The 45,628-nt window shown below is 60.1% G+C and carries 50 protein-coding genes and 3 pseudogenes (1 of these 53 running past the window's edge); 12 read left to right on the forward strand and 41 right to left on the reverse strand.

Annotation, left to right across the window (positions count from 1 at the left end; all coding sequences use genetic code 11):
* Nucleotides 1–86, reverse strand: partial view of an NUDIX hydrolase gene (locus F3J08_RS12870; RefSeq protein WP_240149342.1) — the beginning only. It extends 430 nt beyond the left edge of the window; the window shows 86 of its 516 coding nt (coding positions 1–86); it begins with the start codon at nt 84–86; the stop codon falls past the left edge of the window.
* Nucleotides 83–553: a MarR family winged helix-turn-helix transcriptional regulator gene (locus F3J08_RS12875; protein ID WP_166930439.1), complete on the reverse strand. Its 471-nt coding sequence runs from the start codon at nt 551–553 to the stop codon at nt 83–85. Before F3J08_RS12875 ends, F3J08_RS12870 begins: the two co-directional genes overlap by 4 nt.
* A gap of 86 nt (nt 554–639) precedes the next feature.
* Here F3J08_RS12875 and F3J08_RS12880 point away from each other — a divergent pair, with 86 nt between their 5' ends.
* On the forward strand, nt 640–1,359 hold the full coding sequence (locus F3J08_RS12880) for an NAD(P)-dependent oxidoreductase (RefSeq protein ID WP_166930441.1): 720 nt from the start codon (nt 640–642) through the stop codon (nt 1,357–1,359).
* Between the two features lie 701 nt (nt 1,360–2,060).
* Nucleotides 2,061–4,454: a TonB-dependent siderophore receptor gene (locus F3J08_RS12885; RefSeq protein ID WP_166930443.1), complete on the forward strand. Its 2,394-nt coding sequence runs from the start codon at nt 2,061–2,063 to the stop codon at nt 4,452–4,454.
* A 95-nt stretch (nt 4,455–4,549) separates the two neighbouring features.
* On the opposite strand, the gene F3J08_RS12890 is transcribed toward F3J08_RS12885, so the two are convergent.
* The 6 genes from F3J08_RS12890 to F3J08_RS12915 form a co-directional block, all read right to left on the reverse strand.
* Nucleotides 4,550–5,155: a flavin reductase family protein gene (locus tag F3J08_RS12890; RefSeq protein WP_166930445.1), complete on the reverse strand. Its 606-nt coding sequence runs from the start codon at nt 5,153–5,155 to the stop codon at nt 4,550–4,552.
* A 205-nt stretch (nt 5,156–5,360) separates the two neighbouring features.
* The gene (locus F3J08_RS12895; protein WP_166930447.1) at nt 5,361–6,089 is read right to left on the reverse strand and encodes a hypothetical protein; all 729 of its coding nucleotides are present in this window, start codon (nt 6,087–6,089) and stop codon (nt 5,361–5,363) included.
* Entirely contained in the window at nt 6,086–7,678 is a 1,593-nt protein-coding gene (locus tag F3J08_RS12900) for an efflux transporter outer membrane subunit (RefSeq protein WP_370458739.1), read from the reverse strand. Before F3J08_RS12900 ends, F3J08_RS12895 begins: the two co-directional genes overlap by 4 nt.
* A complete protein-coding gene (locus F3J08_RS12905; protein ID WP_240149345.1) occupies nt 7,665–8,720 on the reverse strand; it encodes an HlyD family secretion protein in 1,056 nt (351 codons plus the stop codon). The genes F3J08_RS12900 and F3J08_RS12905 overlap by 14 nt, the downstream gene beginning before the upstream one ends.
* Before the next feature lie 96 nt (nt 8,721–8,816).
* The gene (locus F3J08_RS12910) at nt 8,817–9,845 is read right to left on the reverse strand and encodes a ferritin-like domain-containing protein (RefSeq protein WP_240149343.1); all 1,029 of its coding nucleotides are present in this window, start codon (nt 9,843–9,845) and stop codon (nt 8,817–8,819) included.
* 131 nt (nt 9,846–9,976) lie between these two features.
* The gene (locus tag F3J08_RS12915; RefSeq protein WP_166930453.1) at nt 9,977–11,623 is read right to left on the reverse strand and encodes an MFS transporter; all 1,647 of its coding nucleotides are present in this window, start codon (nt 11,621–11,623) and stop codon (nt 9,977–9,979) included.
* 247 nt (nt 11,624–11,870) lie between these two features.
* Between F3J08_RS12915 and F3J08_RS12920 the strand changes: the two genes are divergently transcribed.
* Nucleotides 11,871–12,827, forward strand: a complete 957-nt coding sequence (locus F3J08_RS12920; protein ID WP_166930455.1) for a LysR family transcriptional regulator — start codon at nt 11,871–11,873, stop codon at nt 12,825–12,827.
* Nucleotides 12,828–12,870: 43 nt separating this feature from the next.
* On the forward strand, nt 12,871–13,266 hold the full coding sequence (locus tag F3J08_RS12925) for a hypothetical protein (RefSeq protein ID WP_166930457.1): 396 nt from the start codon (nt 12,871–12,873) through the stop codon (nt 13,264–13,266).
* An 18-nt stretch (nt 13,267–13,284) separates the two neighbouring features.
* On the opposite strand, the gene F3J08_RS12930 is transcribed toward F3J08_RS12925, so the two are convergent.
* On the reverse strand, nt 13,285–14,010 hold the full coding sequence (locus tag F3J08_RS12930) for a FadR/GntR family transcriptional regulator (RefSeq protein ID WP_166930459.1): 726 nt from the start codon (nt 14,008–14,010) through the stop codon (nt 13,285–13,287).
* An 80-nt stretch (nt 14,011–14,090) separates the two neighbouring features.
* Between F3J08_RS12930 and F3J08_RS12935 the strand changes: the two genes are divergently transcribed.
* Nucleotides 14,091–15,041, forward strand: a complete 951-nt coding sequence (locus F3J08_RS12935; protein WP_166930461.1) for a LysR family transcriptional regulator — start codon at nt 14,091–14,093, stop codon at nt 15,039–15,041.
* Here the strand turns inward: F3J08_RS12935 and F3J08_RS12940 are convergent.
* From F3J08_RS12940 to trbB, 11 genes are read right to left on the reverse strand one after another with little or no spacing between them, the layout of a single operon-like run.
* Complete coding sequence (locus F3J08_RS12940) at nt 14,959–15,213, reverse strand: DUF2274 domain-containing protein (protein WP_166930463.1); 255 nt, start codon at nt 15,211–15,213, stop codon at nt 14,959–14,961. The genes F3J08_RS12935 and F3J08_RS12940 overlap by 83 nt on opposite strands.
* The gene (locus tag F3J08_RS12945) at nt 15,210–16,370 is read right to left on the reverse strand and encodes a TrbI/VirB10 family protein (protein ID WP_166930465.1); all 1,161 of its coding nucleotides are present in this window, start codon (nt 16,368–16,370) and stop codon (nt 15,210–15,212) included. The genes F3J08_RS12940 and F3J08_RS12945 overlap by 4 nt, the downstream gene beginning before the upstream one ends.
* Nucleotides 16,367–17,353 carry a P-type conjugative transfer protein TrbG gene (gene trbG, locus F3J08_RS12950; protein ID WP_166930467.1) on the reverse strand — a complete coding sequence of 329 codons (987 nt, stop codon included), beginning with the start codon at nt 17,351–17,353 and terminating at the stop codon, nt 16,367–16,369. Before trbG ends, F3J08_RS12945 begins: the two co-directional genes overlap by 4 nt.
* Complete coding sequence (trbF, locus tag F3J08_RS12955; RefSeq protein ID WP_166930469.1) at nt 17,353–18,033, reverse strand: conjugal transfer protein TrbF; 681 nt, start codon at nt 18,031–18,033, stop codon at nt 17,353–17,355. The genes trbG and trbF overlap by 1 nt, the downstream gene beginning before the upstream one ends.
* Nucleotides 18,034–18,035: 2 nt before the next feature.
* Nucleotides 18,036–19,286: a P-type conjugative transfer protein TrbL gene (gene trbL / locus F3J08_RS12960; RefSeq protein WP_166930471.1), complete on the reverse strand. Its 1,251-nt coding sequence runs from the start codon at nt 19,284–19,286 to the stop codon at nt 18,036–18,038.
* Between the two features lie 4 nt (nt 19,287–19,290).
* A complete protein-coding gene (gene trbK-alt / locus F3J08_RS12965; protein ID WP_166930473.1) occupies nt 19,291–19,563 on the reverse strand; it encodes a putative entry exclusion protein TrbK-alt in 273 nt (90 codons plus the stop codon).
* Nucleotides 19,563–20,309 carry a P-type conjugative transfer protein TrbJ gene (gene trbJ / locus F3J08_RS12970; protein WP_166930475.1) on the reverse strand — a complete coding sequence of 249 codons (747 nt, stop codon included), beginning with the start codon at nt 20,307–20,309 and terminating at the stop codon, nt 19,563–19,565. Before trbJ ends, trbK-alt begins: the two co-directional genes overlap by 1 nt.
* Nucleotides 20,306–22,732, reverse strand: a complete 2,427-nt coding sequence (gene trbE, locus F3J08_RS12975) for a conjugal transfer protein TrbE (RefSeq protein ID WP_166930477.1) — start codon at nt 22,730–22,732, stop codon at nt 20,306–20,308. The genes trbJ and trbE overlap by 4 nt, the downstream gene beginning before the upstream one ends.
* Before the next feature lie 7 nt (nt 22,733–22,739).
* Complete coding sequence (locus F3J08_RS12980; protein WP_166930479.1) at nt 22,740–23,006, reverse strand: VirB3 family type IV secretion system protein; 267 nt, start codon at nt 23,004–23,006, stop codon at nt 22,740–22,742.
* Entirely contained in the window at nt 23,006–23,332 is a 327-nt protein-coding gene (locus F3J08_RS12985) for a TrbC/VirB2 family protein (protein ID WP_166930481.1), read from the reverse strand. The genes F3J08_RS12980 and F3J08_RS12985 overlap by 1 nt, the downstream gene beginning before the upstream one ends.
* The gene (trbB, locus tag F3J08_RS12990) at nt 23,329–24,297 is read right to left on the reverse strand and encodes a P-type conjugative transfer ATPase TrbB (protein WP_370458740.1); all 969 of its coding nucleotides are present in this window, start codon (nt 24,295–24,297) and stop codon (nt 23,329–23,331) included. Before trbB ends, F3J08_RS12985 begins: the two co-directional genes overlap by 4 nt.
* Nucleotides 24,298–24,510: 213 nt before the next feature.
* On the opposite strand from trbB, the pseudogene F3J08_RS12995 reads away from it, so the two are divergent.
* The 3 genes and pseudogenes from F3J08_RS12995 (at nt 24,511) to F3J08_RS13005 (ending at nt 28,069) form a co-directional block, all read left to right on the forward strand.
* A pseudogene (locus F3J08_RS12995) lies at nt 24,511–24,779 on the forward strand (HU family DNA-binding protein).
* A gap of 153 nt (nt 24,780–24,932) precedes the next feature.
* Nucleotides 24,933–25,790 (forward strand): hypothetical protein, encoded by an 858-nt coding sequence (locus F3J08_RS13000; protein ID WP_166930483.1) that lies wholly within the window; start codon nt 24,933–24,935, stop codon nt 25,788–25,790.
* A complete protein-coding gene (locus F3J08_RS13005; protein ID WP_166930485.1) occupies nt 25,787–28,069 on the forward strand; it encodes a UvrD-helicase domain-containing protein in 2,283 nt (760 codons plus the stop codon). The genes F3J08_RS13000 and F3J08_RS13005 overlap by 4 nt, the downstream gene beginning before the upstream one ends.
* A 147-nt stretch (nt 28,070–28,216) precedes the next feature.
* Here the strand turns inward: F3J08_RS13005 and F3J08_RS13010 are convergent, their stop codons facing one another.
* From F3J08_RS13010 to F3J08_RS13025, 4 genes are all read right to left on the reverse strand, one after another.
* The gene (locus tag F3J08_RS13010; protein WP_205207010.1) at nt 28,217–28,642 is read right to left on the reverse strand and encodes a CopG family transcriptional regulator; all 426 of its coding nucleotides are present in this window, start codon (nt 28,640–28,642) and stop codon (nt 28,217–28,219) included.
* Nucleotides 28,643–28,647: 5 nt separating this feature from the next.
* A complete protein-coding gene (locus F3J08_RS13015; protein ID WP_166930489.1) occupies nt 28,648–30,630 on the reverse strand; it encodes a conjugal transfer protein TraG in 1,983 nt (660 codons plus the stop codon).
* A gap of 229 nt (nt 30,631–30,859) precedes the next feature.
* Complete coding sequence (locus tag F3J08_RS13020; protein ID WP_205207002.1) at nt 30,860–31,690, reverse strand: reverse transcriptase family protein; 831 nt, start codon at nt 31,688–31,690, stop codon at nt 30,860–30,862.
* 71 nt (nt 31,691–31,761) lie between these two features.
* Nucleotides 31,762–32,064, reverse strand: a complete 303-nt coding sequence (locus F3J08_RS13025; protein WP_166930493.1) for a helix-turn-helix transcriptional regulator — start codon at nt 32,062–32,064, stop codon at nt 31,762–31,764.
* A gap of 614 nt (nt 32,065–32,678) precedes the next feature.
* Here F3J08_RS13025 and F3J08_RS13030 point away from each other — a divergent pair.
* Both F3J08_RS13030 and F3J08_RS13035 read left to right on the forward strand, forming a co-directional pair.
* Complete coding sequence (locus F3J08_RS13030; protein ID WP_205207004.1) at nt 32,679–33,386, forward strand: hypothetical protein; 708 nt, start codon at nt 32,679–32,681, stop codon at nt 33,384–33,386.
* Nucleotides 33,383–33,793, forward strand: a complete 411-nt coding sequence (locus F3J08_RS13035; protein WP_166930495.1) for a hypothetical protein — start codon at nt 33,383–33,385, stop codon at nt 33,791–33,793. Before F3J08_RS13030 ends, F3J08_RS13035 begins: the two co-directional genes overlap by 4 nt.
* Before the next feature lie 36 nt (nt 33,794–33,829).
* Here F3J08_RS13035 and F3J08_RS13040 read toward each other — a convergent pair whose 3' ends face one another.
* From F3J08_RS13040 to F3J08_RS13085, 10 genes are all read right to left on the reverse strand, one after another.
* On the reverse strand, nt 33,830–35,584 hold the full coding sequence (locus F3J08_RS13040; protein WP_166930497.1) for a DUF3363 domain-containing protein: 1,755 nt from the start codon (nt 35,582–35,584) through the stop codon (nt 33,830–33,832).
* Nucleotides 35,585–35,830: 246 nt separating this feature from the next.
* Nucleotides 35,831–36,532 (reverse strand): lytic transglycosylase domain-containing protein, encoded by a 702-nt coding sequence (locus F3J08_RS13045; RefSeq protein ID WP_166930499.1) that lies wholly within the window; start codon nt 36,530–36,532, stop codon nt 35,831–35,833.
* Nucleotides 36,519–36,857: a DUF736 domain-containing protein gene (locus tag F3J08_RS13050; RefSeq protein ID WP_010668167.1), complete on the reverse strand. Its 339-nt coding sequence runs from the start codon at nt 36,855–36,857 to the stop codon at nt 36,519–36,521. The genes F3J08_RS13045 and F3J08_RS13050 overlap by 14 nt, the downstream gene beginning before the upstream one ends.
* A gap of 1 nt (nt 36,858) precedes the next feature.
* On the reverse strand, nt 36,859–37,401 hold the full coding sequence (locus F3J08_RS13055) for a S26 family signal peptidase (protein WP_166930501.1): 543 nt from the start codon (nt 37,399–37,401) through the stop codon (nt 36,859–36,861).
* Nucleotides 37,398–37,862, reverse strand: a complete 465-nt coding sequence (locus F3J08_RS13060; RefSeq protein ID WP_166930503.1) for a DUF2840 domain-containing protein — start codon at nt 37,860–37,862, stop codon at nt 37,398–37,400. Before F3J08_RS13060 ends, F3J08_RS13055 begins: the two co-directional genes overlap by 4 nt.
* The gene (locus F3J08_RS13065) at nt 37,859–38,101 is read right to left on the reverse strand and encodes a hypothetical protein (RefSeq protein ID WP_166930505.1); all 243 of its coding nucleotides are present in this window, start codon (nt 38,099–38,101) and stop codon (nt 37,859–37,861) included. The genes F3J08_RS13060 and F3J08_RS13065 overlap by 4 nt, the downstream gene beginning before the upstream one ends.
* A complete protein-coding gene (locus tag F3J08_RS13070) occupies nt 38,098–38,841 on the reverse strand; it encodes a site-specific DNA-methyltransferase (RefSeq protein ID WP_166930507.1) in 744 nt (247 codons plus the stop codon). The genes F3J08_RS13065 and F3J08_RS13070 overlap by 4 nt, the downstream gene beginning before the upstream one ends.
* On the reverse strand, nt 38,838–39,476 hold the full coding sequence (parA, locus tag F3J08_RS13075; RefSeq protein WP_166930509.1) for a ParA family partition ATPase: 639 nt from the start codon (nt 39,474–39,476) through the stop codon (nt 38,838–38,840). The genes F3J08_RS13070 and parA overlap by 4 nt, the downstream gene beginning before the upstream one ends.
* A complete protein-coding gene (locus F3J08_RS13080) occupies nt 39,473–40,528 on the reverse strand; it encodes a replication initiator protein A (RefSeq protein WP_166930511.1) in 1,056 nt (351 codons plus the stop codon). The genes parA and F3J08_RS13080 overlap by 4 nt, the downstream gene beginning before the upstream one ends.
* On the reverse strand, nt 40,528–40,821 hold the full coding sequence (locus tag F3J08_RS13085) for an AlpA family transcriptional regulator (protein ID WP_018307952.1): 294 nt from the start codon (nt 40,819–40,821) through the stop codon (nt 40,528–40,530). Before F3J08_RS13085 ends, F3J08_RS13080 begins: the two co-directional genes overlap by 1 nt.
* A 270-nt stretch (nt 40,822–41,091) precedes the next feature.
* Here F3J08_RS13085 and F3J08_RS13090 point away from each other — a divergent pair, with 270 nt between their 5' ends.
* Nucleotides 41,092–41,895 (forward strand): restriction endonuclease, encoded by an 804-nt coding sequence (locus tag F3J08_RS13090; RefSeq protein ID WP_166930513.1) that lies wholly within the window; start codon nt 41,092–41,094, stop codon nt 41,893–41,895.
* A gap of 137 nt (nt 41,896–42,032) precedes the next feature.
* On the opposite strand, the gene F3J08_RS13095 is transcribed toward F3J08_RS13090, so the two are convergent.
* From F3J08_RS13095 to F3J08_RS13120, 7 genes and pseudogenes are all read right to left on the reverse strand, one after another.
* Nucleotides 42,033–42,686, reverse strand: coding sequence for a DUF2285 domain-containing protein (locus F3J08_RS13095; RefSeq protein WP_370458741.1), 654 nt, complete (start codon nt 42,684–42,686; stop codon nt 42,033–42,035).
* Nucleotides 42,658–42,843, reverse strand: a pseudogene (locus F3J08_RS17220) (transcriptional regulator domain-containing protein); the annotation flags it as partial. The gene F3J08_RS13095 and the pseudogene F3J08_RS17220, both read right to left, overlap by 29 nt.
* Nucleotides 42,767–42,973, reverse strand: a pseudogene (locus F3J08_RS17225) (helix-turn-helix domain-containing protein); the annotation flags it as partial. The pseudogenes F3J08_RS17220 and F3J08_RS17225, both read right to left, overlap by 77 nt.
* Nucleotides 42,974–43,130: 157 nt before the next feature.
* Nucleotides 43,131–43,283 (reverse strand): hypothetical protein, encoded by a 153-nt coding sequence (locus F3J08_RS13105; RefSeq protein WP_166930515.1) that lies wholly within the window; start codon nt 43,281–43,283, stop codon nt 43,131–43,133.
* Nucleotides 43,284–43,626: 343 nt separating this feature from the next.
* Nucleotides 43,627–43,950: a DUF736 domain-containing protein gene (locus F3J08_RS13110; protein ID WP_166928337.1), complete on the reverse strand. Its 324-nt coding sequence runs from the start codon at nt 43,948–43,950 to the stop codon at nt 43,627–43,629.
* An 18-nt stretch (nt 43,951–43,968) separates the two neighbouring features.
* A complete protein-coding gene (locus tag F3J08_RS13115; RefSeq protein ID WP_166930517.1) occupies nt 43,969–44,184 on the reverse strand; it encodes a hypothetical protein in 216 nt (71 codons plus the stop codon).
* A gap of 451 nt (nt 44,185–44,635) precedes the next feature.
* Complete coding sequence (locus F3J08_RS13120) at nt 44,636–45,058, reverse strand: helix-turn-helix domain-containing protein (protein WP_166930519.1); 423 nt, start codon at nt 45,056–45,058, stop codon at nt 44,636–44,638.
* 71 nt (nt 45,059–45,129) lie between these two features.
* Between F3J08_RS13120 and F3J08_RS13125 the strand changes: the two genes are divergently transcribed.
* Nucleotides 45,130–45,628 (forward strand): cation transporter (locus F3J08_RS13125; protein ID WP_166930521.1); only part of this gene is annotated, 499 nt, incomplete at its 3' end.

Genomic DNA, 45,628 nt, shown 5'->3' on the forward strand with positions numbered 1-45,628 from the left:
ATCGTCGCCGCAATCGGGCGAAATGCCGGGGCGACAGGAAGAGACAAGGGGATTTCGGTGGGCATGGCGGCTCCGTTCGATTTCATGACTCGCTTCTGGCGACGCTAATTAGCCATTGCCTCACGATGATCTGGTCCGTTTCTGAAAGCGGCTCCGAAATTTCGCGCTCCAACGCCTGCACACGCTCCCGGCATCGCCGCAACAGCGACTGGCCGTTCGGCGTCAGCTCAATTTGCAGGATGCGCCCATGGATTCCATGCGGCAACCGCTGGATCGTTCCGGCGCGCTCCAGATTGGAGACGATCACGCTCACCGTTTGAGGTGTCAGCATGGCAAGCCGAGCTACATCGGCGCTCGAAATGCCAGGATAAGCCTTCAGCATCGTCATCACCGCGAATTGAGGCGCCGTGACGTCGAGATCCGCCAGCGCCCTGTCCATCCTATGCCGATAGGCGCCGGCCGCCTGACGGAGCAGATAGCCGAGATAGGCGGCCTCGCCGCGTTTGCCTTCACCGGGGCGAGGAATGGATGGATCATCGGGAGGCTTGCGCATAATGTAAGAACTCTGATAATATGTTCGTACTCTGATATACGCCACCCGACGGTCGAACGCCATCGCCGTCGCGCGGGAGACATCGCATGGATAAAACGCTCTTTCTCGCCGGCGCCACGGGCACGATCGGCAGTCGGCTCGTTCCGCTGCTCCTCGCGGAGAAATGGCGGGTCGTGGGCACGACGCGCTCCACGGAAAAAGCCACGAGACTGCGCGAACGCGGTGTCGAACCAGTGGTCGTGGACGTTTTTGAATCGGCTGCATTGATCGACGCCGTCGCGGCAACGAAACCCGAAATCGTCGTTCACCAGTTGACCGATCTGCCGCCGAGGCTCGATCCGGCGAGAATGGTCGAGGCGACAGCCCGCAACGCCAGGATACGCGACGAGGGAACCCGGAATCTGGTAGAGGCGGCGATACGCGCGGGAGTGCGGCATTTCATCGCGCAGAGTGTCGCCTTCGCCTACGCGGAAGGCCCGACACCTCATACTGAGGAAGACGCCCTCGCGATCGAAGCGGAGGGTCGCGCAGGGATCTCGGCACGCGGCGTGGCGAGCCTCGAAACGCAGGTTCTGTCCGCACCCTTCGTTGGAGCAGTGCTGCGATACGGGCGGCTTTACGGTCCCGGAACGGGGTTTGAGACGCCCGCGGGTCTGGCGCCTCTCCATGTTGACTCGGCCGCCAACGCGGCACTTCTGGCTCTCTTGCATGGCGCGCGCGGAATCTACAATTTCGCCGAGGATGACGGCGCAGTGAGCAGCGAAAAAGCCAAGCGGGAACTGAATTGGTCGGCGGACTGGAGATGATCCTCATGATGCCCCTCGGGCAATCTGCCGGTAGGTCCCCCGATCCGGCAGATTGTTGCATGTCAGCGCAAACGAGCGTGGGACCGAGTCCCATACCAGGCAGTTCGGCTGCCAGTTGATCACCTGACTCTAACGGCGACGCCCCTTTTCAGGCCGTCGAACGCAATCTTGGCGCCGAGCCTTTCTCCCCTATTCGAACGCGGCATTCGTCACAGCCAGCCCGATGACCGATGACCGATGACCGATGACCGATGACCGATGACCGATGACCGATGACCGATGACCGATGACCGATGACCGATCATGAACGGGTTGCGACGGAAACAGCAAGTGTGGCGTTCTCGGAAAAATTGATATTCGAACTCTAAAGCGCAGATGTCATCGTCATCGATACGCCGATGCATAATTATACGGTTCCGACTACGCAGCCCCGCATCGGACATTCATCCCCTCTCCCCGCGTAAAGGACGGCTACTTCAGGAGCGGCTGGTCAGTATCGTCATCACAGGTGGCGGTGAATTCAACGCCTGCACCGGCAGTAAGAAGGATCATCTGACGCCTAATCTGCTCTACCTACTTTCGCACGGTGGCCCTGAGAAACGTTCATAAATCACGGCTCGATCGTCTGCCCCTGGGCGACGATGCTTTAGCCGCCTCCCGACCACCAATTGAAGAGTGGTTACCTATCTAGCGCCAAACCGATGATGGATGTTTTCCATATCGAACAATTTCGGCAGCGCTCCGGATGGAAACAATATGAAATAAGAATCCCGACACACAAAGATGGGAACATCCCATGTATTGACTCTGCAAACGCTTCGCACTTACGTTTGAGCCAATCTAATGCGCTGGACAGACCCTCTATGACCCAATTGATATGCGGATGCGATCATACGAGCCATAAGCGCCACGCTAGCAATGCTTTTCATGACCGGCGTAATCCATTTTTCTGCATCGCGCTTGGATGCGGTCTGGCTCTGCCCTGCATTGGGCAGGCTGCTGAAGACAAAGCTCACGACAGGAAACCGAAAACAGAAACGATCGTGGTACGCGCGCAGTATCAGCACAAAGCGAAAGGATATGTTGCGTTCGACAGCAGTACTGCCACCAAGACGGACACTCCGCTCCGTGAAATTCCACAGTCCATTTCCGTCGTTACGCGACAACAGATGGATGATCAGGTCACTCAGAACGTCGCGCAGGCGTTACGATACACTGCAGGCGTCTATTCCGAACCACGCAGCGACACGATATTCGATACAACATTTATGCGTGGGTTCGGTGGCTTCGCGACATCCGCCAATTACGTGGGCTTCCTGGACGGCATACAATTACAACAGGGACAAGGATGGGCCATTCCAACGGTAGATCCTTCCACCCTTGACCGGGTGGAAGTGCTGCGCGGCCCAGCTTCCGTGCTCTATGGAGATGCTAGTCCTGGTGGCATCATCAACCTCGACAGCAAACTTCCGTCTCTGTCCGTCCCCCGGCAGGTTGCGATCGAAAGTGGGAGTCGTAACAGGATACAGGGCATGTTCGATGTCGGAGGTGCCCTGACGAGCGATCAGACGCTCCTTTATCGGGTCAGCGGCCTAGGTCGCCGGGTCGATACCCAGATGCGGGACGCAAAAGAGCAGCGACTGGCTCTTACGCCCACACTGACCTGGAAAGCTACGCCACGAGTAAGCGTTGATTTTGTACTCAATGTCCAACGTGATCCGGACAATAACTTTGCAGGCTGGATCCCCGCACAGGGGAGTGTTCTGCCTGGCCCGCACGGGCGCATTTCCACAAAGTTCAACCCGAGCCAGTCAAACTACGATGGCTACAACCGAACACAGATCATGCCGAAATACCGGGTAAAATATCACTTTCTTCAGGGATGGAGCCTGCAGCAAACCGTTCGCTACGAATATCTGAATACGAGCTTCAAGGGGCTTGCAGTCAATTTCTCCAATCCCTACGACACTGATGGAAATCTCAATCGTTACTCGTCCTGGTCACGTGCTGATCTCAACGGTGTGGTGGCTGACACACGCGTGGAAGGGCATGTGACATCTGGACCACTCCAGCACCGCATTCTTGCCGGCGTAACCTATGACCGGTCGGAATCGTCAATGCGTCAGTCGGCTTACGGGCTGGTCTCGGCACTTGATTATAGCGCGCCCGTCTATGATGCCAGCATTGTGCCTCCTGCACTGGCCCAGAGCACAAGGCAGGACTCACAACGTATCGGGGCTTACATACAGGACCAGATCAGGTTCGGTCGCTGGTCCCTGCTTTTGGGCGGCCGCCATGACTGGCTTACCATAAGGACGCGAGATCGGCTTTCCGATACGACAAGCGCCCAACATGATTCAGCGTTTACCGGACGTGCGGGGCTTGTCTATCTTTTTGAAAACGGATTATCGCCATACGTGAGTTATTCGACATCCTTCCAGCCGGTTGTGGGCGTCGATTATGAGGGGAGAGCTTTTCAGCCGACCCGGGCCAGTCAGGTTGAAGGTGGCATCAAATACCAGCCTGTCGGTTATAACAGCTTCCTGACGGTCTCTGCCTACGACATCAATGAACGACACGTCAGCACTACAGATCCGGCTCATCCCTACTACTCCGTCCAGCGCGGTGGCGTACGGTCCTGGGGTATCGAGTTCGAAGCCCATGCAGCCCTCACAGATAATCTGGGACTGATCGCGTCCTACAGCTACACGGATCCGACTGTTACACATGATCCAGATGCCAGTCTGATCGGAAAACGCCTCTATGCCGTGCCCAGACATATGGCTTCGCTTTGGGCGAACTATGCCGTCGCCTGGGGACATCTGCAGGGCATCAACGTCAGCGGGGGCGTCCGATATGTTGGTTCAAGCGCAGGCAATGAGACCAATAGCTTTACGGTTCCCGGCGTAGTACTGTTTGACACGACATTGCGCTACGATCTCTCCCGCCTGTCATCCAGCCTTCATGGATGGTCCCTGATGTTAAATGGCACCAACCTTTTCGACCGGAAATATGTGTCATCATGCTTTTCGGCGGGAGGATGTTTCTACGGAAACCGGCGGACGTTCAAAACCGGCGTTTCGTTTCGATGGTAACATGAAGCTACCAGCTTCACCATAATGGGATTGATTGATGCGACTTTTTATATCGCATTATATTCTTCGCAAGTTTCCAGAATTATACAATTCCTTCAGGAGCGCACGCTACGGGCCATACGGCCCAATTCAGGGCCGAGACCGTGATAGGTCCCGTAACTGAATACAAGAGGATCCCATTTTGCCGGATTGATCTGACTGGACGTTTCATTAATGATCCCGACTGCAGCATGCAGCACGATGGCTTTTGCGATGATAACGGAAAACCCCTCTGGGTCGTCCGAAACGTCAGTCATGGTATTTACGACAGCCTCAATCTGGATTGGACACTCGGCAACGCGTGACGGACCGCCTTCAGTCGATGTGAGCCGCGTCAGCCCTGCAACCTCAAACTTGTCCCGACAATAAGAGAACTGTGCCGCCTTATAGTCAGGAACAGGATTTCTCCCGGTAAACGCGGCAATACGCTCAATTGATTCCCACATCTCTGCAGAAGGAAGGTTTACCGTCAGGCGAGGACGATGACGTAAATTTTCCATAGCCTGAGACGCAGATCCCAAGCCAAGCACCAAGAAATCCCTGATGGACCAGGATGACGACATGGGCGTCAGATTGTCCGAGCCGTCGCTGTTCTGCATACAGACCAAGGCGACCGGTGTGCCGTAATACATGCTTCGGGCAGGGATACGAATTGTCTTCATTATTTTGAACTCCTGAAAACGCAGTCCCGATGCCGGAACTCATGCGTTTGGGCGAGCCTGCGGATGTTACGGAGTCGCTTGATAAAGCGATACTCTATGACGTGACCCAAGCCACTACCCCTTTCCCCAAAGACTCTCCCCTTCTTCTCAACCACCTATTTTCCGAATGAACTCTCGCTCCGCGATCTGAGCAAAACCCGTATCTTCAGGCGGTATCAATCAGCAAGACGGTGGTATCGGTCTCTCCCTGAAGCCTCACCTCTGTTTCGTTATAAATTTCCGCCCCCGACCCGCTACTCATCGGCTGGTCATTGACCCATATCGTGCCCGAAAGCGCAACGAGGTAAAGCCGACGTCCCGCTCCTGTGGTGTAATGCGTCATAATTCCCGATTGCAGCGCCATCCCCATGACCCGCGTAGAAGCACGAAGTGGGAGTGGTTCGTCTGCTCCTCCACTATCGATGTCTTCCGGCGAATCCTCGGCGAAGCCGCTTGCAAGAATAGCGAGCGCATTTTGCCCATGCCGGACCGGACGGTGATGAATCACACTTTCCGGCACCCCACCCTCCTCATCCGGTAGCAGCCATACCTGCATGAATGAAGAGTCCGAACCGGCGGCCCACCACGTCGCATCCTGAATTCCCCGCCCTGCACTGAGCAGATGGATATCGCCCTCTTGAAGCTGATGCGGTCCCTGACCGTCAACTTCGGCAAAAAAAGTGCCTTTGAGAACAATCGTGACAATATCCCGGGCATCCTCTTCTCCCAGCCGGAACTCGGCAAAGGGCTCGAAAACGGCGATGTTGATCGCACGAATCTGTCCCCAATGAACGTGAGCGAGGTCACGATATTCCGCGAAAGAGAAATGACAGCGAATGGTCACGCCAGGCTGCGTCGCAGTCCCGAGATCCCGGGCGGGGCGAACGGTGATCATGATTTTCCCTTTGGCGCTGATGTCGAGCCTGCAGCATAACGTTGCGCCTGAACCGGGAACTGCCGCTCCCATCCACCGCCGAGCGCACGGTAGAGACGCGTGACCGAAGTGGAGGCGCTGGTTGTGGCCTGCACGAGCTGGTTCTGGGTCGCCAGAAGTGCGTTCTGCAAGGTCAGGACATTCAAGAAGTCAGATGATCCCTGCACATACTGGGCCTGAGCTGTTTGCACGGCGACCTCGTTTTCCTTCACGGCTTCCGCGAGACGATCCCTCTGGTTCTGCGCCGCCGAGAGATCAGCCATGGCGTCGTCGATTTCCTGCCAGGCCTTCAGTACCGTGCGCTGGAGTATGACAGCGGCTTCCCTTTGCTGCGCTTTGCGCAGGCGTAGCTGACCTGTCAGGCGTCCGCCTTCAAAAATCGGTAATGTCGCTGTCGGTCCGAAACCATACTGTCGCGACGCCCATGAGCCCAGCCCGCTGAACTGGAGCGCCTGCACATCCAGACTTCCCGAGAGCGTGACGCGCGGGAAGAAATCAGCGATGGCCACACCGATGTTGGCCGTCGCAGCGTGCAGACGCTCTTCCGCCATACGAATATCCGGCCGCCGTTCGGCCAGCTCGGACGGGAGACCCACCGGCACCGACGCTGGCACGGGAGGAACCGGTGCGGGTTTGCCGAGTTGCGCCGCGAGGGCACCGGGTTCACGCGCCACCAGAAAACTCAGCGCGTTGATCAGATGCACTTCCTGACTTTTCAGAACGGGAAGACGGGATTCAAAACTGTGCAGCTGTCCGGTAGAATCCGCAACATCCAGGCGGGTGGCCGCTCCTTGGGTGAAACGCAACGTTGTCAGTTGCACGCTATGGCGCGCGATCCCGATATTGTTTTCGACAATTCCGATCTGGGCCTGCACCCCGCGCAGTTCGAGGTAGTCCTGCGCGGTTTCTGCCATGAGCGACACCAATACATCGCGTCGCATATCTTCGGTTGCACGCATTGCGGCCGTCGCAGCCTCGACCTGCCGGCGGACGTGCCCCCAGAAATCGACCTCCCACGAGGCGTTGACACCGTATTGTGGCAGGTTGAAGGATGAAGCTCCTGCAGATCCCGGAAGGCGTGTGGGTCCAAACCCCTGCGTTCCACTCGCGATTGACCCTGCCCCCTGTTCTTCCATGGTGCCGAGCAGACCCAGGACACCGTTGGGACTGGCCCGCTCACGCGCATAGGAGGCATTGGCTTCGGCATGCGGGAACTGGGCGGCGCTCGCAATCCTGCGCTCCGCCATGCTCTGGGCGAAGCGATAGGCAGCCGCCTGCAGGTCAAGGTTGGCCCCGGCCACCTGATGTTCAAGCGCGGTCAGGACGGGATCATTGTAGATGGTCCACCATTCCGGATCGAGCTGTGCCTGAACCGGATGACTTTCAGCGGGCGCGACACTCTGGTGCCAGGATGCTGGTGAGGCCGGTGGGGATCTATGGTAATCAGGTCCGACCGTACATCCTGCCATGGGCAGACCGAGAGCCAGCCACGCGGCGAGGCGAGAACGCATTGAACGCGCGGCGGCGATCATCGCTTTATTGCCAGACATAGCGCTCATCCCTGGCCTTGCTGCCTTCCGGCGTTGAGGACGTGTCGATCCGGACCTCAACGGACATGCCCACCCGCACACGGGCCGCCAGTGGCTGACCGGGATCAAAGGTTACGCGGACCGGCAGGCGCTGGACGACCTTGGTAAAGTTCCCGGTAGCATTGTCTGGCTGGATGGGAGCGAACGCGACACCGGTCGCAGGCGGTATACTGTCCACATGGGCGCGGAGCGGATGTCCGGGGAATGTATCCACCCAAACCGTGGCTTTCTGCCCTGGCAATACACGAGTGAGCTGCGTCTCCTGGAAATGCGCCACGACAAAGGCATCCTGCACGGGCACCACGGCCATGAGCGCGGTCCCGGCATGAACGTAATTGCCGACGCGTACGCCTCGCACGCCCACGACACCATTGATGGGCGCAGGGATCGTGCAGTAGGACAGATCCAGTTCCGCCTGACGCAGTTCTCCCTCTGCCCGGTCGAGGCTTCCTTTTGCCCGGTCAAGTTGTGCGGTCAGAACTGCCACTTGATCTTTTGCGGCCTGAACTCCAGCCTGATCCCTGATCAAGGTCGCGACAGCCTGGCGCGTCCCGGACGCCGTTCGCTGGCGCTGCTCGACCGTGCCAGCACCTCCCGCGGACAGGTTTCGATAACGCGCTTCGTCCTGACGGGCGAATTCGAGGGCTGCCTCGTCGGCCTGTACTGTTGCGGCGGCCGCCGCGATGACTGCGTTCTGCCTGTCCAGTTCAGCCTGCAGATTGGCGATGTCCGCCTGCGCGACCGCGACGTTTCCCTGTGCCACTTTCAGCGCGGCGCGATAATCATCGTCCTCGATATGGGCGAGTTCTTCACCGGTATCGACCCGCTCATTATCCTGCGCCTGCACATGATCGATACGGCCCGAGACTTTTGGGGCAACCAGCGTGGAATAAGCCGTGACATAAGCATCATTGGTTTCGACATGGACGCCATTACCGAGAATGAGGTGGTCTGCGAACCAGGCGGCGGCGCCAAGACCGACGACGCCTGCGCCGATCAGCATGAGGTTTCGTGTTCGTGACATTTCAGCTCCAGAAATCCCCGACAGCGCACCTGAGCCAGTGCGTCAGCGAGACAGACAGGATGTTGGCAAAGGTGGTCACATCGTCCGCGCGTAAAGAACAAGAAGGCCCGCAAAGCAAAGGCCACCGACCTTCTCGACGAGGTTGGGTCGTGACGCGGCAACTGTTGGGGTCTTTGAACGGGGGAGAACGTATCGGAGGCATCGGGAGAGGGCCGGCGTCATCCGGGGTCTACGCAGCCTCGCATCGTACCCCGCAAACCGCCGCTCGTTCTCGTCCAGGCAAATGCCCAGAAGCCCCCGCAGGCTGACGTCGATGCTGGACACGTCTTTTGCGCCAGATACGGTGAAATTCGCGTCCTGCTCGCGCATATTACCGTCGGCATCCATGCTTCTGACCATGCCGATCCGCTCCCATGCGAGAAACAGCCAGACACCGAGCACCCGGGTTTCAAACCATGGACGCTTCCACAGCGGCAGGGTGGCGCGATGCCACGCAAGCCAGTTGGCGAACAGAAGGATATGGCGGCACTCTTCCTGCATGACCGGCTCGAACGTCTCGACCAGTTCGGCCGGAAAGAAGCCGGAACGCTTTGCCAGTTCGAACAGCCCGAACGCAAAGAAGCTGTCCACGCATTCGGAAAAACCTGTGACCATATAGGCCCATTCGGTATCACGCGGGGTGATGTATGGCGGCTCCTTGGCCAGCGGAATCCCATAGGCCTCGACCAATCGGGAGAGCACTTCCTTATGACGATTTTCCTCCCACGCGTTCCGGGCGATGGCGTCCTTCATGTCAGGGTCAGCAATAGTCGCGGCATAGGCCGCCATCCTGAGGCGCGCCTTGCCTTCGGTTTCAACGGCGATGTCCCAGATCGGCAGGGATGTGATGCGTCGCAATGTATCAGGATCAAGCCGGGGCCAGTCGATGACGGAAGGCCGGTATGGATTGAACGTATCGCGGAACATGCGCGACACCGCGCGCTTATGGGCGAGACTGCCAGGGCTCAGGGAGCCCGGTTCACTACTCTGCCAGTGCCGCGCGTGATAATCGGCATTGGCGAGCGCCTTGGTCCCGGCGTGAGCAATATCCGCGGCCTGAGGCATGTCTCCATAAATCCGTTCTAGATCAGCCCTGAATGCTTCGATGCTTTCATCGGGTGATGGGATGTTTTTAAGCTCAGAATTAGAGCGTGGCACGGGATGCATCCTGTCTGACATGATTTTGATCCTGTGGCTTATTTGGCCGGGGCGCTGGCTGACGGCGCGCGTGGAGGATAAACCCGCTGGGGCAGGAACATATTGAGGATAATGAAAGCGGCACAGAGCCCGACCATCACGTAATAGATGTCCGCGCACGCCAGTACGAGAGACTGCTCGGCGACCTTGCCGTGGAGAAGAACCTGCGTATTCCGCGCCAGACGATCAGGGTCGGCGATGTGGGGAGCAAGCAACGTACTGGCAGGATCGCCCATCCCTTCCAGGGCATTCTGGTTATAACCGTAAGTATCCAGCAACATAGTGGAGTGATATTGCTCCCGCCGGCGCAGAAGCGCTGCGATGACACCAGCAGCAATGGCGTTGGCAAATCCCTTGGTCATGTTGAACATGCCCGAGATGAAGGGGCCATCCGCCGGTCCGAGGCCCATGGTCGCCAGCATCAGGATCGAAATGACCATCATCGGCTGGCTGGCGACCTGCATCAGCTGGACAATGTAGAAATTCTCACGCACCCAGTCTGAATCGATCCATGTCCCCAGCCAGTAGGATGCCCCCTGTATCGCCAGCCCAGCCATGAGTACGATCCGGCAATCAACCTTGCGAATATTACAGAGCGCAGACACCAGTGGCAGCGCGATCAGTTGGGGAACAGCCAGAATCAGCGCGATGGGCGCAGTTTGGATAGGCCGGTATCCCCTCACCTCTTCAAGGTAAACCGAGGGGATCTCGATAGTGACAACACAAAGAACGAGCACGGCCGCCAGGGTCAGCAGGGAGTCCGAGACATTTCTCTGTTTGAGCAACTGAATCCGGAAGAACGGCAGTGGATGGAACCATTCATTGATAATGAAAAGAATAAATAGAAAACCACCGCCACAGAACAGATGTGTAATAAGCGGTGAGCGGAACCAGTCGAGCCGGTCGCCCTGTTCGAGCGCAATGACCAGCGAGCAGATCGCGGGCAGACCGGTCAGCAGTCCCCTCCAGTCGAACTGCCTGAAGCGCTCCAGCCGCAGCGGATCCCGCGGCAGCCCCCACGCCACACAGATCATCGAGATCATACAGAGTGGAACGATCTGCCAGAACAGGAACTGCCAACCGACATATTCAAACCAGAAGCCCGCCAGCGGCACGCCGAGATTGGGACCAAACGTCGCAGTCAGGGCATAGGCGCCAAGACCGTAAATCTTGATGTTGGTCGGGAGGAAGCGCAGCGCCACCGTCATCAGCATGGGTGGCAGGCAGCCACAGGCGAAACCCTGCAGGCTACGCAGAATGAGAAGAGCGCCAAGGTTCGGCATGAAAGGGGCCGCGAGCCCAAGCACCCCAACCATTCCTGTCATGACAATGGTCAGACGTCGGATCGAAAACGTCACCGAACACCATGGCGCAAAAGCCATCGCCGAAATATTGAAGGCTTCGAACAGGGCTATGATCCACGTTCCCTCGTCATGCCCTATATGGAGTTGCCCCTTGATATCGGCCAGCGCCATTTCGGTTGTATGCTCGTTGAAACCGGCCAGCAACACGGCCAGCAGTACGCCGATCAGGCCAGTGGCGAGACGCAGACCGAAAGCTGGACCTTTCGGAGGCGGTGGAGGTGGAGGCGGTGCAGCAGGTGTGGGTTCAGCCACCACCGCAGGGGGAAGGTCGATCCGGGTCAAACGACGCCTCTTTAATTTGCAATAGGTATGTCTGCGGCGACTGTGATCGCAATTACCGGGATCGGGAACACTCAAATATGAAAACATGGCTCTCATGAACCGTAACGGTAAGAGCGCATAAAATTATTGCAGCGTCCTCATGCTTCTGGCAGAGTCGATTGCCTTAAACATCCTATGTTCCCATCTATTATGGCATTGCCAGACAGACGGGTATGAACCGCCTTCAGTGCGCGGGAGGACTTTATTGATGACGCGTGGCTACGACCTGAACCTGTTACACGCCATGAATGTGCTGATTGAGGAATCGAGCGTGACGGGTGCCGCCCAGCGTCTTCAGGTCAGCGCTGCGACAATCAGCCGCACCCTATCCAAGATCAGGGCAACCTTCGGTGACCCAATCCTTGTACAGATGGGCCGCAACATGGTGCCGACACCGCGCGCGCTCCAGATGCAGCCGCGCATCAGCCGTATCCTCGCAGGCATGCATGACCTGATGCGCAGGGACGAGAAACTGGATTTTACGGGTATAAAACCTGTCTTCACGATCCGGGCCGCAGATGTTGTCGTGGGACCATTCGCGACGAAGCTGCTTCAGACCTTGCGGGGAGACTGTCCAGATGCTGCCGTTGTTTTTGCCAGTGAAACCGACGGAGACGATAGCGATGCTCTGCGGCGTGCGGCGATCGACCTGTATATCGGTGCAACCGAAAACCTGCGGCCGGAAATCATGCGGCAGACACTCTTCGAAAGCCGTTTTCATGGGATCGTGCGCGCAGGCCATCCGATCCTGCTTGGTGAGATCACGCCCCAGTCACTGGTTCAATATGACCACATCAGTGTGTCACGTCGCAGTCGGCGACATGGTCCCATTGATGACGCGCTGCAGGAAGAATTCGGCCTCAACCGGAACGTGGCCCTTCTCGTCCCCTCGTATTACACCGCGATGCAGGGCCTGCACCGGACCGATCTGATCCTCCCGGTGCCCGATGTAGCGATGAACCGCGACACACTCGACCGTCTGGGGTTGTACGCTTTTCCCCTCCCACTCCAGCTCGCACCCGTCAATGTCTTTCAGGCATGGCATCCCCGCCACGATTCAGATGGGGTGCATCGATGGCTGCGTCGCACCGTTCTCACGGTAACGAACGAATGGCGCAATCGCTCACATGAAGCTGCCCCGACGGCAGACACCCTCATTCATTAGAAAGGTCGGATAATCCGTCCTTTGTATATTATGGAGAACAGAGATGACTTTTTCTGACGCTTCGGGAGTGCTCAATACAAGCGATTTTCCACTGGTCTGCCTGAACCCGGACCAGGTGGTCCCGGGTTACGCGGCAGACTGGAAGGACGAGATGACCGCCCTTCTGGAACGCGGCATCCCGTTTGCCCTGATTTACCCCCCTGCTCCGGAAGAAGATCACGAGGACAGAAAGGAACGAGGCCTCTGGCTTAAGACAAACCGCGAGCGCCTTTCCAGATTATGCCGGGTCATGATCCTGATTGAACCCGATGCGACACGACGCTCGGCCCTTGAAGAGATGTTTCCGGGTGCAGAACGCGCGTTCGGTGTTCCTCAGATGGCCACGACGACAAAAGCAGAAGCCGAAATCCTGGCCCACCATGTTCTGGCCGGTAGATAGATGGCCGTTACGCGCGGCTCAGTCCTTATTCCCGGTATGATCGGAAAGAGCCTGCACGAGCGGCCGGACGACCGCGCTTGCCGCACGGGCCGCGCGCGTGCCATCTCCCTGCTCTATTGCCCGGAAGATCCGTTCATGGGCGGCATAGCCGGGTTCAGGCAGGCCATGCTCTTCCATGACAGCACGCCCCGCCTGACGCGCCGCGACAAGAAAGTATCGGTAAAGTTCAACCAGGGCTTCATTGTGGGTCGCTTCGGCGACCGCAAGATGAAATGCCGTATCTGCTATCAGAAACTGATCAAGATCACCGCCCGCAGCCCACTCGCCGCGTGCCTTGAGTGTTTTCTCCAGCTTCCGAATATCCTTGGCGGTCCGATGTTGCGCAGCCAGCCTGGCTGCTTCCGTTTCCAGAATGACACGCAGTTCAAAATGATCCCGGAGGCTGGAACGCGTGACGCGCCGCATGACGGCAGCAGGGTCAAGTTCAAAGCGGACATACGTTCCGTCCCCCTGCCGGACTTCCAGCACGTCAGCATGGGACAGGACACGAATAGCCTCCCTCACCGTATTCCGCCCAACCTGCAACATCTCGGAAAGTTCCGTCTCTTTTGGGATACGTTCTCCGACGGGCCAGGCGCCGCTTTCGATTTTTTCCCGCATGGCGTCAATCGCACAATCGACGAGGGAACGTCGGGGAAGTTGGGAAAGTTGGGAAAGTTGGGAAAGTGAGGATGATCCAGACATAGGAGGAATTATAGCCCAAAAATTGACCTTGTCCCACGAAGATACGGAGCAAATCATAAGATCGACGGGATGAAGTGGTGATGCAACGCTTCCATTCATTGAGTCTACGCGACCTTCATAGCCTGCTCGTTCTCGACGCTACCCATAGTCTGGGCCGTGCTGCCACTGCTCTCGACGTATCCGTCGCCGCACTGAGCCGCCGCCTGACGCGGATCGAGGACTCGCTGGGAATCACGCTTTTCGAACGGGGCACAGGGGGAACCGTGGTCACCAAGCCCGGGCAGCGGGTTCTCCGGCATGCTCGTCGAATCATGACAGAAGCCAATCATCTCGTGACCATTATAGCCAATGAAGCTGATTTGCCGGACGGTGAAATCCGTATTGGGGTCGCGCGGCCGCCACTTCATCCTTCAATTGAGGCGTGGTTTCGGGCTTGGAACGAGCGCCATCCAAGAACGCGCATTGGCCTCTACGTACCCGACGGCGAAAGCATAGCTGCTTCGCTGGTCAAGCGACACGTTGACGCAGCAATTTTACCGGATTGTGTACTCAACGACAGTATGGCGTCGTTCATTTTATATAATGACAAGCTTCTCGCGGTTCTGCCAGAGGAGCATCACTTGGCGAAGCTGCCCACTCTACCAATAGCCAAGATCATGAAGGAGCGACTTCTGGTCCCAGTCGATCCACATGAAGAACGACGCAACCATTTTAAACTCGACGCATTTGATCAACATGGGCATCTCGTGGTCCATACAGGCGGGATAATTACTCTTTTGTCGCAAGTGCGCTCTGGCGCGGGTATTGGGCTAACCAACACCGCGTGTCGTGATCTTGTGCCGCTTGGCCTCGCATTCCGCCCGATATCGGGCCTCGACGATAGCTTCAATGTACATTTGGCCTGGCGTGCCGAATCCGAGGATGCTTTCCTTGGTCGATTTGTAAGCTTCATGCGCACGCTGACCAGGACCCGCTCGCCTCCTTCTTTTGCGCGCGGCGTCGACGTTGGAAAGCCCGATCCCCCTCCATGAAACGAGCCAGCATCGGCGCGATCAATTTCGCTGGCATGATCGCGGCCTGACCGCTCTCACGCGCCAGCAAATGCCCATATTCAACCAGATCGCGATGCACGGTAGCAGGAAGCTCAACAGTAAGCCGAACCGGCTTGTCGTCGGTAAACGGCCCCAGCCTGAGTTTCGTCATCGGGAAACCTCCTGTCTGAATGGGGTAAGAACCAGGTCACGATGCACCATGACCCGTAATGGAAAGCCACGCCGGATTGTGTTGGTCGGCTGGATATTCAGCGACCGCCCCACGATCTGCTCGCCGATCTGGTTGAAGCCCTGCGAGCCGCCGGTGCGCAACGCCTGGGCAATGCCATTGCTGCCGCCAATATCAGCTTCCGAACCGACGCTCAGCATCGTCGAAACGAAAGCGGCCTTGAATACCTCGCCCCAGTGATTGTCAGTCTGATCCTGCAATCCGGCGAAGCCCGCCGCATCGGCGGCCGGCTCATTCTCCAGCACGATCGAATCCCCGGCACCGCGTATCAGCCGGGTCCACACCAGCAGCACCCGCTTCTGGCCATAGGCGATCTGAGAGTCATAGCGGCCGATCAGCTTTGCCCCCTGCGGGATGAGCAGGATATGTCCGGTCGGGCTGTCATAAACATTCTCCGTCACCTGGGCGGTGACCTCGCCGGGCAGGTCCGAGCGGATGCCGGTGATCAACGCACCGGGAATGATCGATCCCGCCTGAAGCACATACGGGCTGGGAGCGGGCGTCAGACGCGCGTTACTGACGGTGCGCAGGTCGACCGGGCCGTCGAGGAACGCCTGCTTGCGATCGGTAGCAACGCTGCCGGGTAGGGTTGCCGTCGCACCCGCCGTCATCGGCGTTGCGACATCCCGGCCCATCTGCGTCTGGGTGAACAGGTGACTGACCCGCGCTGCTTCCTGTTCCTGGGCGATACGCTGCTTCTCCGGATCGGCGGTCGCCGCCGGTGTCGCCATGCCGGGAGCGCCGATGCCTGCCTTGAGCAACGGCCGACCAAGATCACCGGGCAGCGGAGCCCCGAGCCGCGGCGGATGGGTATAGTCGCCCGGCAGATTGGCCAGCCCATCGGGCGTGGTGCGGCTGCCAGTATTATAGAGTTCGGCATTGCTCTTCGGTGGCACCGGCTTCAGCGCCAGATAGAGCGCACCGCCGACACCGGTCACAGCAACGACCGACAGACCGAGGATCACCTTGCGCGACAGACGCGTGACCGGCGGGCGCGTTATCCGCAGCCGCATCTCGCCCGGCGGTCTGACGGCCCCCCCTGGCGTCTCGACATCACCGCGCCCCACGCTTTCGCTCATGATCGCCGCGTCCCGTCGGTACGGACGATGCGCACGACCTGCTGGTGCTTCGCCCCCAGCCGCAACTCGGCGGCGGCGAACAGGCGATCGACGACCATCCGGTTGCCACGCACCCGGTAGTTCACCAACTGGCCGTCGCCCTGCGGGCCGATCACCCAGAGCGGCGGCATCTCGCCCTGGGCAATCCCGGCCGGAAACTCGATAAACACCTGCCGCCCGTCATCGAAGGCGCGCAACGGCCGCCACGGCGCCTCGTCGCCCTCGATCCGGTAACGGAAATTCAGTGCATCGAGATCGACGGCGGTCGCAACTGGAGTGCCAAGGTCGGCATCGCGATCCTGGTCGCGCAGGGCAACGATCTGGTCCTGCGGATACTCCCAGGACACCGAAGCCATATAGGTCCGCTCGTCGGAGCGCAGTTCCAGATGGTAGGTGCGCCGGTCGGTATTGATGACCAGGTTGCTGGTGAGGTCCGGCCGGGTCGGCTTGAGCAGGATATGAATCCGTTTCGACGCCCCTGCCCCACTTTCCGTGTCGCCGATGATCCAGCGCACGGTATCGCCGGCGGCGACCGGGCCGGCACCCACCAGCTTCTCACCGGGCTGCAGCGCGATATCGGTAATCTCGCCGGGTGCGGCGTAGAGCTGATAGAGCGCGCCATCGGAGAAGGGATAGACCTGGATCGCGTTGAGATAGCCGGCCCGCGTCGGCTGGATCCGCGCCGCACTGTTGGCACGCTCGACCCGCTGATGGGGATCCGTCGGTTCCGGCGCCGCATGCCGGAACGGGATCGGCTTGAGCTGCCCCGGCAACGGCAAGGGCTCGGGGAGTGCCACCACCTGCACCGGCTTAGGCGGGTCAGGCGTAAGCACTGCCTGCCGGGGCGTATCGTCGTATCTGATGGCAGGCGGCTTCCATGAGGAGCAGGCCGCCAGCGGCGCCAGCAGGATCATGAACTGCGCGATGGTGTTGAGGGTGCGCATTAGCCGAGTTCCCTGGACCAGTTGAGGGCGTGGATGTAGATGCCGAGCGGATTCTTGCGCAGGCGCTCGGCGTCGGTAGGCGTCTGGACGACGAGGGTGAGGATCGCGCTCCAGCGTTCGGTCGAAGCCAGCGCGCCATCGACATAGCGGCGCTCGACCCAGGCGACGCGGAAGCTGTCGTCGGAGGCGCGGATCACGCTGGCGATCTCAACCGCGACCTGCATCTTGCCGATCCGACTGAAGGGATCGTTGGTGCGGGCATAATCGTTCAGCGCCAGCGCGCCGCGATCGGTCACGTAATTATAGGCGTCGAGCCAGTTCTGCCGCAGCACCACCGGATCGGCGGGGATGGAGCGCACCTCGGAGACGAAGCGCGCAAGATACCAGGCGATCTGCGGATCGGTCGGACGATAGGCGGCGGTCGCGGGACCGACGGCCTGCGCCTGGCCCAGCCGGTCGATCTGCACCACCCAGGGCGTGATCGTGCCGCGCGCCGACAGCCAGACCAGCCCGGCCGCCAACCCGCCGCTCAGCGTCAGGCAGCCGAAGAAGGCCAGCCGCCAGTTGCGCGCCTGCACGCGGGCGGACCCGATTCGATCGTCCCAGACCTGCCCGGCCTTCTGATAGGGGGTCTCCGGTTCCGGCGTCCGGCCGAAACGCACGGTGGGGCGGCGAAACATCGCTATTCTCCTTCCGAAAGATCGACGTCGTGGCCCCCGCCGGGCCGATCGCCGCCCCTGATCGCCTGCGCGGCCGCTTCGGCGCCGCCTTTGATCCGGTTGTTGCGCTGCATCCGGCTGGCCCAGGCCGGCGGTTTTCCGGCAGCGCTCGCGCCACCCGAGGCCGTAGCCCCACCCGCCCCGCCGGTCGCGGCGGCGCCTCCGGCGGCATAGCTGTTGCGCACGCCCGACGCCGCCCGTCGCAACGGGCTCATGGCGGCCGACAGCCCGGCCTTGGCCACGCCCGATGCCCCGCCGGCCCGGTAAGCGGACGTGGCGCCTCCGGCAACGAAGGCCCCTCCCCGCACGGCGGCCGCCGCACCACCTGCCGCCATGCCGACGCCGGTAGCAGCCGCCACGCCGGCGCCGACGACCCCGGCCGCGGTGCCGACGGCGGATCCTGCGCCGAGTTGCGGACCACCGGCGATCAGGCCGTTGGCCAGTGCCGGGCCGAATACGGTCAGGCCGAGCAATGTCAGGGAAGCCAGGATCAGGGTCAGCGCGTCATTGATGGTCGGCGGGTTATTGAAGCCGGAGGTGAACTGGCCGAATACCGTCGAGCCGATACCGACGATGACGGCCAGCATCAGCACCTTGATCCCGGACGAGACGACATTGCCCAGCACTTTCTCGGCGAGGAAGGCGGTGCGGCCGAACAGGCCGAAGGGCACCAGCACGAAACCCGCCAGGGTGGTCAGCTTGAACTCGATCAGCGCCACGAAGAGCTGGATCGCCATCACGAAGAAGCTGATGACCACGATCAGCCAGGCGATCAGCAGCACCGCGATCTGGATCGCGTTGTTGAAGATGGCGACGAAGCCGACCAGCGAGGAGATCGAGGTCAGGATCGGCTTGCCGGCATCGATGCCGACCTGCGCCAGCCGACCGGGCTGGAGCAATTGCGCCTGGGTGAGATGGCCACCACCCGCCTCAATCCCGAGCGCGGCGAAGGATTCATAGATGATCCGCGCCAGGCTGTTGAAATTGCCGATGATGAAAGCAAACATCCCAATGAACAGGGTCTTGCGGATCAGCCGCGCCAGCACATCCTCGTCCGGCGCCAGTGCCCAGAACAGCCCGGCCAGGGTGATGTCGATCGCAATCAGGGTTGCGGCGAGCCAGTGGACGTCGCCCTGCACCAGACCGAAGCCGGAATCGATATACTGGGTGAAAATGGCGAGGAAATTGTCGATGACGCCGGTGCCCTGTTGCATGGCGTCACCGTCCCGCGTCTGGCGCGAAGAAGCGCTTGCGGTTCTCGGCCCACACCGCTTCGCAGGCAGGATCACCGTCGGCCTTCATGCCGAGCGCCTGACAGTGTGCGAGGCCAGCGGCCAGCCGGTCACGCGATCCCGGCGGCCCGAGATCGGGCACACCGACGTCATGAGGGACGTGCCGGAGGTGAAGGCTGGCGGCGACGATGATCAGAACGACCAGCCCGACGGCAACAAGCCGAAAGACGACCGGCGGGGAAAAGCGCGGCGCGCGCATCAGTGGAACATCTGCGCGGAGCCGGGCGAGTAGCCGGCACCATAATTGAAGAAATTCGCCAGTTGTGCCCTGCCCTGCTCCTCGCTCTCGACCTGACGCGCCCCTTCCAGCGCCTGGGCGCGGCCCATCGCCGTAACGACGGCGGTGAGGTCGGCAAGCTGGCGGGTTTGCAGCGCCATGAGCTGGTTGCCCGACTGCGCGGCCTGCAGGGCGCCGGTCGCAGACTGGCTGGAGGTCACCAGACTGTCGATCTGGCTGCGCGTGGCATCGAGATTCTGCACCGCCCCGGTCTGCACGCGCAGCCCGTCCTGATAGCCGCCTCGGGCGTTCTGCCATCGTGTCTGCGCATCGGCGGTCATCTGCGCCGCTGAGGTCGGACTACCCAGCGCCTGGGGATAGGTCTGGGTGAAAGCCTGATTGATGCTGCTCAGATTATAGGAAAGCCCCTGCGCCTGGCCCACGATCGCTTGCGTCTGGGCGAGCGACTGTTCCAGCGGCGCCAGCACCGAGAGCGGTAGATTGGCGAGATTGCGGGCCTGGTTCTCCAGCATGGTCGCCTCGTTGAGCAGGCTCTGCGCCTGCTGGTTGACCTGCTGCAATTCCCGGGCGGCGGTGAGAACATTCTGCACATGATTGGCCGCGTCATAGACTGCCCATTGCGCCTGAGCCGGGGCGCTCGCGGCAAACGGCAGCACCAGGCCAGCGCCGAACAGAAAAGCGGATTTCCTTGTCAGCGTGTTTTTCATGACCCTTCTCCCGGATTGAGCATCTCCACCGCCCAGTCCACGCCCCTGTGCGCCAGCCACGCGGCGGCAAAGCCGTCGCAGCTATGCCGGAGAAAAATCCGGTCGATGGCGGCCTGGTCGTCGGGCGAGGACGCGGCGGTGAACGCCAGCGCCACCTCAGACAGGCCGAGATCGAATAGTCGATTGCCGCGCCGGGACTGGCAGTAATAATCGCGCTTGGGCGTCGCCCGGCTGAGGATCTCGATCTGGCGGTCGTTGAGACCGAACCGGCGATAGATGGCAGTAATCTGCGGCTCCAGCGCCCGGTCGTTGGGCAGGAACACGCGCGTCGGGCAGCTTTCGATCAGCGCGGGGGCGATCGGGCTGGCGTAGATATCGGCCAGCGACTGGGTGGCGAAGATGACGGAGGCGTTCTTCTTGCGCAGTGTCTTCAGCCATTCTCGGAGCTGTCCGGCGAAGGCGCGATCATCCAGCGCCAGCCAGCCCTCGTCGATGATCAGCAGCGTCGGGCTGCCGTCGAACCGGTCCTCGATACGATGGAACAGATAGGACAGCACGGCGGACGCGGCACCCGAGCCGATCAGCCCCTCGATCTCGAAGGCCTGGATATCGGCGATACCGAGACGCTCGTGCTCGGCGTCGAGCAGACTGCCCCACGGGCCGCCGACACAATAGGGCTGAAGGGCCTGCTTCAGCGCCAGCGACTGCAGCAGCGCCGACAGACCGGTAAGGGTCCGTTCCGCGACCGGTGCCGAAGCCAGCGAGGTCAACGCCGACCACAGATGCTCCTTGAGGTCGGGCGCAACGGTGACGCCCTCGCGCTCCAGCAGGGTCGCCACACATTCCGCCGCCCAAGCCCGTTCGCCCGGCTCGTCGACCCTCGCCAGCGGCTGCAACGCGACGGGATCGTTCCCGTCCTGCGCCAGCGCGCCGCCGAGGTCGTGCCAGTCGCCCCCCATCGCAAGCGTTGCCGCACGGATCGAGCCACCGAAATCGAAGGCAAAGATCTGCGCCCCGGCATAGCGACGAAACTGCGTCGCCATGAAGGCCAGCAGCACGGACTTGCCAGCACCGGTTGGTCCGGCGATCAGCGTGTGGCCGACATCGCCGACGTGGAGTGCGAAGCGGAATGGGGTCGAACCCTCGGTGCGGGCATAGAACAGCGGCGGCGCGTCGAAATGCCCGTCCCGCTCCGGCCCGGCCCACACCGCGGAGAGCGGGATCATGTGCGCAAGGTTCAGGGTGGAGACGCAGGGCTGGCGGACATTGGCATAGACATGGCCCGGCAGGCTGCCGAACCAGGCTTCGAGCGCATTGACGCTCTCGCGCATGCAGGTGAAGTCGCGGCCCTGAATGGTCTTCTCCACCAGCCGCAGCCGGTCCGCGGCGATCACAGGATCCTCGTCCCATACCGTGACGGTGGCGGTGACATAGGCCTGTCCGACCTGGTCGGTGCCGAGTTCCTGCAACGCCGCGTCGGCATCGGCGGCCTTGTTGGCGGCATCGGAATCCAGCAGCACCGAGGCCTCGTTGGTCATCACCTCCTTGAGGATGGCCATGATCGATTTGCGCTTGGCGAACCACTGCCGCCGGATCCGGCCCAGCACCCTGGTCGCATCGGTGCGGTCAAGGCAGATCGCCCGCGTCGACCAGCGATAAGGAAAGGCCAGCCGGTTCAGTTCGTCCAGCAGCCCCGGCCAGGTCTGGGTGGGAAAGCCGGTGACGGTCAGCGTGCGCAAGTGGGCATCGCCCAATTGGGGCTCCAGCCCGCCGGTCAGTTCCTCGTCGACCAGGATGGCGTCGAGATGCATCGGGATTTCCGGCACCCGGACCCGCTGCAGGCGCGTGGAGATACAGGAATGCAGATAGGTCAGCGTTTCGCCGTCATCGAGCCAGTCGGCCTCCGGCATGCACCCGTCGAGCAGCGCCAGCACCCGGTCGGTCTGGTCGATGAAGCCTGCGACCACCGCCCGCCAGTCCGAACTACCACGGGCACGGTTCTCGTAGAGCCAGGCCTCCGCGCGGGCGGCGTCGTCCGCCGGCGGCAGCCAGACCAGGGTCAGGAAATAATGGCTCTCGTAATGCGCGCCCTCTTCCTCGAACTGCGCCCGGCGTTCGGCGTCGACCAGTTCGGAGGCCGGGTCGGGGAATGGGCTGGAAGGATAGCCCCGCGCCTGCTGGCGCTGCGCTTCGACAAAAATAGCCCAGCCGGACCCCAGTCGGCGCAGAGCGTTGTTCAGCCGGGACGTGATGGCGACCAGTTCGGACGCGGTCGAGGAGTCCAGATCGGGACCGCGAAACCGCGCGGTGCGCTGAAAGGCGCCATCCTTGTTCAGCACCACGCCTTTGGCGACCAGCGCCGCCCAGGGCAGGAAATCAGCCAGCCGGTCGCGGCGGTGACGGTATTCGGCAAGGTTCATCATGCCGCCCTCATCCGACCAGATGGGTGGGATAACGCAGATGCCGGCGCACCACGTCGACGAAGGCGGGATCGCGCTTCGCGGCCCAGACGGCGGCGAGATGACCGACCAGCCAGAAGATCCCGCCGGCGATCCACAGTCGCAGGCCGAGGCCGATTGCGGCCGCCAGCGTGCCGTTGACGATCGCCACCGTGCGCGGCGCCCCGCCGAGCAGGATCGGCTCAATCAGGGCGCGATGCACCGGGGCGGTGAAGCCGGGAATGCTGTCCGGCTCCATCAGATCAGCGCCCCGCCCGAGAAGGAGAAGAACGATAGGAAGAAGCTGGACGCGGCAAAGGCGATCGACAGGCCGAAGACGATCTGGATCAGGCGACGGAAGCCACCCGAGGTTTCCCCGAAGGCCAGGGTCAGGCCGGTCACGGTGATGATGATCACCGAGATGATCTTGGCCACCGGCCCCTGCACACTTTCCAGGATCTGGTTGAGCGGCTCCTCCCACGGCATGCTTGAACCCGCCGCGTAGGCCGGGGCCGACAGCAGGGCGAACGAGAGGGTGGCGCTAGCCACAGCAAAGCAGCGACGTAGGGTGATCATGCTGGTCATGACGGATCTCCAGCGGGTGTGAGGATGTAGTCCCCGTCCGGGCTCAAGCCCTGGACGGTGGCGAGTTCGGCCAGCCGGCGCGCACTGCCGCGCCCGGAGAGCACCGCGATGACGTCGATCGTCTCGGCGATCAGGGCGCGCGGCACGGTGACGACGGCTTCCTGGATCAGTTGCTCCAGCCGGCGCAGGGCACCGATCGCCGAACCAGCATGCAGGGTGCCCACGCCGCCGGGATGGCCGGTGCCCCAGGCCTTGAGCAGGTCAAGCGCTTCGGCGCCGCGTACCTCCCCGATGGGAATCCGGTCGGGGCGCAGGCGCAGCGAAGAACGCACCAGGTCGGAGAGCGAGGCCGCGCCATCCCTGGTGCGCAGGGCGACCAGATTAGGCGCCGCGCATTGCAGTTCGCGGGTGTCCTCGATCAGCACCACCCGGTCGCCGGTCTGCGCGATCTCGGCCAGTAGGGCGTTGACCAGCGTGGTCTTGCCGGTGGAGGTGCCACCGGCAACCAGAATGTTCCGGCGCTTGGCAACGGCGTGGCGGAGGAACGCGGCCTGTGCGGCGGTCATGATTTCGCCCGCCACATAATCGTCGAGCGAGAACACCGCGACCGCCGGACGTCGGATCGCAAAGCAGGGTGCTGCCACCACCGGGGGCACCAACCCCTCGAACCGCTCCCCGCTTCCCGGCAGTTCGGCGGAGACACGGGGGCTGCCGGAATGGACCTCCACCCCGACATGATGGGCGACCAGGCGGACGATCCGCTCGGCGTCGGCAGCCGTGATCCGTGCGCCGGTGTCCTCCATCCCGCCGGCCAGCCGGTCGATCCATAACCGGCCGTCGGGATTGAGCATTACCTCGACGATCGACGGATCGTCGAGATGGTCGGCAATGGCCGGGCCGAGGGCGGTGCGCAGCATGCGCGTGCCACGGGCAACGGCTTCGGAGCGGAAGGGAGCGATAGACACCGGGAACCCCGCGATTAGCCTCCAGAGGGAGGCGATGGATCAGCGGGATCGATTAGAAAGAGGCAGGAACACGGAAGCGCAACAAGTCTCTGGGACCGTAGGGCGCTAGGATAGAAGAACTTGCATAGGAGTAGGTTGCCGTTTGGGAGGTGACGGGGCGACAGGGCGCTGCTACCGTTTTCTGGAATCGGTCACGACACGGATCCGCCCCGTATGAACAAAGCCTTCATTTCTGCTGTTCTTCAGGATTCCCTCGACTGCACCGGCGTTGCCGCCACCAAGGCCGCCGATGACCTGGTCGTGGCCATTGTCGCCGAGATGAAACAGGAGGGCGGGTTCACGCTGCCGTCCTTCGGGACGTTCACGGTCCACAAGACCAAGGCCCGGAAGGCGTTCAACCCCGCACTGGCGAACCCGTGAAGTTAAAGGCTGACGAGACCATGCGCTTCAAGGTCGGTCCGGTTTTGAAGAAGGCAGTATAATCAAACTTGTTGGACGATCATTGCTAGACGACAATATTTGGAAATGGGAAACAAAATACTGGCGGATTGCTAACTCACATAATATATCATTATTACAAACGGTTAGATAAGAATATGAAACCACTCAAGGCATAATGGAAGGCTTGACTGCGCATGATTGGTTATCCATCGCCGCACAAATTAACCCAAGGTACGATATTTACGTGTGCAGCGTCCGAAGATTATCCAACGTCCGAGGTGCGTGGTCTGGTTATTACTGCCCGCTGTGATGTGGAACACGGCAAAGCTCCAGTTATCAGCTATCTGCCTCTAGTAAAATTTCAAGATTGGTTATTCCAGGATGGCGTTCGGATTCTAGCTTCGAGAATTTTGGCTTCAAGTCGCGGTGTTATGAAAGCTGCGATCCGTGACGCTGGCTTGACTGATTCGATCTTTGATACGTTGTCTACAAATGTCGTTCGGGAGCACCTGTCCAGCCTTACAGAGAAGGCACAGAAGGCTGCCTCCAAGCGCTACAACGATGCAGAAAAATTGACGGTAACGGTTAAAGCTGCCCTTGCCGCAGCACCCGGCACAAAAGCCGCAAGAGAGTTCTTCGATAGTCAGCAAAAAGAATATCGCAAAATTGTCTCGGATTTGCTATCAAATGGCATTGCGGATTATCATTTTATTGAGCGAACTGAACCTGATGAAGTTTGCCAAGGCTACGTCGCTCTACTTCGTGAAATTCGATATCTCCCCGTCGGGCTTTCTAATGAATTAATATACGGAATTGATTTAAACAAATTCTGCGCTCTTTGTAAGGAGAATCAAAAGTATTTTGACAAATTAGTAGTATTAAATGAAGACGATTACGCCATGACTGTTGGATTAATAGAATCTCCATTTATTGAATTATTTATGCAGCGTTTTACGCAATTATTTTCAAGAATCGGCGTGAAAGATTACTCACAAGAATTGCTTCAATCTCTGCATTCTATTGTGCCGTTTACTCGTGGAGAAACCCCATGACATTTTTGGCCATTCGACGAGATGCGGTGGAGGAGTTGATTGCTGAACGCTCCCTACAGTCGGCAGATTTCTCCGAGGGTAAAAAACTTGCACTAACCCTTCGATCTGGAACGATCGAATATGTCAGTCCTCGTATCGCTAACACCAAAACAAAAAACGGCGTTATTGTTTACGGCCGCAATGTTGGCGAACAGCACTACATCGTGCTTGATCTTGAGCAAAGCAGGATATTCAAGGAAGCGACAGATAGTCAGGCAATTTTATACCTCCAGAGGATTGCGAGATTCGCGATTAAGTTCTGGGACAAGGGTGTTCTGACGCCAGCAGAGAAGGTGGTAAGCTCAAAAACGGCAGCCATCTTTCCCTATCCGCTGAGTCAGAAAAATGGCCTCCGGATCACAATTGACCTTAATCCCGATTTGGAAAGGCTTGCCAAGCGCGGAAAGTCTGGGCGCTACTTGCTTGTCTACAAGGTTGGCACCAACGAGGGTGACGGACCGCAAGAAGCCGCTAGCATTGCCACCTTTCGGCAATTTCTCGACGAACTTGAGCCTGTTGGCGCTAAACTTGAAACTGCCGTAGCGCAGACTGCGCCTAGGTGGGAAACGAGTTTTACCAGCGCCAACTTGATGCCGCTTCCCTCTAAGGTGGACATCCACCAAAGGTACGATACTTGGCTTCGGTTGCTCACGGACGACCAGAAGAAATTTATTCTCGCCCCTATAACCCATCCCATTCGAATCGACGGGCCGGCCGGAACGGGGAAAACAGCTTCGCTTTCTTTGGCCGCTATTCACTCCATGCGGCAGGCCGCTGAAGAGGAGCGAGAATTTCAAGCTATATTCATTACGCACAGCGAAGCAAGCCGTAGAAGCATTCACACTATTCTTGAAGCAATGGGAGGCACGGATTTTTTGACGGAACAGACGTCAATCCGTCGGCTTCGCGTCGAGACGCTACAAAGCTACTGTGGTCAGCTTCTTCGACAAGACATTTCCGAAACAGAATTCGTAGATGCCGACGCTTATGACGCAAAGCAGCTTCAAATGATGTATGTCGACGAAGCCCTTCGCCAAGCACAGGAGGAATTCACGTCTTACGAATTTTTCATGTCTCCCGATTTCAAGGCTTACATGAAAAGTGAGGATGATGAATTCAAAATCCCGCTTATCCAACACGAGATATCTGTAGTGATCAAGGGAAGGGCTATGGAAAATCTCGATATTTACAAGAAAATTCCACCCATCCCGTCCGCATTACCGGTCCAAAGTGAAGGCGACAAAGCCTTCATTTGGAGAGTATATGAACGATATCGTGAGCAATTAGTCACTGGTGGACAATTCGACACGGACGACGTTGTCCTTACCGCCTTGAGCCAACTATCTACGCCGATCTGGCGTCGACGGCGAACACGCGATGGATTCGATGCGATTTTCGTAGATGAAACACATCTCTTCAATATGAATGAGCTTTCGATCTTCCATCACCTCAGCAAATCCGAAAGTTCGTTTCCGATTGCTTTTGCAGTCGACCGGTCGCAAGCCATCGGCGACAGGGGCTGGACAGACGATATTGATGTTACTTCATTAATGCCATCGCTCGAAGATCAATCGTCCAGCACCACGATAAATGTGAACGGCATTTTCCGATGCTCACCGGACATAGTAAATCTCGCTTTCAGCATCACATCATCAGGTGCAAGCCTTTTCGCAAACTTCCAAGATCCCATGGGGCTTGCCCATAGCAACATGACATTCGAAGAAGAAAAAAAGGCGAAGCGCCCATATTACACAGAATTTCTGACCGACGATGCGATGATCGAAGGCGTATTTGGACTGGCTGATGATGTTCGAACGGAAATGGGATCCACTAAAGGCGATGTCGCGATTGTCGTCTTCGACGAGAAAATATTCCATGAAATTGAGAAGAAAGCGATGCAAGAGAACCGTCCAGTTGAAGTCCTGAAGAAGCGTGGCGACCCTGAGGTCGCAAGGCGCGCAAAAAGTAATGGTAGGTTCGTTCTTTCTCTACCGGATTACGTGGGTGGTTTGGAATTTGACGGCGTCGTACTTGTTGGCGTTGATCGAGGAAGAGTTCCTCCGTCCCCTGAACATCAGCTTTCTCAGAGTAAGGCTTATCTAACATTTGCTGCGCATAATAAACTATATGTTGCGGTGACGCGTGCACGCTATCAAGTGGCCATTCTGGGCGTTCAAGCTCGCGGGCCCAGTGCGATCTTGAAAGGAGCGCTAGACAGTGGTGCTCTTGATAAAACCTAAGATGAAGTAACGGGTGTCCGCCAAGTTATAAACTGACCGCACCACCCCTCACAGCAATCCGCCCTTATGGTACCTCTCTTTTCCCAGCTAGCTACCTGATGCCAGACACTCCGTTCTTCTCGACACTTGCGAGTACGGTCCGCAGGGTCAGGTATCCTGCTCCTCAATAGCTGGTCCCAGATCCAGGCTCACCTCGTCGTCCAGTGTTTTTCCTCTGGCGAGCCTACGTCCGACCGCTTCAATGAACCCGTCATACCGCTCCCGCCCCTTGCTCTGCGCCGCAGCAAGGGCCGCATCCGGCAGAGGGGGGGTGCTGGTCAGCCAGAACCGAACGAAAACGGCCAACGATTCGTTCGAGATCGTGACCCGTCGTTCCGTCCGTTCCAACTGCCGCGTCATCCGATCCAGCCGCCGGGCTAACGCTGCTTCTAGCCGTTCCGGTCCGTCCGGTGACAAGAAAGATGCAAGTGCCGTCTCCACGATCAGCGCCTGCGGCACCTTCTTGCGGGCAGCGTAATCGGCGAGCCTGACGCTGAGTTCGGCCGGCAGCCGGATCGTGTGCTTGATCCGCATGGCAGTCATAGCCCCATCCGATCGCCAGGATCGAGCGAAACCTGACGCGCGAGACCCCGCTCACCGCGCCGCAAGGTCTGTGCCCGCTTCGCATCGTCCTCGGGTTCATCCTCCGGCGGATCAAATTCATGCACCGGCTTCTTCGGTGCCTGCACCACCTCTTCCTGTTCCGGCAGCTCCGGCTCACGGCGAATGCCTGCATTGGCGGGATCATCATCCGCATTGCCGGCAGGCGGCGGCTGGACCACATCAGCCCAGTCCCCTGACGGCTGCGGTCCCGTGGGGGGAGTGCCCACTGGAGCCAGCGGCGGCTCGAAGCGGGGTGGCGGCAGGATGCGAGCGGCGAGTTCGGCATCCTCAAAATACCGTGCCTTGCGCGCCCGGATCGGCGGGCAGCCGGAAACCAGCACCAGTTCGTCGTCAGGAGGAAGCTGCATGATCTCGCCCGGCGTCAGCAAAGGCCGTGCCGTTTCGTGCTGTGTCACCATCAGATGCCCGAGCCACGGCGAAAGCCGATGGCCGGCATAGTTCTTCGCGTCACGAATCTCGGTCGCGGTGCCCAAGGCGTCGGACACCCGCTTGGCGGTGCGTTCGTCATTGGTCGCGAAGCTGACCCGGACATGGCAATTGTCGAGGATCGAGTTGTTCTGGCCGTAGGCCTTCTCGATCTGGTTCAGGCTCTGCCCGATCAGGAAGCTCTTGATGCCATACCCCGCCATGAAGGCCAGCGCACTCTCGAAGAAATCCAGCCGTCCCAACGCCGGGAACTCATCGAGCATCAGCAGCAACCGATGACGCCGCTTCGCCTCCAGTTCCTCGGTCAACCGGCGGCCGATCTGATTCAGCACCAGGCGGACCAGAGGTTTGGTGCGGCTGATATCCGAGGGCGGCACCACCAGATACAGCGTCGCCGGATGAGTGCCGGCGACAAGTTCGCGGATCCGCCAGTCACAGCAACGGGTCACATGCGCCACCACCGGATCGCGATAGAGGCCAAGGAACGACATTGCGGTGGACAGCACACCCGAGCGTTCATTGTCGCTCTTGTTGAGCAGTTCCCGCGCGGAACTGGCGACCACCGGATGCACGCCCTTCGCGCCAAGATGCGGCGTGGTCATCATTGCACGCAACGTGGTCTCGATCGCCCGTTTGGGATCGGAGAGGAAATTGGCCACCCCAGCCAGGGTCTTGTCCTTCTCGGCATAAAGGACATGCAGGATGGTCCCAACCAGAAGGGCATGGCTGGTCTTCTCCCAGTGGTTCCGCTTCTCAAGGGCACCCTCGGGATCGACCAGCACGTCGGCGATGTTCTGCACGTCGCGGACCTCGCGCTCGCCGCGCCGAACCTCCAGCAACGGATTGTAGGCCGCACTGGCCAGGTTGGTCGGATCGAACAGCAGCACCCGACCAAAGCGTGCGCGCCAACCGGCGGTCAGCGTCCAGTTCTCGCCCTTGATGTCATGGACGATAACGGAACCAGGCCAGGTCAGCAGTGTCGGCACCACCAGACCCACGCCCTTGCCCGATCGGGTCGGCGCGAAGCACAGCACATGCTCCGGCCCGTCATGGCGGAGATAGGCATCAGCCGAGCGGCCCAGCACCACGCCATCGGGTGCGAGCAGCCCCGCCCGACGGATCTCACGCGGATCAGCCCAATGCGCCGAGCCATAGGTGGTGGCGCGTTTCTTCTCGCGGGCGCGCCAGACGGACATCGTGATCGCGACGATGACGGCGACAATCCCTCCCGACCCCGCGATGTAACCGCCGGTGGTGAAGATGTCCGGTGCGTAGGCGTCATAGGCGAACCACCACCAGAAGAACTCCGGCGGGTAATAGACCGGCCAGCCGAGCAGCGTGACCCACGGCGCGCCAAGCTGCGGCTGGAAGCCGAGCCGCCAGGCGGTCCATTGGGTCGCCGCCCAGGTAAAGGCGAGGATCACGGTGCTGACGGCGCACACCGATCCCCAGAGGATCTTGGTCTGGTTCATGACAGGAACCGACCAGACGGCTCGATTTCCCGATACTCAAGGCCTAATTGAAGCGCTTCGGGTCGCCGGACGCAAGCGGATAATAAACGGACGGATTGTCCGCCGACAGGGAACGAACGATGACCGGCTCCATCTCCAGCTACCATGCCCATGTCTATTCCGATGGTGCGGAAGAACATACGATGGCCAGACGACCTCGCGTCGAGGATTGCACCCTGACATCTCGCCGTTATGGTTGGAATTTTTTGATAACCATACCTTCTACCTGCTTTCTTTGTGCAGACATGCCTTTGATTCTTCGTTCAAGGGCGCCCCTCGCCTCTACATCTGCCTCTCTTGGTAATTCTTTTCGCAATAAGTAGGCTTTGTGATGCTGTCTGCTTGGTAGGCTTAGACCGCCATTCTGAACAATAACCCCCGTTATCTCAGCAACTCCTTGATAATATCTACGCTCTTTATGATAGATCAATCCGCGCGAGTGAATCTGTCGCTTTATTTCCCAAAGCAACCAATTCGGCACTATATCTCCTGAAATAGTAATGTCATCTATGTAAACAGACAGTTTGCATCCGTTCTCGACGACCACACGAGCAATGCTGTTCCACATGTCATAGAATGCAAAAAATGACAGTATTGGGCTGACGGGACTTCCTGTTGCAAGATGACCATTCACAGTGAGCAAACGCCCAAGAATGGATGCCACATCTCTTTCGCACTGGAGAACATGATTAAAAAACCAAAAAACTCGATGCTCAGGCGTGGCCGGGAAATAGGTCTTTATATCAAGTGTTGATACCTGTCTGGAGCCAACGTGATGAGCGGCATTGGAGACATAAGAACGGCGTTTTACCGGACAAAACAGAAAATCAGGGGGATCAATTCGAGAAAGTAGCGTGGTCACTCGCTCATGAATCGGCCGAAGCGCTCCACGCGGCTCCTGAATCTCTCGCACCTTTACCTTTTCACCACTACCCGTTTCCACAGAACGTTCGCTATACGGACGTTCCGCCGCCAAAACCGATTCGAGAAGCGGCGGCGTTATGCCAAGCACATCAGCCAATCGGTGCCGGGAGCGAATCCGAAACAGCCTTGATTGATTGAGCGGGTGCCTCTTCGGAGGCATACGGGGCATCAGGCAGCGTCCTTGCCCGCCCGAGCTGCGACCATCTGCAACAGTGAGAGCACCTTGGAAGAAACAGTTAACCTAAGTTTTTCTGACTTCGAGGCGTTAGCCATCTCCTCTGAGAAAAACAAAATCGAGGAGACGGGCATCTTAAACTCGTTTGCATAGCGTTTTAGCAAATCAAGCGTTGGTTTTTTCTTTCCCTTCTCGATTTCAGAAAGGAACGACGGCGCGATTTCAAGTTTCTCCGCCGCATCTTTTTGCGAAAGACCATGGAAGACTCGGATCATGCGCAGAGCGTCTCCTATCATTGCCTTCCTCCTGATTAGTTAGAGACTAAAGGTTGGATTATCGGGCCTTGGATCTCACTGCCTCTCAACGAACCGCAGAAGCTCAGGTATCATCTGAGCCACTGCGATGATCGCCTTCAACACGAGCGGATTACAGAAAAAGCGCCAAAATGTTGCTTTCGACTGTGCCCGCTTAGAAACCCCACGCTGCCTGTCAACACCTGACCGATCACTCATCGGCTTGCTCTCCATCACCGCCACGGAATTGCGGCGGCCCGCCGAGACGGATTGCGCGGGTGACAACGCTTTAAGCCCGATTATCCTACAGGGCGCGGCTTCCTCCGGGCCGCGCCCCCGTCTGCGCCGACTGACGCTGACGGATGGGAGGGAGCTTCCGCTCCCCACGGGTCGCAAGCGACCCCAATAATGACAGATACCCCTCAGTTGCTGACAAACTCAGATAAGGCGGATCGCGCCGTCCCGTCAAGAATATTATTCGCCCATAGCGAATTAAATTATCGAAGATACGATTTCGCTCACCTCGGGCGCACGATATGGCCTGGCCGTCATAGCCCATACGTTCGAGGCCGGTGACATGAGGCCCTTTTCCGCGCATACTCCGCATAGGGGAGAAAGTGACTGACGTGAATCAGGCAACACAAACACTGTTGGGAATCGGGCTTTATACGCCTGCTGAAGCTGGTCTCCTGATCGGGGTGCGGCCGAGGAAACTGCGGCGTTGGTTACATGGATATCAGATCGGTGAACGCCACTACCAACCTCTTTGGCATCCCCAAGTGGATCTGGGCGACGATAAGGTTTACCTTGGTTTCCGCGACATGCTGGAAGCGCGCGTCGCGTCCGAGTTTATTGAGGCTGGCCTGAGCCCGCAACGGGTTCGTCGGGCAATCGAGATCGCCCAGTCGATTGTCGGGGAACGTCCCCTTTCGACTGAATGGCTCAAAACCGATGGTCGGTCCGTGTTCCTTCAGATCGCGAACGAAGACCCAGAGATCGAGCCTCAATGCCTCGATCTCTTCCGCAACCAATATGCGTTCGCGCGTATTGTTAGAGAAAGCCTTCGTGATATCGAATTCACCGACAAGCTCCCCAACCTTTGGTGGCCACAGGGTCAAAGAGCTGGCGTCTTGATCGATCCTCATCGTTCCTTCGGCAAGCCGATCGAGCACGAAACTTCTGTGCCGGCAGAACAGCTTGCAAACGCCGCGATTGCCGAAGGTTCCGTTGAACATGCGGCCCGCGTTTGGGATGTCCCTGTACGCGCCGTCAAGCGGGCAGTTGCATTCCAGAAACAACTCGCGGCTTCCGCTCTGGCGGCGTGAGAGTCTTCTTCGACAACTGCACGTCGCCGGTTCTGGCGCGAACGCTGAACGGCTTCGTCCAGCACCTCGGCCATTCGGTCGATCATATCGCGGATCTCCCCTGCGGGCGACACGCGAGCGATCTGGAATGGATATCGATGTTGGGCGAATCCTCAGACGCTTGGATCGTGATGACCGGGGACGGCCGGATCTATAAGAACAAACCAGAGCGAGAAGCCTTCCGCCGGGCTAATTTGCGTGGATTTGTCTTTGCTCCTGCATACCAAAAGACCCCGCTCCATCAGACGGCCTCAGTGCTGATATGGCGCTGGCCTGATCTGGAACAACTCATCTCTCGCATTTCGGGTGCTGCTCTGTTCGAGATTCCTATTAATCGTTCCAGTGGTGTCAAATCTCTTCCACTATAGAGGCGGCTCAGATTCCGATTTCACGTTAGCCCGCTATCAAATCCCGAGCCCGCGCTTGCGACCGAAATTCCAGTCCACCGATCCACCTGGCGACATGGTGCCGGAAACCTGCCGTCCGAGCTTCTGCTCCAGCGCCGGGCGCCACGGCACGAGCTGGAAGCCCAGCCCGTCATCGACCATCGCGAACCGACCCGACGACAGGTTGACCCGTTGGCGATAAATCCCCGAGACAACCTCGCCTTCCTTCGCGGGCCGGTGCTCCAACCCGGTCTGTGCCGCCAGCCTGGCCGCCGCCTGATCGAGATCGTGCTGGCGCAGGGTGCCAATCAGGTCGGGTGCGAACACCACACGCTCGCCCTGTCGCCGGGCCAGCCCCTCGGAGGCAAGATGATCGATCCGCTGCGCCATCGCCGCGCGAACCTCCGCGCCGAAGCCTGCATTGGCCAGTGCCGGCTCTTTTGCGAGTAACTGGCGATCGAGCCAGGTTGCACCGGGTGCCGTCACCTGCTCGGCCAGCATGAAATCCGAGCGGGTTGCCAGTGACAGGCGCTGCTTACCTTTGGTATCCTCCGAGGCCCGGGTCTCGACGATCGCACTGGTCCTGGCATCGCCGGTCAGGTCCAGATCGGGGAAACGGACATGATGCGTCCGCCCGTCAGTGCCGGCGATGACCACGTAGCCGGAGCCTTTCAACTCATCATCCAGCCCGCGCTCGACCAGTCGGCCGATGACCGGATCGGCGAACTTCTCGCCATGGATCGCGAAGCCCGCAACATCGGGCTCCGCCCCGCCACCGGACATGGCACGGTGCATGGTCCTGATGATGTCGCCCCGGATGGAGAGATCGCGTAGCGTCGCCTCCAGCCCCGGCTTGAGGGTCCAGCGTGCCACCCCGACCTGTTCGGCCAGGCCAAGCCCTTCCAGCTTGGTTGCCCGGCCAACCAGCAAGCGGCGCAGTTCCGGGTCTTCGGCACCCGCGCCAGGCCGCAGATCGACGATACCGCCATGCTCGTCGTTGATGTCCTGCAACGCGCGATCGAGGCTGGTCCAGCGGTCGGCCCCGATTTCGCTCTCCAGGGCGGTGCGGATTTCCTGCTCGCTGCGCGGGCCAAGCTCCAGCGTCACGCGCTCGGCGGCGCGGTCGCGCAGGCCCAGGCTGATATAGGCGCGGCTGATCACCAGATCCTTGCCGTCATCGGCGACACCGCGCACCAGGATATGGACGTGCGGATTGTCGGTGTTCCAGTGATCCACCCCCACCCAGTCCAGCTTCGTGCCGAGATCGCGCTCCATGTCCTGCATCAATTCCCGTGCGAAGCCCCGCAGATCCTCCATCCTTGCCGCGTCCTCGGGCGAGACGATGAAGCGGAAATGGTGCCGGTCGTCTCCACAGCGTTCCGCGAAGGCCTTGCTGTCCGCTTCGTCAGAGCCGGCATCGAACAGATGGGCCTTGGCGCCATCACGGGTGACGCCTTCACGGCGGAGATAGGCGATGTGGCGGGCGAGCGGCGCCGAACGGAACCGCGTGCCCTGGTGGCGGACGACGCGCGCCTTGACCACGACGCGGCGGGCATTGCTGCGCAGCCGCATGGAGAGTGCTGCGCGCCGGCCGCGCCCGAAACGGGAACCACCGCCGCCACCCCTGCCCTTCGCACCGAAACGGGTGCCGGTATGACCGGCCTTCTTCGCGGCACGCATGACCTCACCGACGAAGGATTTCGGTCGTGCGCCCTGGTTGCCGTGCTGGATACGTCCGGGCCGGACGGTCAGGCTGTCATCGCGCGTCGCCATGTCCCGCTCTCCGCTCTGCTTCTCCCCTGACGGCTCCCGGAGCCTTGAAAAGACTAGGAAAAATGGACGAAGAGCCGCAGGCGGTGCATGGTGAAAGGACAAATTCCCCAATCAAACCAACCACATGCAGCCCCGAACGGGCGCTTCTTTTACCTTGCCGTCCTTCCCTCCGTTGCCAGCCTCCCCCCAGCACCCCATCCCCAAGCCGCCCATGACCCGCCAGCACCCGATGGACCTGAACAAGGGTCATCGACGCGCCTCCCCATGCCCTGACGCGATGAACAGCCCCTCCGATTGCGGGGCGAGTGCCGTCCAGTCGGTCGGGCGGTCGCCGTCGGCATGCACCGGATCCTGCGCGCTCCCGACATGCCCGGGGGCATTTTCTGTGCGCAGGAATGACGCCGGAAAGAGGGAAGAGCCCTGCCAGGATGGTACCGCCGAAGCGCCGATCGCGATGTCATCGGCAAGCGGAAGAACCAGGCGCGCGCTGACCGACGCAACGTAGTTCCGCGTCTCGGCAGGCAACGGCCGGCCCGTTGCCAGATGCTCATCATAGCGCGCGGGACCGGCATTGTAGGCAGCAAGAAAACCGGCTTCGCCGTAGCGGTCCCGCATCCAGCGCAGATAGGTCGCACCCGCCAGGATGTTGTCGTGCGGGTCGAACGGATCCTTGCCGAGGCCGAGCGACGTGCGCAGACTGGCCCATGTTCCGGGCATCACCTGCATGAGCCCCATCGCGCCCGCCGACGACACGGCATGCGCATCACCTCGGCTCTCCGCGTGCAGGACGGCAGCAATCCATGCGGCCGGAACCTGTGCGCGTGTGGCGGCTTCCGCGATCATATCGGCATATGGATCGGCGACCGCGACATGCCCCGGTATCGTCATGGAAACGACGGTCGGAAACACGACACCGAGCAACCGGCGCGCCGCCTTACCGCCGGTCATCGCGCTTCACCGGACGGCTCCAGACCAGATGAAAGGCACGCCCCTGACGATCGGACTGGAACAGGTTGGCGCGGATCGGTTGCGCCAGCATGGGGTCGTCCAGAACCAGCGAGAGATACGTACCCGCCTTCTCGCCGGTGCGTTTCCACGCAGCGCCGATCTCCGGTCCGGCGTCGGCGTCACCGAGATGGACGCGATAGTCGGGCGCGTGTTCGGCGTCCGATGATGTCGCCGGCACGATCGTCAGTTCGACGTCGAGGGCGAGCGTGCGCAGGCGACCGGCGAAACCGTCAGCGGTGCGTGTGAAAGTGCCGATCTGGGCCATGTCAGCCTCGTTTCTGTTTGGGGGTGGGAGAAAGCGGTGACGGCGCGAGCCACAGCGGTTGGGCACGGCCGAGTACCGCATCGACCGGCAGGACACCGAAATAGCGGCCGTCGAGACTGGTCGGGACCGCCGGGTTCATGACGAAGACCTGACCGGGCAAGACATGCTGACAGCCCTGCCAGACCGGCAGCGGACGGCCGCGATGATCACGGGTCAACGCATTGCCGAGCGCCTTGCCGTCGACCGAAACGACGGCGCCATTCCGGCACACGACCTGTCCCGGCAGTGCCGCGACCGGCTTGAGCAACGGCACACCGAGCGGCAGATAGCCACCGCGCGCCAGCATTCCGGCGATGTCGGTGGGCGGGCGGATCGCGATCAGATCACCGACATGCAGGGGGCTTACCGATTGCAGGCGATACAGCCCGACCGGCGTGCTGGCGGTGGCGTTCCAGATCAGCCGGGGCGCCGGATGGATCACCACTGACGTGCCGGCACCGAGGATTGCGAAATAGGTGGTGAAGAACCAGCCAAAGCGCGTCATGACACCGCCCTCCGGCGCAGCCAGGCGTGATGGCGATCGCGCGTGTAGGCGCGCGCCGCCTGCCCTGCGAGCATCCGGTTGTGCAGATGCCGCCAATGCTCGGGCGCCACATCGACGGGGTCGATGCCGATGGCTTCGATACGATCGATCGCTTCCAGCACCAGCCGGACTTTCGGCCAGCCGCTCTGGCGCAGCAGGCTCTCGCCACCGGGACGCACGAACGGCACCGTCTGATACGGCTCGCCGGGGCGGATGACGCGCACGATGTCGATGCAGGACACCACCGTGCCGTAATCGTTCGCCGCCCACCGCAGGAAGGCGAACACGGTATCCGGCGGAAAGCTCAGTATCCGCCGCCGACGATCGAGAATCTGCTCATGGGAGACAGAGCCGAAGCGGATCCAGTGCTCGATGCGCTTCTCGATCCAGGTCAGTTCGACATGAGCGAGGGTGTCGGTCATGGCACATCTCCAGACGTATCGGGAAACTCGCGGGCCAGCAGGGCGCGCAACATGTCGGCGACCGTGATGCCGCGCTGGAACGCCGCGACCTTGAGCCGTCCGCGCAGCGCCGGCGTGACGTCGATGGTCAGCCGGGCGGTAAAGCGGTTGGTGGTCGCAGGCTTCTCCGGCGCCCTGACCCAGCGTTCCGGATCGGCGGGACGCGCCGCGAAGCCGGGCGGCGTGCGATGTTCCGTCATGGCGATATTCCTTCGCCGAGCGGCAGCACGGAGGCGATGCGGTCGCGCGCCTTCTGCGCCATCACCGGATCGATCTCGCAGCCGACATAGCGCCGGCCAGCCAATCGACAGGCGACACCGGCCGCGCCCGATCCGGCGAACCAGTCACCCACCAGACCGCCCGGTGGGCAGCTCGTGCGGATCAGGATTTCCAGCAGGGCAACCGGTTTCTCGGTCGGATGAATGGCGCGGCCATGCGTATTTCGGACCGGAATCACGGAGCGCATCAGGCGAGGGCCGCCATCCTCACTGACATAATGGCCGGCATTGATCCGGCCCATGTGGGGCGGCCGGTGTTTCCGCCGCACCGTGCGCGCCCGCGCATCAGGCGTGGTCGGGACCGCGTTGTAGACGGCCCGCCAGGCCGTATCTTCGCGATAGAACTGGACGATCAGTTCATGTACGCGCCGGAAGCGATCGGCATGGAAGCTGGAACCGTTCTGCTTCTCCCAGACCAGTTCCTGGGCATATTTCCAGCCAGCGTTCCGGAATGCCGCGTTGGAAGCAAGGAAACTCCGCAGCGAACCGAAGACCCAGAGCGAGCCGTTGGGTTTCAGGGCAGTGAGCGCCTTGCCGGGCCAGTCCACCACGCGTCGGTCCCAGGCGAGCGACGTATCGCCATAGGGGGGATCAACCAGGATCATGTCGTAAGGGCCATGCCAGGGCATCAGGAGCGCACTGTCGCCGGTCAGAAGGGTCATGACACCAGCCCCCCGATCTCGGCCGTCAGGGCGGCGATTTCACGGGCGGCAATCCCATGCGGGCGCAGGTCGCAGACCAGGCGGCCGGTGCGCGCGGCATCGGCGAAGGCGACACGCTGGCCGATCCGCGCCATGAGCGCCGCTGGCTCATGTCCCACCAACGCCAGCCGGGTTTCGCGGGCGATGACCGTGCGTGCGGCGCAGCGATTGAGCACGAAGCGGGCGAGCAGGCCGGGGCGGAAGAGGCGTGCTTCCTCCAGCAGCCGCAGCATCTCGGCCGAGGCCCAGCCGTCGAACGGCGAGGGCTGGGCAGGGATCAGCACCAGGTCGGCAGCCAACAGGGCGGAGCGCAGCAGTGCTGCCACCCGCGGCGGACCGTCGATGACGACGTGGTCCACCCCCTGAGCCAGTTGGGGCGCCTCGTGGTGAAGTGTGTCGCGTGCGAGGCCGATCACGCCGAACAGCCGGGGCAGTCCTTCCCGCGCGCGCTGCGCCGACCAGTCCAGCGCCGAGCCCTGCGGGTCAGCATCGATGACCGTCACGCGCCGGCCTTCCCGAGCCCATTGACCCGCGAGATGCAGTGCCAGCGTCATCTTGCCGACGCCTCCTTTCTGGTTGAGGAAGGCCACGATCATGACCCCGCTCCGGGGTTTATCCACGGATCGGAAGGGGGGCCAACATCCTTAAAGTTAAACTCTTTTAAGTTAGAGTCTAAGTTAAGGGCCTCATAACACTTTGATTCAACGTCGTGATTCGGCGTTTTCCGCAAACGATAGCACGGATGCCGTGGCAGTGATGGCACGGATAAATCCACAACCGATAGCACGGATGAATTCACAGCTTGTCCACAGGCGCCTGTGGATAGTTTGACGGGCGCGAAGGCCAGCGTGTCGTTGCCGTTGCGGTCGGGGCGCACCGACAGCCGATAGCCGGCAAAGGGTTGCCGTTTCGCCATCTCGCGCAGTTCGAAGGCAAAGCGGCGATAGGGAGAAAGGCTGGCGGATTTTTCGTAGAGATGGCGCAGGCCGAAGGCCCAGCCCGCGCGCTGGCGACCGCCGTGTTTGCGCACGATGCGATAGAGCCAGCGCTCCAGACCGCCGGTAAGGCCAAAATAGGCTGGATCGATAGTCAGAACGAGCGCGTCATCAAGCACGGCCTGATAGAACCAGTCGGGCAGGATCAGTTCGATCACGCGGGTGCGCCCTTCCCGCGCGGTGTGTCGTTTCCATTCGTTGATCCAGGAAAACCGGTGCAATTGGCCCTTCCCGGTCTGCCGGAGCGAGGTCTTGATCGTGGTGGATTGCAGCCGATCGAAGGCTGCTTCCAGCCGCTCATAGTCCCGCGCGCTGTCCCCCCGGCCGATGAATGTCAGGATCTCGCGCGGGCTGGCGACCATCAGTCGCGACGTGCGCCGACCGGCGTCGCGTGCGGCAACGAGATGGCTGGCGGCCCAGATCAGCACGTCGGCATCCCAGATCGTGGCCATGCCATGTTCGGCGGAAGCCTCGACGCGGATCGTGACATCGGGGGTCCGGTAATCGATCGGAACCATGCGAGGGGACTTGGCGAGGCTGAAGAACGGAAACGCCATCAGATCCTGGGCGTCACGAGGCGCAAAATCTCCCGCGATAGCGTGGAAGAGTTCCAGTTGCTCGCGCTCGGAGCGCGTTCTGCCCGTCGGGGACATCAGCGTCGGTTCCCGCGTGAGGTCGGCGATGTCGGCGGGATCAGCGGGCTTTGCCGCGCAGCAGCCGACACGGTGCCGGCGGTGGTGTCCGAGGTGTGGGCGCGTGCCCCGCTCTCGACCCAGGCCTGTAGTTCATCGACCCGATAGACCACACGACCGCCGAGCTTCGAATAGCGCGGGCCGGTGCCGTAGATCCGGTGTTTTTCCAGGGTGCGAATGGAAAGCCCGACGAAGCGCGAAGCGTCGGGCGTGCGCAGATAGCGCGGCGGCAGGTCGCTGTAATTGGCGGACATGATGTGGCTCCGTGATCGCTGTCTGGGGCCGCAGGACAAATGCGGCCAGCAAGGATCAGCGTGGCGGAGCGGGTAGGTTCGGAACTAGGACCGATCTCGCAGAGGCATGAGATCGGTCCGGGGCAGACTAAAAACACGGCGACCCAGTTATTTAAAATGACCTATATGTCCAATCGATTTGCGACCGCTAAATTCGTGCTAGCTATGTGAAATAGGATCCCACTCAATTAATGTGGGAAAGAATTAGATTAAACCACACAGGGGACAAAGATGAACAGTTGGAAAGATTTTGAAAATCATGTGCATTACGTATATTCATCCATTCTGAACATGAAAGATGAAGGAATTTTAGTATCAAGAAATGCAAAAATATTTGGAAAATCAGGGGCGCTTCATGAAATTGATGTTTATTATGAGTTCAACAGAGCCGGCGTGCGGCACAAAGTCGCCATAGAATGTAAGAGTCTGAGTCGCCCTGTAGAAAAAGGTAAAATACAAGAATTTTGTCATAAAATTTCCGATATTGGGAATATAGTTGGAATAGCAATATCAAAAAAAGGATTCCAAGAAGGCGCAAAAACTATTTCTGAATATTATGGTATAAATCTAGTAAATTATGATGACCTTCCTTCATTTTTGAGTATTTTTTCAAAAAGAATAGAAACGGTTCTACTACCCGATGAAACATATGTAGGAGAACCATTTTGGACTATTATGGAGGCCCAAAATGGAAGGGTTACAGGATCTTATTTTGTAATACCTCATGACGGAACAGGTAAAAATCATGTACCATTGTTTTTTTCCAAGGCACATGCGGAAAAGGCTTTTCTAGAGTGTGGACTTTCTTACGAGAAGTGGGCTGTAAGAGGTCTTCCCAGGTTTGCATTGCGTGCTTTTATTATGTCTTGCGAGTTAATGAATTTGAATGTCAATAATATTGGCGGAGCTGCAATCTTATTTTTACCTCCTGGAGCAATAGAGGGTGCTGGATTTGCAATGATGGCAATATCAAGAGAGCAACTGATATCTGAATATTATGGTGCGCCTGTACCAAGTATTAAGATAAATCGCTAAATTTAGATCCAGCTTTTTTACCAGTTATGCCAGCCGTGGTTTGCTGAAACCCATACAAATCAAGCGATCCCGCTTATCGTCCGTATTGGCGGGAGCATCCAGATCTCCTTGTGGGTTACAGCAAACCACGACTGGTATTACCGCTTCCGAAACGGATGCAGTAGCAGCCGCCGGTATCCTCCATCGGTCAGGCCTCGCGCGAACCGCACCAGACGTTTCATACGGAAATGCAGATCGTGCGAGAGCCAGTCCCCTGCAGAAACCTCGCGGCCGAACAGAACACCGGCGATCTCGCGCTGCGATACCCCGTCATCGAGACCGTCGAGCGTGCGGAGCGCCAGGATCAGCCTGCTGATGCGATCAGATGACAGACGGGCCGGATCGCGACCAGGTGGGCGTCCGCTGAGGGCACGCCAGAGCCGCGAGGCGGCCTGGACGCGTACCTCGAACAAGGCGTCGAACGGCAGCAACACGCCGACCGGAGCCCCGTCAGGCGGCAGGACGTACAGGCGCAGGATCGTCTCCCCCTGCTTGAGCAGGACTTCTCCCGCCATATCGGGCGGCAGTCCTGCCCGAGCGAGGGAGAACGGACGAGACGCCGCATCAGCCAGTGCTGTCGGCAGGGGAACAGCCGCAATCACGGCCGGCGACACCGCAACAATCCAGAGGGCGGTGCGTGGATCGAGGGCCGTGCGGACACTCTCGAAATCGCAACCCCCAGCGCCGTGCGAAGGCTTCTGTGTCTGACATGGACAGCGCAGCCCGGCGCGCGGCGCGCTGAAGGACGGCACGATCGCGGATAAAGTCCCGATTGCGACTGACAAACTGTAAGGCAAAGGCAGGGGCGTCGAGCGACCGCAGGCCCTCGTACGCGCCCCTGTCCGGACTCGATGAACAGAATGCCCGCCGCTTCCAGCGCGCGACGGACCTGGTCGGTCGTGCCCTCATGAACGCCGAGACCGCGTTCGGATTCAAGGCGCTTGAGCGCGGTCAATGCTACGAGGGCCTTTTCAGCAAGCATCTCCTGTGTCCAGTTCAGGAGTGCCCGTGCCGCCCTTACCTGTCGGCCTGTGATCATCCACGATCACATCCGACACGCGAGGCCAACACACCAGAAATACGACTATAATAGTCGTATTATGGATATTCAACATCGTTCTTTCAGCAGGATGGTAAAAGCAGATCGGCGTCTGAATTTCCGATGGTACGGGCGATCATACGAAAAGACCCCCGCGCTATGCGGGGGCCGTCTCGTCGTGGCGCTCTGCCGCGCATCGGGCAAGCGCTTCTTTGAGTTCGCGCTCGATCTGCTGCCGCTCGCGGCGGCTCAGGTGAAAGCTGGTCAGTTCGGCGCGCAGCATCTGTATGTGGTCGTGTAACGTGGTCATCGTCCTGTTCCTTTCGTTTCTTGAAGACAGGACGGACGGCTCATGCCGGGGTGGACCGGGTCAGGGATCGCCGCAGGCGACCGGCTCACCGGCGCGTGGGGGAACCGATTTTGTTCGGCGTGCCCGAAGGGTGCGTCGGGCAAAATTGGGGGGACCACGCGTCCTTGACGCGGTTCGCCTTCGCGCATGGTACAATGGGAAGGCTGAGGGAAAGCCTCGTGTTCCTCCTGCCTTCCACGTCGGGCGACCAGCGCTGCCGCCCGCGCCCCGAAAAGAGCACGTGAGAAAAGAAGCGCCGGAAGGCCCCGCCCGAGGAGACCGGGCGGGATTGGTAGTGGGGAGCTTACTCCCCGTTCCGGCTGCGGGGCCGGGTCCAGATGAGGGTGTAGCCTTCCCCTTCCTCGTCGGTGAACAGGTTGGCGAAGATCGGGGCGGCGAAGGAGGGATCGTCCAGCTTCAGGCTCAGATAGGTGCGGCCTTCGTTGGAGCGGCGGGTCCATGCGGCCCCGAGTTCAACCCGTCCGAGGTAGACGCGGTAGTTGGGGGCGTTGTCGTTGGCCCGGCTGGTTTCCGCCACCAGACGGACGTTGCGGGCCTGCAGGGCCAGGGTGACGATTTCGCCTTCGAAGCCTTCGCCCACCTTCTTGAAGGAACCGATGTTAGCCATTGTCGTATCTCCATTCTGTTATCGGGCCGCGACCACCGTGGCCTCGATGGCGATCGACCAGCCGGAGGCGAGCGGCAGAGCACCCTTCAGGGCCGCAGCGCAGCGGAGGACGGTAGGGCCGGAACTTTCTTGTCTCGCGAGGAATGACGGCGCAGCCGTCAGGGGACGAAAGTTCCGGAACGCCGTTGCGGCCAGCCGATCGAGGCGCAGCCGGTCTTCGGCTAGATCAGCCATTCAACAGAGGCCATGGTGTGCGGACCCGCCAGCCCCATGGAGAGACGATGCCGGCATGACCGGTCCGACAGGTGGGGAACGTGCGACACAGGAGGATATCGCGCTCGCCCGGTGCGACCGTCTTTCCTGCTGGTGGCGCGGATCACGGCCAGACACCCGCCCCCGACTGCCGCGTCCCTGCTGCGAACGGTTCGGGCCGCATCCTATGGACCCGTCGTTCCAACGAAGGCTGGCCAGCCGGTTGCCCGCTGGACGATCCCTCCTTCGCCGCTTCTGTTTCGACCTGTTCACAGGTGAGGAAGGGAGCCATCGCCTCCCTCATCCATCGTCCCCGCAGCCGGAACGGGGAAAGAGGTCACGCCCCGCATCCGATCTCTCCGGGTGGGGCCTTCCGGGGCGCTGTCCATCCCGTTTGCTTCAACCGGCAGCGCAGGCAACGGGGAGCCCGACGTTACCCCGTTGTCTTTCCGTCTACATGAGGCTGCAGCGCCTCAATGATCCGGCATTCGGCGACTTTGCCATGCTGACATTGCGCAAGAAGCTGTGTCAGTTCCTGTCGGAGTGTCTGCAGATCGTGAATCCTGCGCTCGATATCCGTGACATGGGCCTGGACAAGTTCGTCCACCAGTTCACAGGACCGAGCCTCCTGCCCGGCCAGTTCGAGTAATTCCCGCACCTGATCCAGCGGAAAGCCGAGTTCACGCGCTCGGCGGATAAAGCCCAGACGCCCCAGATGAGCGCCATCATAAACGCGATAATTGCCACTGCTTCGGGGCGGGGGCGGCAGCAATCCGATGCGTTCATAGTACCGGACGGTTTCAACCTTCGTGTCCGTCAGGCGTCCGAGTTCCCCGATCGTATATGTCTGCGTCATGAAGTTCTTGACCCTGTAGTGACTACAGGGTGGATATGGGGTGCTCGTCGTTTTTTTACGAGAGTGCCGCCATGCCCTGCTGTCATGACTCCTGCTGTCCGAGTTCCATCTCTCCTTCGACCGGTCACGATGCCCATCGCTGGCACCGAGCACTCTGGATCGCCCTGATCGTCAATGGCGGATTTTTCCTGACCGAAATTGTCGCCGGCGTCATGGCCGGTTCCGCGTCCTTGCAGGCAGATGCGCTCGACTTCTTCGGAGACACCGCCAACTACGCCATCAGCATTACCGTCACGGGTATGGCGCTGGCGTGGCGCAGCCGGGCAGCCCTGCTCAAGGGGGGCACCATGCTGGTCTTCGCCCTCTGGGTGCTGGGCAACACGCTGTGGCACGCCTGGTCAGGCACTTTGCCGCCTGCCGAAACCATGGGCCTGATCGGCGCTCTGGCGCTGCTGGCCAATGGGGGTGTCGCCCTGATGCTATACCGCTTCCGCAGTGGGGACGCGAACATGCGCTCGGTCTGGATCTGCTCGCGCAATGACGCCATCGGCAATCTGGCGGTTCTGCTGG

This window comes from Asaia sp. As-1742 (assembly GCF_011753235.1).
GTDB classification, from domain to species: domain Bacteria; phylum Pseudomonadota; class Alphaproteobacteria; order Acetobacterales; family Acetobacteraceae; genus Asaia; species Asaia bogorensis_B.

Coding starts and splice junctions, on each gene's coding strand:
- F3J08_RS12875 (WP_166930439.1), bottom strand. CDS start 553: ATGCGCAAGCCTCCCGATGATCCATCCATTCCTCGCCCCGGTGAAGGC.
- F3J08_RS12880 (WP_166930441.1), top strand. CDS start 640: ATGGATAAAACGCTCTTTCTCGCCGGCGCCACGGGCACGATCGGCAGT.
- F3J08_RS12885 (WP_166930443.1), top strand. CDS start 2,061: ATGATGGATGTTTTCCATATCGAACAATTTCGGCAGCGCTCCGGATGG.
- F3J08_RS12890 (WP_166930445.1), bottom strand. CDS start 5,155: ATGAAGACAATTCGTATCCCTGCCCGAAGCATGTATTACGGCACACCG.
- F3J08_RS12895 (WP_166930447.1), bottom strand. CDS start 6,089: ATGATCACCGTTCGCCCCGCCCGGGATCTCGGGACTGCGACGCAGCCT.
- F3J08_RS12900 (WP_370458739.1), bottom strand. CDS start 7,678: ATGTCTGGCAATAAAGCGATGATCGCCGCCGCGCGTTCAATGCGTTCT.
- F3J08_RS12905 (WP_240149345.1), bottom strand. CDS start 8,720: ATGCTGATCGGCGCAGGCGTCGTCGGTCTTGGCGCCGCCGCCTGGTTC.
- F3J08_RS12910 (WP_240149343.1), bottom strand. CDS start 9,845: ATGCCTCAGGCCGCGGATATTGCTCACGCCGGGACCAAGGCGCTCGCC.
- F3J08_RS12920 (WP_166930455.1), top strand. CDS start 11,871: ATGACGCGTGGCTACGACCTGAACCTGTTACACGCCATGAATGTGCTG.
- F3J08_RS12925 (WP_166930457.1), top strand. CDS start 12,871: ATGACTTTTTCTGACGCTTCGGGAGTGCTCAATACAAGCGATTTTCCA.
- F3J08_RS12930 (WP_166930459.1), bottom strand. CDS start 14,010: ATGTCTGGATCATCCTCACTTTCCCAACTTTCCCAACTTTCCCAACTT.
- F3J08_RS12935 (WP_166930461.1), top strand. CDS start 14,091: ATGCAACGCTTCCATTCATTGAGTCTACGCGACCTTCATAGCCTGCTC.
- F3J08_RS12940 (WP_166930463.1), bottom strand. CDS start 15,213: ATGACGAAACTCAGGCTGGGGCCGTTTACCGACGACAAGCCGGTTCGG.
- F3J08_RS12945 (WP_166930465.1), bottom strand. CDS start 16,370: ATGAGCGAAAGCGTGGGGCGCGGTGATGTCGAGACGCCAGGGGGGGCC.
- trbG (WP_166930467.1), bottom strand. CDS start 17,353: ATGCGCACCCTCAACACCATCGCGCAGTTCATGATCCTGCTGGCGCCG.
- trbF (WP_166930469.1), bottom strand. CDS start 18,033: ATGTTTCGCCGCCCCACCGTGCGTTTCGGCCGGACGCCGGAACCGGAG.
- trbL (WP_166930471.1), bottom strand. CDS start 19,286: ATGCAACAGGGCACCGGCGTCATCGACAATTTCCTCGCCATTTTCACC.
- trbK-alt (WP_166930473.1), bottom strand. CDS start 19,563: ATGCGCGCGCCGCGCTTTTCCCCGCCGGTCGTCTTTCGGCTTGTTGCC.
- trbJ (WP_166930475.1), bottom strand. CDS start 20,309: ATGAAAAACACGCTGACAAGGAAATCCGCTTTTCTGTTCGGCGCTGGC.
- trbE (WP_166930477.1), bottom strand. CDS start 22,732: ATGATGAACCTTGCCGAATACCGTCACCGCCGCGACCGGCTGGCTGAT.
- F3J08_RS12980 (WP_166930479.1), bottom strand. CDS start 23,006: ATGGAGCCGGACAGCATTCCCGGCTTCACCGCCCCGGTGCATCGCGCC.
- F3J08_RS12985 (WP_166930481.1), bottom strand. CDS start 23,332: ATGACCAGCATGATCACCCTACGTCGCTGCTTTGCTGTGGCTAGCGCC.
- F3J08_RS13000 (WP_166930483.1), top strand. CDS start 24,933: ATGATTGGTTATCCATCGCCGCACAAATTAACCCAAGGTACGATATTT.
- F3J08_RS13005 (WP_166930485.1), top strand. CDS start 25,787: ATGACATTTTTGGCCATTCGACGAGATGCGGTGGAGGAGTTGATTGCT.
- F3J08_RS13010 (WP_205207010.1), bottom strand. CDS start 28,642: ATGCGGATCAAGCACACGATCCGGCTGCCGGCCGAACTCAGCGTCAGG.
- F3J08_RS13015 (WP_166930489.1), bottom strand. CDS start 30,630: ATGAACCAGACCAAGATCCTCTGGGGATCGGTGTGCGCCGTCAGCACC.
- F3J08_RS13025 (WP_166930493.1), bottom strand. CDS start 32,064: ATGATAGGAGACGCTCTGCGCATGATCCGAGTCTTCCATGGTCTTTCG.
- F3J08_RS13040 (WP_166930497.1), bottom strand. CDS start 35,584: ATGGCGACGCGCGATGACAGCCTGACCGTCCGGCCCGGACGTATCCAG.
- F3J08_RS13045 (WP_166930499.1), bottom strand. CDS start 36,532: ATGACCGGCGGTAAGGCGGCGCGCCGGTTGCTCGGTGTCGTGTTTCCG.
- F3J08_RS13050 (WP_010668167.1), bottom strand. CDS start 36,857: ATGGCCCAGATCGGCACTTTCACACGCACCGCTGACGGTTTCGCCGGT.
- F3J08_RS13055 (WP_166930501.1), bottom strand. CDS start 37,401: ATGACGCGCTTTGGCTGGTTCTTCACCACCTATTTCGCAATCCTCGGT.
- F3J08_RS13060 (WP_166930503.1), bottom strand. CDS start 37,862: ATGACCGACACCCTCGCTCATGTCGAACTGACCTGGATCGAGAAGCGC.
- F3J08_RS13065 (WP_166930505.1), bottom strand. CDS start 38,101: ATGACGGAACATCGCACGCCGCCCGGCTTCGCGGCGCGTCCCGCCGAT.
- F3J08_RS13070 (WP_166930507.1), bottom strand. CDS start 38,841: ATGACCCTTCTGACCGGCGACAGTGCGCTCCTGATGCCCTGGCATGGC.
- parA (WP_166930509.1), bottom strand. CDS start 39,476: ATGATCGTGGCCTTCCTCAACCAGAAAGGAGGCGTCGGCAAGATGACG.
- F3J08_RS13080 (WP_166930511.1), bottom strand. CDS start 40,528: ATGTCCCCGACGGGCAGAACGCGCTCCGAGCGCGAGCAACTGGAACTC.
- F3J08_RS13085 (WP_018307952.1), bottom strand. CDS start 40,821: ATGTCCGCCAATTACAGCGACCTGCCGCCGCGCTATCTGCGCACGCCC.
- F3J08_RS13090 (WP_166930513.1), top strand. CDS start 41,092: ATGAACAGTTGGAAAGATTTTGAAAATCATGTGCATTACGTATATTCA.
- F3J08_RS13105 (WP_166930515.1), bottom strand. CDS start 43,283: ATGACCACGTTACACGACCACATACAGATGCTGCGCGCCGAACTGACC.
- F3J08_RS13110 (WP_166928337.1), bottom strand. CDS start 43,950: ATGGCTAACATCGGTTCCTTCAAGAAGGTGGGCGAAGGCTTCGAAGGC.
- F3J08_RS13115 (WP_166930517.1), bottom strand. CDS start 44,184: ATGGCTGATCTAGCCGAAGACCGGCTGCGCCTCGATCGGCTGGCCGCA.
- F3J08_RS13120 (WP_166930519.1), bottom strand. CDS start 45,058: ATGACGCAGACATATACGATCGGGGAACTCGGACGCCTGACGGACACG.